This is a genomic window from Veillonella rodentium, from assembly GCF_900187285.1.
GTDB lineage: Bacteria > Bacillota > Negativicutes > Veillonellales > Veillonellaceae > Veillonella > Veillonella rodentium.
The window spans coordinates 615,172-672,842 of sequence record NZ_LT906470.1 but is presented as its reverse complement, the minus strand read 5'-3'; the positions used below and the strand labels follow the sequence as shown (position 1 = coordinate 672,842).

Sequence of the window (57,671 nt, the reverse complement as noted above, 5' to 3'; positions counted from 1 at the left end):
ACTTCTCAAACACCTTATAATATCAAAATCACTATTCAAACATATTTAATTAACTTATCAACAATGAGATAAAACATTAAAGCAAAAATACGATTAATTATATTAAGGCAACATAAAATTATATACAGTCCCAATATAATCATCATGAGACGGTTTTGTTGATTGTATATAATCTATTATCTTCCAGTCTCCATTATCATTTAATACACTAACTCTACATATGCTAACATATTTAACCAACTCATCTTGATCATCATACAAAATAAAATCGACATATATGATTTTGTCATCTATCAAATCCTTCGCTTGATTAATAACATATATTTTTTGATTCCATTTCTGATTAGGTTCGTAAAAAGATTTAGTTTTGATAGACAAATTATTGTAAATCTCCTCACTCATATATTTAGAAACCGATTCATAATTTTCATTTTTAGAAATCGCTTTATTTAAAACATCATCACAATGTACATATTCTACATAAGAGGGATTATGTAATTTCTCATATAATCTTATAGAACCTAAAATATTATTATTTTGATAAACTAACAACAATATCATAAATATACTAATTATCAAAAAAAATTTTTTCACATTTACACCCATTAAATACTTTATAAAAATCTTTCCCTTTATAGTTACAATAATAACACATTAACAATATTAATATATTTATAGAGAATCAAAGTAACAAGTTTAAATCATTCATATGATTAATTTTTCGTAAACAATCTCCGCACTACAGCCTGTAGTTTCGGAGTCAACACAATGGCGACAACAATCCCTGCCGCACTGGTGATCAAGGAGTATTGAATCTTGCTTGCCGCCACAACGGCGCTTTCAAGAACAAACCACCAAGCAAGGAAATAGCCAAATGCAGTCCAAAGAGCACCGATGATAAGTGCCACGAGAATGCGCCCGAAGGACGCCATCGGTTTATTGACAGACGGCGGCAAATAACCGGCTGTCATTCCGCCTACGATAAATCCGGCTATCCCCTTGATAAAAAAGGAAAATACGATGTATTGCGTATGTCCGCCGAATAGATCAAATAAAGCCGACCCGATCGCTGCGCCCAGGCCGCCATACAAACCGCCGAATAAAATAGACGTCGTAAAAAGCGCCGCCGATCCGAGATGCACCATGGCACCGCCGGGAATTTCAACGCGTATCGTCGTAGCTACGGCACATAGAGCTGCGATAAAACCGATATATACAATATCACGGGTATTTAATTTCATATGTAAACGCCTCTCTTTTTATATAATTATCCTATTATTAACTATATTCAGTATACCAAATCATACACGCTCTAAAAATACCGAGTTCATAGGAATTAAAAACACCTATGCGATTGCATTCGATCATTAAGACCGACAGTCGCATAGGTGTTCTTTATTAAAGTAATCTCATCGGCATATGAAGCATATCCTATCCCCACATCGTTCTCCGGCTCATATCTTAGCCCGTTTTAAACGAAGCGAATTACTTACGACCGTTACAGAGCTGAACGCCATCGCCGTACCGGCAATCATAGGATTTAAAGCCCCCACAGCGGCCAACGGAATACCGATACAGTTAAAAATCAACGCCCAGAACAAGTTTTGCTTAATATTCGTCATGGTCTTGCGGCTGAGGCGTACGGCCTGCACCAGTGTATGTAAATCATTTCGTACGAGAACGATATCCGCCGCTTCTACAGCGATATCCGTACCGCTGCCGATGGCAAACCCGATATCCGCCGTCACAAGGGCCGGCGCATCATTGATGCCGTCCCCGACCATACCGACCACGAGGCCTTTATCTTGTAATTCTTTGACCTTGCTTGCCTTGTCCTGTGGTAATACTTCTGCGATGACATGGGAAATCCCCGCCTGTTTCGCAATGTATTCCGCAGTACGTCGATTGTCGCCCGTAAGCATCCATACCTTGATACCTTGAGATTGTAATTCTTTCACTACGGAAACGGTTTCAGGACGCAACTCATCCTCTACGGCCCAAAGTGCGGTAATCACACCGTTTACGGCCAACAACGAAACGGAGGCCCCCTGCGATTCATAAATGAGTATATCCTCTTCAACAGCACTCAAATCATAGCCTAATTCCGTCATCCAGCGACTATGCCCCAGCTGGACGGACACACCTTGATATGAGCCTTGTAAACCTTTTCCCGGCACATCTGCAAAGGATTCCAGTTCTACACCGGACTTATAGCCACGATCCTCACCGTAATACACCATAGCCTTCGCAATCGGATGCGATGTACCTTGTTCAAGGCTCATCATGAGATTCATATTGCGCGCTTCATCGCCGCTATAATTTTTGAAAGCCGTCACATCGAGAACACCTTGTGTGAGTGTGCCGGTCTTATCCATAACGACCGCATTCAGTTTCCCCGCTTTTTCAAGATATTCCGCACTTTTAATGAGAACGCCATACTCCGCCCCAAGTCCGGATCCGACCATGATCGATGTCGGTGTCGCAAGGCCCAAGGCGCATGGGCAGGCGATGACGAGAACAGCCGTCGCATTGATAAGAGCCACATTGAGGCTGTCGCCCATGATAAAATACCATACCAAACCGGTCAATACGGCAAGGCCGATAACGGTCGGTACGAAATATTGTGCCACCACATCGGCAATACGTTGTATCGACGCCTTCGATGTTTGCGCTTCCTCCACGACCTTGATGATTTGAGACAGCATCGTATCGGAACCGATGCGTTTCGCTTCCATTGTAAAAGCACCGCTCAAGTTAATCGTAGCCCCGATGACCTCGGATCCGACCTGTTTTTCTACAGGCAAGCTTTCACCGGTGAGCATCGCCTCATCCACGGTAGAGTAACCGTCCGTCACAATGCCGTCTACAGGAATTTTTTCACCGGCCCGCACCTGAACCACATCTCCGGCCACGACCTTTGATGCGGGGATATCCACGAATTCCCCGTCCCGCAATACGTGAGCCGTCGCCGGTTGCAAGGCGATCAATTTCTGAAGAGCCTCAGATGTACGGCCTTTCGCGATTTCCTCTAACAGTTTACCGAGGAGGATAAATGTGATAAGCCATGCGGAGGTTTCAAAGTAGATGCCGTGAGCCCCCAATTCCGGATGAAATTGCCAGTTATAAATACTGAAAAGATACGCCACCGATGTGCCCATCACCACGAGAACATCCATGGTAAGCGCCCCATTTTTGACAGCGCTCCACGCACTCTTATAGAACATGAGTCCCGGTCCGAACTGAGCAATAGTAGCAAGGACAAACTCCACCCATACCGGTAAAGCCTCAAATCCGAAGCGATGCAATGTCATGTTAATCATCATCGGTATCGCCATACATGCGGCTATGACAAGTCGGATGATATGAGGTTTTAAATTCACCTTTTCAATTTCCTGTTTTGTTTCATCCGCTTCAGTCGCTCCAAATCCGATATTTGTAATGGCATCGATAATCTGTTGCGGTTCTACGTTTGCGCCGTCCGCATATTCCACACTGCCCTTACGCGTCAACAGATTGACTTTCACGGAGGCTACCCCGTCAACCTTGGACACCACATTTTCAACCCGCTTGACGCAGGCCGCACAGTGCATCCCCGTAATATCAAACTCTTGTTTTCTGCCGCTCATATATACACTTCTTTCTTCTATCTATAACGGTATTCACATTAAATGAATATATGCTTACATATAATTAATTGTAATTTTATAATAACACAGATTCTCACTTAGTCAATATCCTACTAAATATACAGGGTTATTCTTTCAGCCTATACATAGTCTTCATAAATAGATTATAATAAAGTGATGATGAATGAATAAATATATAGATTGATTCTTAAGGAGGTGAATATATGTCAGAATCAACGATCCCTACCATGGAGTTTACCTCTGTCGCCAAAGAATTCCGTCACGAGTATATAGTTGAAAAGTCACGTTTTATTACGACCGTCTCTCCTTGTACGACGGAGACCGAAGCACAAAAATTTATCGCCCGCATTAACAAGGAATTCTGGGATGCCCGCCACAACTGCACGGCCTTTGCCATCGGCCCGAAACAGGAACAACAACGTTCCTCCGATAACGGAGAACCGTCCGGCACGGCAGGTAAACCGATGTTGGAAGTACTCAAGAAAACGGGTATTACAAACGTGGCCGTCGTGGTCACACGCTATTTCGGCGGCATAAAATTGGGTGCAGGCGGTTTGATTCGGGCATATTCACACTCCGTTGCGGAAACATTGCGTCTTGCACCGAAAGAACTGCATACGACACGAGCACAACTGCAGGTGACGATTGATTACCCTTTATATGGTGCAATAGAACGATATTTACAGGATCAACAGTTCCATTATGATGCCTTATTCAACGAACAGGTAACATTGACGATTTTAGTGCCCCCTGATGATATGGAGCGGGTACAAAAAGAGCTCCAAGACCTCAGTCATGGAGCTGCAACTTGCGAAATATTAGATTCTATTGAAGTGGTACTGCCGTTAAACTAAACGATTACAGCTGATACAAAATCAAATGTAATGATTAGCCGCTATGGCGACCTAAACTTAAAACACCCTGCCCTAGTTGACGACGTTTTTCGGAAGTCAACGGATGAGGCCATACCCGTTCCAATTGTTTTTTACGATTAACGGAATTGTGTGCAGTCATTAACTTACGTGCTTCCCAATTACGCATTGCCTGTTTTAAAGTTCTTTTTACTACGCCCATAATAGTACCCACTTTCTTGCTCACAGAAACGCATTAAAAATTTTGATGAGATAAACAAAACTTTTTATATTGATTTTGTTTTGTATCTCGTTTCTGCTGTATAGTATATATAGCTTTCTGTAAAATGTGAAATAACGATTGTTTTGTCAGTTATAAATTTTTATTATCTGTTTTATGTATAATAGGGAGATTACATGGATACATCTTATTACCACAACTTTATTACCCTCGTTCAAACTGGCAATATGACACAGGCTGCAGAAATTCTGCATATTACACAGCCCGCTTTAAGTAAACAGTTAAAGTATTTAGAGGCTGAGTTCGGAGCGCAGCTCATCAATATCAAACGGGGACAACGAGGAACTAATTTACAGCTCACCGATGCAGGCAAGATTTTCTATGAAAAAGCGCAGCAACTATGCTCGATTGAAGAATCCACGTACAATGCGGTTCAGCAGTTAAATTCACGCATTGAGGGCACATTGCGTATCGCAACGTCCGCCTCCCGATCTACGCCGATTGTACAACAGTACTTGCCGGCTTTTTCCATAAAATATCCATCGGTACACTTTGAAATCTACGAAGGACTCATGACAAATGTTGTGAGCCAACTCATCAACGGCAGTGCCGAGCTGGGCATAGCCAATATTCAAATGGTCGATACTGACAAATTTGACATTCTCCTCACGCAGGAGGAACATTTATATGCTATATTCCGACGCGATGTATTCTGGACCGATCGAGAACACGATACAATCACATGGGATGACATCAAAAAATGTCCTCTCTCGCTCTCAGGCGGCTCGGTACGTATGATTATACAATCAAGCCTGACAGACATGACGCAACTGAACGCTATCGCTATTACGACCACCAAAAGTTCCGCCATCGAATGGGCATCTTCTGGACGTACCGTATCACTCGTTCCGATGGATGCGAAGGAAATGATCAACCACCGCAAAATGGCTCGTATTAAATTACCTGAATTCTCAGGGGACTTTAAAAAGGCATTCATTACTCTTAAAGGACACTCGCTTTCCCCTGTGGCGCAACAATTTATCGACTTCTATAAAGCCTATGTATAACAGCATTCGCCGATTAATTAATCCTAAGCCAGACGATATGAGGATAATAAAAGACCTAGTACATTATATACTAGGTCTTTTGTTATGCCCAAAATTTCCGGTTTAAGCATCATGAACAGCCCCGACGATATCGCTGATGCTGTTCAGGTTATATCGTTCTACATAATCGCCCATTTCTCGTGCAATCCGTCCGATTGCCGTCGGATCCACCATGGTGGCGGTTCCCACCTGAACGGCACAGGCACCGGCCATCATGAACTCGACGGCATCCGTTCCCGTCATGATGCCGCCCAAACCGATAATCGGAATGTTCACGGATTTATAGACCTGATGCACCATGCGAAGTGCCACAGGTTTTACGGCAGGCCCCGAGAGTCCTCCATAGATATTCCCCAGCACCGGTTTACGACGATGAATATCGATAGCCATACCCAAGAGTGTATTGATGAGGCTCACCCCGTCGCCGCCGCCTGCTTCGACGGCCTTTGCGATTTCCACGATATCCGTAACATTAGGTGAAAGTTTTACAATAACCGGCTTGTTCGTCACCTTACGAACCGCCTTCGTCACCTGCTCCACCACCTTCGGATCGACACCGAAAGCCATGCCTTCACAAGCGACATTCGGACAGGATACATTGACTTCAAGACCGGCAATACCGTCTACGGAAAGGGTCTCCGCCATCCAGGCGAATTCCTCGATGGTTCCGGCGGACATATTCGCCAATAACGGCACATCGTATTGCTTCAAGGTAGGCAGAACATCCGATACAAAATGCTCCGCACCTGGATTTTCAAGTCCGATACAGTTCAACACGCCGGACGGCGTTTCCGAAATGCGGGTCCCCGGATTACCGTGGCGTCCCTTCGGGGTCAATCCTTTAACGGAAATGGCCCCTACCTCATTACTGAGATCCAGATAGCCTGCATATTCCGGTCCGTTCCCGAATGTACCGGATGCGGCGATAACAGGATTCTTCATCTTAATTCCGCAATAGTCCACGGCAAGCTTCGGATTTGGTCTAACAGTGTTATTTAAATCGCGTTCACTCATTAAAAGAACACCTCCTCAGCGGGGAATACGGGACCGTCTTTACATACTTTGTAGCGTTTACCTCCTGCCCCGTCACAAGCACAACCGAGACAACCGCCGGTACCGCAACCCATGCGCTCTTCCAATGAAACCTGGCATGGCACGGAAAGATCGCGCGCCACCTGGGCAACACCTTTCATCATCGGCGTAGGACCGCAGGTCATGACGGATGTAAAGGTATTCGCACGGATCAGTTCAGGCATGACAGCCGTCGGAAAGCCCTTCGTACCGACACTGCCGTCATCAGTTGTGATATGTACTTTCACGGGCGTATCGGCAAACAGATCCGCCCAAAATGTTTCCGATTCATTTCTGAAGCCTAAAATCACCTGCGCCTCTTCATCCGCGTTCAGATGAGAAGCGATGCACAGCATCGGTGCAATACCGACACCACCGCCTACGAGAAGCATATTCTCGGACGTTATAAAGGGTTCACCCAAAGGCCCCAGACAGTCCAGAATATCCCCGGGCACGAGACGAGTCATAATATCCGTTCCCGCACCTACGACGCGGTACAAAAGGGTAATTATTCCTTTTTCCGCATCAAATCCGGCATAGCTGATAGGACGACGCAACAACGGTGCCGTAGAATCTGTAACACGCACATTACAGAACTGCCCCACCTTGGCCTCCGCCGCCTGTTTCGGTGCATGGACATTCATAATCCATACATCGGAACCTATCTGCTCATTGCGAACGACTTCGCCCTTTTCCACATAACCGCTCATGTTTTACTCCAATTCAAAATCCTGTAATGCCTCTACATTATAATTTGCATTATTCTTACGATTTGCCACAACACGCAATACTTCACGAGCCGTATCGAGACTTGTTAAGCAAGGTGTCCCCATTTCTACGGCGAGACGACGCAACTGAAAGCCTTCCCGTTCAGGACGTTTACCTGCCGTCAATGTGTTGAGCACAAGGTCAACCTTGTCCTGACGGATGTGATCCGCACAGTTATCACTGCCTTCGGAGATTTTATTAACCACCTTGCAGTCAACGCCATGGTCTTTAAAGTATTTACCCGTACCGCCCGTCGCTTCGATATGATAACCCAATTCGATAAAGCCTTTTGCCAACTGACTGGCTTCCTCTTTATCGCGATCCGCAACGGTCATAAGAATCGTACCGTCCTCAGGAATACGCATATTAGCGCCGTTGATAGCCTTAAACAATGCCTCCGAGTACGTACGACCGATACCCATAACTTCACCGGTGGACTTCATTTCAGGACCGAGAGCGATTTCTACGAGCCCCATTTTGGAGAACGAGAAGACCGGCACTTTTACGGCCACATATGGTTTATTCGGAACGAGACCTAGCGGCAAGCCTAAATCCTTTAAGCTTTCACCGAGGGCGATACGCGTCGCGCATTCCACCATATTGATGCCTGTAACCTTGGAAATGAACGGCACCGTACGACTGGAACGAGGATTCACCTCGATAACATGCAATGTGCCGTCAGCCACGATATATTGAATATTAAGGACACCCTTAACATTGAGGCCGATTGCGATACGACGTGTATAATCAACAATTTGATCGATGATATCCTGACTCAGATGTTGTGTCGGATATACGGCCATGGAGTCACCGGAGTGAACACCGGCGCGTTCGATCTGCTCCATAATCCCCGGAATACATACATCGGTACCGTCGGAAATAGCGTCAACCTCTACCTCCATACCGACCATGTAACGGTCGATGAGAACCGGATGTTCCTTCGAAGCGACTACGGCTTCTTTCATATATACGTCGAGTTCTTTATCGTTATATACGATTTCCATCGCACGACCGCCCAACACATAGGAAGGACGGACAATCAACGGATATTGCAATTTCTTAGCCGCCGCTTGCGCCTCTTCATCGGACGTCACAAGAGCCCCTACAGGACGGGAGATGCCAAGTTTCGCCAACAATTCATCAAAGCGTTCACGGTCTTCCGCCATGTCGATACTGTCCACGGAGGAGCCGAGGATTTTTACACCCCGTTCAGCCAACGGTCCCGCCAAGTTAATCGCCGTTTGACCGCCGAATTGAGCGATTACGCCGATAGGATTTTCCTTTTTGATGATTTCCATTACATCGTCCACGGTTAACGGCTCGAAGTATAGAGAATCGGATGTATCAAAGTCGGTTGAAACGGTTTCCGGATTGTTGTTGATGATAATCGATTTATAGCCCGCCTTGCGAAGCGCCCAGGAGGAATGCACGGAGCAGTAATCAAATTCCACGCCCTGACCGATGCGGATCGGACCGGAACCGAGAACCACAACGGATTTATCCCCTAGAGGCCGCACCTCATCCTCTGTTGCATATGCAGAGTAGTAGTATGGCGTGTGCGCTTCAAATTCGGCTGCACATGTATCTACATATTTGTAAGTAGGAACGATATTCCATTCCTTGCGTTTCGCTTGTACTTCGTCCGCTGTCGTATGTGCATAACGGGCGATGACGGAGTCGGTCATGGAGTAGCGTTTTGCCTTACGCAACACGTCCTCGGTCAAACCGTTTTCAGCTAACGCTTTTTCTACAGTTATGATATTCTTGATTTTTTCAATGAAGAATTTATCAATTTTTGTAATATAGTGAATTTTTTCTACGCTGATGCCCTTGCGGAGTGCTTCGGCTACAACGTAGATGCGTTCATCATCTACAAGATGCAAACGTTCAATCAATTGCTCCATAGATTCGTGGGCGATCTTTTTAAGTTCGATATGGTCTAATCCGATTTCCAGAGAACGGATCGCCTTCAGCAGAGAACCTTCCAAAGAACGGTCAATGGCCATAACCTCGCCGGTCGCCTTCATTTGAGTCCCCAATGTTCGGTCAGCCAAATTGAATTTTTCAAAAGGCCAACGCGGGAATTTGGTTACCACGTAGTCAAGCGTCGGTTCAAAGCACGCCTTGGTTTCACCTGTTACAGCATTCGTAATCTGATCAAGTGTCATACCGACCGCGATCTTTGCAGCCACCTTTGCAATGGGGTAGCCCGTCGCCTTGGATGCCAACGCGGAGGAGCGGGATACACGAGGATTTACCTCGATAACGATGTACTCGTTGCTGTTCGGATTCAACGCATACTGTACATTACAACCGCCTTCGATTTTCAGATAACGGATGATATCTACAGATGCGGTACGAAGCATCTGGTATTGAATATCGTTCAAAGTCTGACTTGGCGCCACGACGATGGAATCGCCCGTGTGCACGCCTACAGGGTCGATGTTTTCCATGTTACATACGATGATACAGTTATCCGCACTGTCGCGCATCACTTCGTACTCGATTTCCTTCCAGCCCGCAACGGAACGTTCCGCCAGGATCTGATGGATTGGTGAAAGTTTCAAACCGCGACGTGTAATTTCATACATTTCATCTTCATTGTGTGCAATACCGCCGCCGGTACCGCCCAATGTATAAGCCGGCCGAATGATGATCGGATAACCGATACGGTTCGCAAAAGCTACGGCCTCCTCAAGGTCGTTAAAAATGTCCGATTCAGGAACCGGTTGATTGATTTCCTTCATCGCTTCCTTGAAGAGCTCACGGTCTTCCGCCTGTTTAATGGCCTCTAATGTGGTACCGAGCAACTGCACGCCGTATTCTTTTAAAACACCCGCTTCGGACAGTTGTACGGCCATATTAAGTCCCACCTGACCGCCTAATGTCGCCAAGAGCCCCCAAGGACGCTCCTTTTTAATGACCTCTGTAACAAATTCAAGACTGATAGGCTCCACGTATACGCGGTCCGCAATATCCGTATCCGTCATAATCGTAGCCGGATTGGAGTTAACCAAGACTACTTTGTAGCCCTCTTCACGAAGGGAACGACAGGCCTGTGTACCGGCGTAATCAAACTCCGCCGCCTGGCCGATGATAATTGGCCCAGAACCAATTACGAGTACCTTTTTTGCTTCTGTGGTCATATTATCGTCCCTTTCTCATCATATCTTCAAATTCATCAAACAAATATAAATTATCTGTCGGTCCCGGAGAGGCTTCCGGATGGTATTGAACAGAAAAAATCGGCAAGGTCTTGTGACGCATACCTTCTACGGTCCCGTCATTTACGCTGCGATGCGTCACCTCCACATCATCAGGCAATGTCGTATCATCTACGGCAAAGCCATGATTTTGAGATGTAATATATACGCGTCCGGTCCGAAGGTCCTGTACAGGATGGTTCGACCCGCGATGTCCGAATTTTAATTTGAACGTAGAACCGCCATAGGCCTGCGCCAATACCTGATGCCCCATGCAGATACCGAAAATCGGCTTCTTACCGAACATTTTTTTGACTTCTTCCACCGCATAGCCGAGATCCTTAGGATCTCCGGGTCCATTTGACAGGAAGATACCGTCCGGATTCACGGCCAGTACTTCCTCCGCCTTGGAATCAGCCGGGAATACGGTGAGACGACATCCCGCCGCCTCCAGAGAACGAAGGATATTCTCTTTCACACCGTAATCCATAACGGCAACGTGGAACTCGGCATTTTTATCGCCGCGCATACCCTGCCACTTCGTAGTAACTCGCATGACCTGATCGGTGGGCAATTCCTGTTTAAAGAATTTTTCAATATCCTCCATCGGATAATCGGCGCGTACCAGAATGCCCTTCATTACACCATGATTACGGATAGTACGAGTAATCGCACGCGTATCCACATCATAAAGGCAGGGAATGCCATGTAGACGAAGATATTCGCTAAACAGGCCTTCATTTTGCCAGTTGGACGGAAAATCGCACAGTTCACCGACAATAAAGCCTTTACAATACGGTTTAGGCCCCTGCGTAATAGCATTTAATGTGCCGTAATTACCTATCAAGGGATAGGTCAATGTAATAATTTGATCCGCATAGGACGGGTCTGTCAGAATTTCCTGATATCCGGTCATACCTGTGTTGAACACGACCTCACCTACCGTAGGAGCGCCACCTAACAAGGACCCTTCAAATACGGATCCGTCTTCGAGTACTAACTTGCCTTTCATCTTAGGACTACGCCCTCCTTCATAACAATCTCACCATCCACTACGGTGAGTTTAGCCTTGCCCGTAACGGTCATACCGTCAAATGGGCTGACCTTACCTTTTGTATAGAATTGATTGCGATCTACCGTCCAGGTTTCTGTATCACTGAACACGGTAATATCTGCCGGTTTACCGACTTCAAGAACACCCGCATCAAGACGCATCAATTCCGCCGGGCGCGTACTCATGTGGTACACGACCTGATCGATGCTGAGTTTATCAGAACCGTATGCATTCGTAATAACGCCGGCCAACGATGTTTCAAGGCCGCTGAAACCATTCGGCGCACAGCAGAACTCGTGGTCTTTTTCTTCAAACGCATGCGGTGCATGGTCTGTAATAATCGCATCGATGGTGCCGTCTTTTAAGCCTTCCAAGAGGGCCTGACGATGATCTTCCGATCGGATTGGCGGCGCCATTTTGAAAGCGGGATTATAATCCCGTAAATATTCATCCGTAAAGGACAAGTGTTGGCTCGTCACTTCACAGGTTACATTGAGGCCTTTAGCCTTTGCACGGCGCACCATGTCCACGGTGTTCTTACTGCTTACATGAGCGATGTGAATATGACCGCCCGTCATTTCAGACAATAAGATATCGCGGGCTACGGCCAAATCCTCCGCTACCGCAGGTCGACCGATAACACCCAGTTCATAGGATACAAAACCTTCATGCATATGACCGTTTTTCGTCAACGTAATATCCTCCGCATGATCGATAACAATCTTGTCGAACATGGACGAGTACTCCAAAGCGCGGCGCATAAATGCCGCATTTTCTACGTAGTGACCGTCATCGGAGAACGCAACGACGCCCGCTTCCGCCATATCACCGAGTTCCGCCAATTCCTTACCTTCAAGATTTTTGGAAACGGCGCCGATAAATTCAACCTTCACGACACCGGTCAGTTCCGCCTGTTTTTTCAAACCTCTCACGAGGGCCGCATTATCTACAACAGGCGTTGTATTCGCCATCGTTACGACCCGGGTAAAGCCGCCGGCTGCCGCCGCCTGCGTACCGGAATGAAAATCTTCCTTCGCTTCCTGACCGGGTTCGCGTAAATGTGTGTGAATATCGATAAGACCGGGTGCTACAATGAGACCTGTCGCATCATATACTTCGGCACCGTCTGCACTTAAATTTTGACCGATGGCCGCAATTTTACCATCTTTCACGAGAACATCCGCTACTTCATGTTGTTGTTTTGCCGGATTAACTACCGTACCATTCTTAATAAGCAAGCTCACTACCGTCACCTCCATGAATTGTTAAGTACAATACCGCCATACGAATCGCTACGCCGTTGCGTACCTGTTCCTGAATTACCGATTGATCCGAATAAGCTACATCAGGAGCAATTTCAAGACCTCGATTCATCGGCCCCGGATGCATAACCATGACATCATCCTTTGCCAATTTTAATACATCCTGGTTGATACCGAAAATACGCGCATATTCACGGTTAGTCGGATATAAAGCGGAGTGAATACGTTCCAGCTGAATGCGAAGTACATTGACTACATCCGCATCGGCAACGGCCTCACGCACATCGTGATGAACGGTGACCCCCATTTTCGCAAATTCCGGATATACCATGGTGCGAGGACCGGCCAGATGCACATCCGCCCCCATTTTTGTGAGGCCGTAAATGCTGGATCTTGCAACGCGGCTATGCATGATGTCCCCGAGGATAACGATCTTCAGACCCTCGATGGACTCTTTTTTCTCCAATATGGAATACATATCGAGTAGAGCCTGCGTAGGATGTTCATGCGCCCCGTCACCTGCATTGATGATGATAGGATCTACCGCCTTTGTGGCATACAAAGGCGCCCCTTCTGCGCTATGACGCATTACGATAGCATCCGTTCCCATGTAGGCCAATGTGAGCAATGTATCGCGGAAACTTTCACCCTTGCCCATGGACGAGCCGCTCGGCGTAATGTTGATGACATCAGCACCCAGATATTTACCGGCTAATTCAAAAGAACTGCGGGTCCGTGTACTGGGTTCCATAAAGAGATTAACGATAGATTTCCCTTTCAAAAACGGCATCTTCTTATCATCAGACAGGACGACCTTCTTCATCTTCTTCGCCACATCCAAAATCAATCTGATTTCTTCCGCGGACACATTCTGCAAACCCAATAGATGTTTGCCATGCAAGCTAACTTGTCCCATGATTGCCTCCTAACTCACCATATCAAAAAAGACCTTTTGCCCAGAGCAAAAGGTCTAATAGTTTACACAAAGGAGCCCTTGAGGGCACTTTAACTATATTCCTTTTTCAGCCTCTCTGGACCAATTTAAAAGGTATTGTGTAATGCAGCGGTCTCTCGTACCGCCTTCAGCATTATATCTCCATTAATTGTACTGAATCCTCCTGTGAAAGTCAATGTAAAAACGAAAAAATCATCAGCCGTTTTGAGCTCCGTTTTGTTGGTTCTGTTGTTCATTATTTTGTTCCTGGTTCTGCTGCTCCTGCTGTTGATTTTGCGGTTCCTGTTGCTGCGTTTGTTGTTCCTGCTGCTCCTGTTCACGCTGTTCACGAGGGCGCGTATTCTGAGAAGCTGTCGGTCTCGGTTTCGTCAACTCTTCAATGGATATAGCATCCGGAATATATACTTTTGGTGCGCTGTTAGAGGTATCATCCAACTCTTCGAAGGATCGGCCTCTGCGGGCGCGTTCCGCCGCTTGTCGTTCCGCTTCCAACTGTTGACGTGCCATTTCCGCTTTACGACGCTCGTAAGCTTGCCGTTCCTGAAGACGTTGAATCGCCTCGGCGCGCTCCTTCGCTTTCCGTTCGCTTTCCGCTTGAGCCAACGCCTGCTGACGAGCCTCTTCCGCTTTGCGTTCCGCCATGAGGTGTTCCTGGTATCGTTCTTCCGCAATACGTTTCGCCTCCGCCGCTTGTCGTTCCGCCTCGGCACGTTCCGCAGCCAATCGTTCCTGTTCCACCTGACGAGCTGCCTCAGCTTGACGTGCCAATTCCGCCTGTCGTTCGGATTCAATACGGGCGGCCTCTGCCCGACGTTGATCTTCAGCGCGTTTCGCTTCTGCCGCCTTTCGATCTTCCTCGGCTTTACGCGCTTCTTCGGCGCGCTTAGCTTCTGCTACAATGCGAGCTTCCTCGGCCTTACGTTCTTCTTCAATCCGTTTAACCTCTGCCGCTTTACGTATTTCTTCCGCCTTACGGGCCGCCTCAACCCTCGCAGCTTCAGCCTTACGGGCCTCTTCCGCTTGTTTTGCCTCCTTAATTCGACGTGCTTCCTCTGCTTTACGAGCCGCTTCAATACGTGCTACGGCTTCCTTATGAGCGGCCGCAATGCGTTTAGCCTCAGCAGCTTGCCGTGCCTGTTCAGCTTTACGTTCATTCTCAGCACGTTTTCGCTCTGCCGCCTGGCGATCCGCTTCCGCTTTACGGGCCGCTTCGATTCGAGCTACAGCTTCTTTATTAGCATTCTCAGCACTCTTTGCCTCTTCCTCGATTCGCGCCGCTTCCGCTTTACGCGCTTCTTCGGCCTGTTTCGCCTCTTCTGCCTGACGTGCTGCCTCCGCTTTACGCGCCTCTTCGGCACGTTTCGCTTCCTCAGCCTGCTTAAGGGCCTCAAGTCTTGCAATTTCAGCCTTGCGCTCCGCTTCAATGCGTTCCGCTTCTGCCGCTTGTCGAGCTTCTTCCTCCTTACGTGCTTCCTCGGCGCGTTTTTCTTCTGCCGCTATGCGTGCTTCTTTCGCTTTACGTAATTCCTCTGCACGTTTCGCCTCGGCTGCCTGTCGAGCCTCATCAGCCTTACGGGCCGCTTCAATTCTTACAGCTTCCGCCTTACGCGCATCCTCGATCCGTTTTGCTTCCGCCGCTTGTCGAGCCGCTTCCGCTTCACGCGCCTTGAGAGCTTCCCTTTCAGCTGCCAACTGCGCCTCTTTAGCGGCCTTTTCCTCGACCGCCTTACGATCCTCCTCGGCTTTTTCCGCCATCTTGCGCTCTATTTCAGCCTGTTTCGCTTCGGCAGCCTTGCGTTCTTCTGCCGCTTTATCCGCAGCAACACGCGCTTCCTCTGCCTTCTTGCGGGCAAACACTTCTTCCAGTTTTTTCGCCTGCTTCAACTTTTCTTCGCGCTTAGCCTCAGCTGTCGCCTTATCGCTTAACTTCTTAGTCTCTTCATGAGCAATTGACTCTGCGGATTTCACCTTATCAGCAACACCCGGCTTCGTTGTATCGATGCGACCTTTTTCGGCGCCTTTTGAGGTCCCTACCGGAATGTTCTTGAGCCCTTCCGTAGGATGTCCCAAGCTGTCTTTAGCCTCTTTAGATACTTCCACGGCGATCGTCTGCTGTTGCCGGGGATTCGCCAATGATTCAGGAATGAATAGGAATCGGATTGGTAAATTTGATGCACCGGCAGGCATAAAGGATAACGTCAATTCATCCCCCCCATTATAGTTGCCCATCAATCGGCTATCCAGAATCGTTCCGTCACCTAAAGCCGAAACGCCATCCGCACCGCCGATATGATATGTACGGGTATCCGTTTCACCTCGACGAGCCCCCTGCTGATGCAAGGCTTTCACCGTAAAAGAACCGGAATAAGGCCCCCCCAGAGGATTAAAATACAGCCGGAACGGTTCCTCGCCCTTCGTAGGAATTTTTAAGGTATACGATACACCATAGTTACCGCGATCCCGAACGAATGCCTTATTCTGCATTTCATCGACACCGTTGATGAAAACATCCTCTCGATCATTACCGATTTCCACATAAGCACCGCCAAGAGCTGTATCGTACGGTGTCGTTATCTCCATATTACGCTTGGCCCCTGTATAGGTACCGCGCAATTGGATTTCATCGATCGGTAAGTTATTAACCCAGTGAGACGCCTCTACCGAGTTAAGATCCATAGGGAGCATCATAACACGTGCATAGACTGATGCATCTGTTTTAATATCTACAAGGCCCGTAAATAATGCATCCTGAGGAACAGGTGTGTTTTCCAGATCCGAGAATATGAGCTGCCGACCTTTCGGAGGGATACTCAAAGAATATAGAGGCTTTGCCGTCGGGCTTTCATCAAGAGGATGTTCTAAATCCTGACGTGATAAATCGCGACCGGCCGCAAAATAATCCTTTGATGCTACGGACTTAAGCTGTCTCATAACATGAACAGTGCTCGCATATGGCGTCTGATTTTCCAGGACGATGGCCATCTTATGAGGCTGTGACATTTCATTTACATGATAGAAATAGATACGCCCGTTTCCGTTAATCGTACCCGCACTTAGCGTGCCACCTACAGGCCCTACGTATTCGGGACTGTCGGATAGCAACAATGTATCCGTTTGAGACACCAGGGATGGCGGCAACGGTGAAAATTGAAAATATCCTATGGATTTTAAGTCAATATCGCGTGCCTCCACATGGCCCGTAAGCGCAGCCATCGCGGCCATCGCCGCAGCCAAGCAATATTTTGATTGATATGAAAACATACTCTCTCACCTCTATAATTCTTCCAGACCGTTCGGGTCATAAGTTAGCGCTAACGCCTCAATTTTTTTTAAACGATGACCAATACCGGATTTAGACAATTTGCCGTTCATCATCTCTTCAAGCTCTTTTAAACTGGCCTCCGGATTTTCCAGTCGCAATCCGGCCACAACACGCAATTTTTCCGGTAATTTGTCGATACCTAAATATTCATCAACAATACGGATAGCTTTGACCTGACGAACCGCGGCATCTACAGTTTTTTGCAGATTCGCCGTCTCGCAATTCACCTGACGATTTATCTGATTACGCACGGTTTTCATGATCCGCACATTCTCAAAGTCCATCAATGCCGACTGAGCCCCCATGATTTGAAGGCAGTTCGTCACGGCGTCCCCTTCCTTGAGATACACCACATACTCATCCTTACGCTCCGTCAGACCGCCATGAAGATGAAATAATTTCAATACATAAATAATCTCCCTCGCAAAATCTTCATTGCCGGTCATGAATTCCAGGTGATAGTCACTTTGAGGCTTATTAACGGATCCGCCCCCTAAAAATGCCCCTCTCAAAAAGGCACGACGGGATTCCATCGATTTGAGCCAGCTTCTGGGAATCTGTGCGGTCATGGGCCAAAGAGCTAAGTCTTCCAATGCCTGACGTCCTTCCGCAGAGGGCTCCACGGACAATGTATACATATTCTTTTTTCTTAAATTCAATCCCTGCCGCACCAGTACATTTGTGGGCAGTTCATATTGCTTTTTTAAAATGCCTAACAGGCGACGGGCAACCGCATTATTGGCGGTTGCCAGCCGAATGCCTACGGCCCCGTTAGCGCCCAGAATAATGGATCCGCTCATACGCAACAAGCAGGACGCCTCAATTTTCATGGCCATATCCACATCACCGGATGATTCATATTGGCATAATTCATTTTTTACATCTTCTGCAAATGACATATGGATTTCCTCTGATTAATGATCATCCCGCTGCAAATAATATTCCAGAATATGAGGCTCCGTATTGGACTGCATAGCATGGACGATATCCATGATGACCTTGCCCAATCGCTCCGGATCGTGAACAGCCGGTTTCTGAGAACTGATCAACGTTGCGCGAATCGTACGAATGCCTTTAGCCTGCAATTTCTTTGAATCGATCGCCACCGGCTCTGAACCGACGGCGCTATATTGTTCGACCATCTGAATCGGCAACGGCCCGTCATTAGCGAGAACCGTATCAATGATTCCCTCTCCGCCGTGCGCGATGAGCGCCTCCACATGGTCATTTAACGTATAGCCTGATGTTTCCCCCGGTTGGGTCATAACATTGGCGATATAAATCTTATTCGCTTTGCTCGCTCTAATATGAGATGCAATTTTATCGGTGAGCAGGTTGGGAATAATGCTCGTATACAGACTGCCCGGCCCGATGATGATAAAATCAGCCTCATCTATGGCTCGCAATGCGGCCCCTTCCGGCTTAGGCAGTGCCGGATCGCTGTACATATGGCGAATGCATTTACCCGAGTTAGGAATATTACTTTCACCTTCAACTATAGTACCATCTGTCATTTCCGCGCGCAATTTAATAAACTCCGTAGATGACGGAATAACGCGCCCGCGTACACGCAACAGCTTGCTGGCCGCCTCTAAGGCTTCCTCTATGTCACCGTCATACACCTGCGCAAGAGCCGTAATAAACAGATTACCGAAACTGTGTCCCGATAATTCATTATCCCCTTCAAATCGATATCGGAACAGATTTTCCATAACCCCTTCTTGTTCCGCCAACGCCACCAGGCAGTTTCGTAAATCACCGGGTGCAATCATTTGAAAGTCTTCACGCAAGCGTCCCGATGAACCGCCGTCATCAGCTACAGTAACGATAGCCGATAAATTCGACGTATGGGTCTTCAAGCCGCGCAATAAATTGGACAGACCCGTACCGCCGCCGATAACAACGATTTTGGGACCTTTATCAAGGCGAATATTCTGAAAGATAATATCCGACACCTTGCTGTCCGGATTCGGTAAAACGGCGCGAATAATGGTCTTAACAACCTTACTCGTACCGATCAGCATCAGTACACCCCCGACGGAGATGAGCACAACACCGACGGCGACGAGTATATTATAATTGTAAAAGCCCGTCATTTCATAAGAAAAAGCGAGCACGATATCTTCAAGAACGGCTAACCATTGATAGTTAAACATCAAGGAAATGCCAATGATCAATAGACCTACACCGAGACTGAACAGGGTAAGCCAACGTTTGATATTTAGACCCGGAATCAGCCACCGGAACCATCCTTTTCGTAACATAATAACCCCTATCTAGTCGCACAGTGTATTAATTTCATGAGGATTAAAATCCTCTTCCACATTATTTTTCATCATATCCCGATGTTCAACGGATACATGATATCCCTTCTGCAACAAATGGGCATAAAGAGTCTCCGCCATCGCCACGGAGCGATGCATACCGCCCGTGCAGCCGACGGCTATGATAAATTGAGATTTTCCTTCCTGCTCATAATTCGGTACGAGAAAATCCATGGTATCAAAATATCTCCGTTTGAACTCTTCCGTCACCTCAAAGGAATGAATATAATCGTTGACGACCTTTACACGGCCGGTCTTATGACGATACTCGGGAATATAGAAAGGATTCGGCAGAAATCGTACATCCCATACCATATCCGCATCGAGAGGAATACCGTATTTAAAGCCGAAGCTCACCACGGTGATAGACATACCGTGACCGTCATCGACTTGAGTGAAACGAGTCTTCAGGTACTCTTTCAGGCTGGCCGTCTTCATGTTCGTCGTATCGATGATAAAATCCGCCTTATGACGTACGGAATTTAAGATCTGACGTTCCTTTTTAAGACCTGTCGTGATAAGTCCGTCCGGAGCCAACGGATGACTGCGACGACTCTCTTTATAGCGCCGTATCAATGTTTCATCGGTAGCATCCATGAATACAATTTCATAATCCACCTTCATCTCTTTCAAGCTGTCAAGAGATGCGGACAGGGCTTCAAAAAATTCGCCGCCCCGAATATCCACGACAAGGGCCACGCGATTCGTTTTTTCCCCGCCTTGACGACAGATTTCACTCAATTTGGGAATCAATATAGGCGGGATATTATCGACGCATAAATATCCCATATCTTCAAGAGCTTGTAATACCTGTGTCTTACCGGCACCGGACATGCCCGTTACAATTAATAAACGAAATGCTTCCATATCCTGTCTCCATTATAAAAGATTCTCTTCAATCCAATGTGCCACACCATCCTCATTATGATGCCCACAAACGCCCTTTGCCATAGCTTTCACAGCAGGTGTCGCATTCTTAACGGCCACGGAAAATCCCGTTCTGGTCAGCATGGAAATGTCATTCTCCGCATTGCCGAACGATACGATATGTTCTAAAGGAATAACATTAGAATCGGCCAACCGTTGCAACGCATGCCCCTTTGATACATGAGGCGCGATGATTTCCAGAAAATCCGCCTGACTTCTCACCATCGTAACCATATCGCCCACCGATGGTCGTAAGGTGTCGATAATGCCGTCAATATGCTCCTCTTTATCGATAGCAATCAACTTATTCGGTTCTCTGTTCAAACCGTACAGATCATTGCCTAGGAACTCGGGCTTCGCCCCCGTCTGACGTTCGTACAGCTCGGATTGCCACGTCGGATGATGACATAACAATCGGTCATCTACATAGGACTGTATATGCCAATGATGTTTTTCCGCCATCTGAAAGATTCGCTGTACCGCTGTAAGAGGCACGGTCTGTTCAAACAGCTTTTGACCGGTGGTTAATTCCTGAATCAACCCGCCGGAGAATAGAATCATCGGTACATTGCCAAGCCGTAATGCCTCCCCGACAGGACGAGCCGTCTGATACATACGCCCCGTTGCAATCGTAACGGCAACGCCCTTTTCCTGTAAGCGTTGCAGCACATCAACGGTATAATCCGATACGGTATTATCACTGCGTACCAAGGTCTCATCACAATCGATAGCCACCATCTGTATATGAGAAAAAGAAGGATCCATGCCCGCCTCCTTTATATAACAAATAATATACTCTTTATTATACCATTTTATAGAGGAATAAAAATAGGACCAGACAGAATTGTCCGGTCCTATCGGGCCTCCTCTCCAAGGTCCTCATACAAGGTTGAATGTGTGTAGTGCAAGAAAAATAGCCATTCCCCCTTGGTCTTACCATTTATATTCTCATCTTACGACCATACAGAGAGAATGTAAATACCCGAGTATATACGAATAATGCATAATAAACCGAAATATACAGAGTATTCATTCATAATAACCATAAGATAAAGGTTCATCACCATACCGAAAAGGAATAACAGCAGTCCAATTCACTGAGAATTCATTAAAATTATTAATAGCTTGAATAATGCACATATAAATTATATACAAAAAAGAGACCCCCGAAGGAGTCCCTTTTATATGATTAACTGTCAAATTAGAATTTATAGTTAAGGTCTGCACGGTAGAAGTCACCAAGATCAGCACCGCTTTGAGTTTTCCAGTCGAAACCGTAGTTAGCGGACAAACCAACGTTGTTCTGCAATGCATAGTCAACAGTTGCCATCCAACCTTTAGCATCTGTAGTGTAGAATTGGTTATAAGTAGTATCTACGATAGGTGCATTTTCTTTTTGGTTGAAGTATTGACCTTTCACATCCCAAGTACCTGCTTTTTTGATGTCGTAGTTACCATAACCAAGACCTGCAGTCCAAGCTTGAGAACGATTTACTTTAGAATCTTTCAACCATTCACCGCCAACCCAAACTTTGTTGAAGTTAGCATCAGCATTGAAGCCGTATACATTTTTGTAACCAGTATCAGTATCTTGGTTTACACGGTTGTAGAAACCACCAATTGTTGTGTTTTTGCCTACTTTACCGTTCAAGCCGATGTATGTGTTAGTTACGTTTTCATCTTTAGTCAAGCCTTCTGCTTCACCGGATACCATGTAACCATATGCAGCTTGAGCTTTAATTTTGTCGTTGCCAACGTTCAATTGAGCACCGTCGAAAGTACCGTCAAATGCTAGACCGCCACCAATAACTTGGTTGAAACGACCAGCTTTCAAGGATACGCGTTCGCCGAATTTATGGTTTACATAAGCGCGGTCGATTTTAGCATCTGCACTGTCGCCTTCACGGGAGTCACCAAATTCGAAGTTACCGGAAGTTACACGAACAACTGCTTCAGTTCTGTCGTTTACATTTGCATTGAATTGTACACGAGCACGGCCGTCGAATTTGGATTTAGCGTCTTCAGCATCACGGTAACGTAAACGCATATCGCCTGTTACCTTAACATTACCAACGCGGTCTTCCAAACGAGCTACACGAACACCCAAGTTATTCAATTCGTTGGAGAATTCATCAGCCAAACGGTTGATCATAGCTTGTTGTTCAGCGTTAGCGCGGTCTTGGTTAGCCATAGCTTTAGCTACCATTTGAGCCATTTCGTAACGAGTGATGTTGTTTTGGCCTTTGAAAGTGCCATCTGGGTAACCGTTAACGATACCAGCGTTAGCCAATTGGGAAACTGCTTGGTATGCCCAGGAATCTGGAGTTACGTCAGAGAATGGGTTAGCTGCGAATGCAGTAGTTACACCCAAAACTGCTGTTGCTGCAAAAAGAGCTGCGAATTGTTTTTTCATAGTTGAAGTCCTTCTTTCTGAAAAACTAAAAAAAATAAAAATGTTACAAGTCATAACATTCACATTTTACTCAGTCCTTCAGATTAAGAATTCTTGGGAGTGTCCATGTTTCCTCACCACATTCTATATCGAAGTTCCTCGTTTCATGTGTTTGTCACTTCTTGTACGGTGATATTAGCACAACCTATTTTTAGTGTAAACCCCTTTTTCTCATTTTTGTTCTCAACAGACGAATTTTCTTTTTTGAAAATTCGATGAAGCCAGTTATATTCTATCTTCATGAAGCTTTAATAAATTTTGAAAAAAATTCAATCTTTGTATTTCATCTTCTTTTTCAATATTAATTCTCATAAATATTATTAAGTATTACTAATTAATAATATATTCATTAATTAAGTGTATCCCATTTTATACAATATACTTCATAAAGATTTCATACAATATATAGTGCCTTGTTTACAGTTAAATACTAGACAATACTTACTCACAACGCCAATAAATACAAAAAATTTCTCCTTTATATATACTATTATATACAAAAGATTTCATACAAAAAAAGACTTCCGAAGAAGTCTTTTTTATGATTCTAACTAAATTAGAATTTGTAATTCAATTCTGCACGGTAGAAGTCGGATAAGTCGTTACCGTCTTGGTCTTTAGAGTTGAAACCGTAGCCGGCGCTCAAACCTACATTATCTTGTACCGCATAATCTACGGAAGCCATGTAGCCTTTGTAACCGTTAGATGTATTAGTCAAGTCATATGCTTGATCCCATGTGGAGCTTACGATAGGTGCATTAGCTTTTTGGTTGAAGTATTGACCTTTCACATCCCATGTACCTTTCTTAGCGATGTCGTAGTTACCGTAGCCAAGACCTGCTGTCCAAGCTTGAGAGTTATCTACGTTGGAAGCTTTCAACCATTCGCCGCCGGCCCATAATTTATTCTTACGGAAGTCAGCATTGAAACCGTAAACATTTTGTTTATCGGAGTTAACTGTTACACCGTTGTGGTTCAAGTTGCCGCTGGATAATCTGGAGTAGAAACCGCCGAGGGAGGATTCCTGTCCGACTTTACCTTTTAAGCCCACATAAGATACGGAAGGATTATCGGATTGCGAGTTATTGTCGGCAGCACCGTCAATCATATAACCGTAGGCACCCTGCAATTGAAGTTTATCATTACCGATATTCAATTGAGCACCGTCGAATGTATCATCGTACATCAAACCGCCACCGATAACTTGGTTAAAACGACCGGCCTTTGCGGATACGTTGCTGCCGAATTTGTGATCTACATAAGCGCGGTCGATTTTAGCGTTGGAGCCGTTAGATCCGTCAGTGGAGTCCCCGAATTCGTAATTACCTTTCACACGAACTACCGCTTCCGTCTTATCATTTACATTGGCGTTGAACTGCACACGTGCACGGCCGTCAGTTAAGGACTTGCTGTCAGCTTTGTAAACGCCCTTGTCTTCCGAACCTTGATAACGAAGACGCATATCGCCTGTTACTTTTACATTACCTACGCGGTCCTCCAAACGGGATACGCGAACGCCCAAGTTGTTCAATTCGTTGGAGAACTCATCAGCCAAGCGGTTAATCATAGCTTGTTGCTCCGCATTTGCACGATCCTGGTTAGCCATTGCTTTAGCTACCATTTGTGCCATTTCGTAACGTGTAATATTGTTTTGGCCTTTGAAAGTGCCGTCCGGATAACCGTTAACGATACCGGATTGTGCTAATTGAGATACTGCCTGGTATGCCCAACTATCAGGAGTTACATCGGAGAATGGGTTAGCTGCGAAAGCTGTTGTTACACCCAATACTGCTGTTGCTGCAAATACTGCTGCGAATTGTTTTTTCATAATGAAAACCTTCCTTCTTATATAAAGAAATATATAATCAGAAGACAGTCATCACATGTCCGCTTAACTCTGAAAGAATTCTTTAGGAGTGTCCACGTTTCCTCATCTAAATAGGTCTTTCTTTGTTCTACTTCTATGTGGTTATGTCTTTCTGTACTGTGACTATAGCACCAGTCATTTTTCTTGTAAAGTATTTCATGCAATTAAATTTGATGAATTTTTCTTCATGAATAATTTTCAATGTACAAACCCTTATTTTTACTGTATTTTTAAAATTAAATTTCATACAATTTCATTTTATTTTCGTAAAAATAGCACCAAAATTTATCCCTTTTAATCTAATTTTTAGTAAATCTGCCTAATCTTACTATACGTCATAGATTAATTATCTTTATATATCGATTAATTACGAGCACTTTTATAGACGATTTAAACATAATTCAATCATTTTCAGAAAATAAAAAGCCTATTTATACGCGCTTTTATTAGTAAATTTTCCATATTCCCAACAACGGAATCTGTTATGCTCAACAATGGAAATTTTTACTATTATGCGCCATAAATAGGCTTTCACTATTATATTATATTGTTATATTATTTAAATTGCATAGGATACGAATCCTAACACATGATCTATCGGTACAGGACCAATAAAGCGGCTGTCGCTGGAATGATTACGATTATCCCCCATAACAAATACATGACCTTCCGGTACAGTCACCGGGGTGGAACGCGTATAGTTTATATTATGTTCCTTAATATAAGGCTCCTGCAATTCCTGTCCATTACGCCACACATGACCGTCCTTAAATTCCAACACATCGCCGGGGCGGCCGATAACACGCTTTACCCATACATCATTAGTCTGTGCAGACTTGCTGAACACGGATGCGTAGTTCATCAACGGTTCTTTCACATCATCCACCCATGTGCGCTCCCGATTGACACGACTGTCGATAATAACGATCTGACCGTAATCCGGCATCTCATTCATAATATGATGCCATTTTGTAACGATCAGATATTGTCCATTATGTAATGTATCCTCCATCGATTCGCCGGATACGCGAGTGGGCTGAATCAAAAAGATATGAATGACCATGGCAATAACAAGTGCCAGCGCGATAGCGTATATCCAGTCCAAGATTTCTTTTACAATTGTTGTTCCTACTTTATTACTCATAAGGGCCCCCTTTAATGACCACCTGTGTTAAATCGTCCGCCAAATACATCGTGCACATCCTGAATTGTAATGAATGCGGTTGGATCCACCTCATATACGGTATCCTTAAGGCGCGTAATCTCGAGTCTTGTCACTACAGAATATAATACATGTTTAGGCTGCTTTAAGTAGCCGCCTTCACCATACATAATTGTAACACCTCTATTGAGGTTCTCATTCAACGCATCCGCAATATTTTCAGAATTTGCCGCATCCGTAATAATCATAACGCCTTTGGACTCTTCAAGGCCCGTAATCGTTATATCAATCATCTTATAGGCGATAAAATAAGCTATAAGAGAGTACATCGCACTGTTCCAGCTATATACAAAGCCTGCAGCCCCCAGAATGATAAGGTTCATAGCCATGACGATTTCCCCGACGGAGAATGTGGACCGCTTATCAAAGATAATCGCCACGATTTCTGAACCGTCCAAAGAGCCGCCATTTCGAATAATGAGCCCTACCCCGATACCGAGGATAATCCCCCCGAATATGGCCCCCAAGAAGGGATCCGTCGTAACAGGCTCAAAATCATGGGCAAAATTCGAAAATATAGCCATCCACACAATGGAAAACAATGTGGAAAACGTAAAGGTTTTACCGATAACTCGATACCCTATATACAAAAACGGCAAGTTGATGAGGACTACGAAAATACTGAATGAGATCCCCGACAACTCGGATGCCATCAACGAAATACCGACTACGCCACCGTCGATGATATTATTCGGCACTAAAAATAAATCAAGACCTACCGTATAGATAAGAGCCCCCAATATCATCATCAGGCAACGCATAATCAAATGTGTCCAGCTGCGCGCTGTCATATCATTACTCATGCCTATCTCCTTTTCCGTATAACTGCTCCATCGCATGCAAGCGTTTTTCTTGCAGCTCGCCGGAATCAATATCATCCTCTTTTGCGGCCAGAGCACTTTGAATTAATTGCTTCGTATAGCGCAATGCGATTACATAAGCCGTTAAATCATCCACCGGTTCCGGAGGAAATTGCATCGATGTAGGTAAAATCTTTCTCCATCCCTTCGGCGGATTGTATTGCCAATATAATTTACGGGCCTCCTCCGTACTGCGGGACTCGTCAATGAGACTCGTCGTAATCTTGTGATTACGTCCAATCTGCTGTAATGACGGATATAAATATTTATGATTGGTTCCGTTACCGCATACAATATGATTGACACCGTAATAGGTTGTCAAAATTCGTTCTATGTCATTATTGAAAGTTTTACTGGCAATGATATCGCGATATACCAAGGCCCCCGTCGGCGTTACAATAGCGACACCGGTCTTTTCATTGCCCGGATCCACCGCCAAAATATAAGTACTATCAGTCATGTTAATGTCCTCACTAACGAATACAATAGTTATATTTTAACATAAAAAGAAGGCCTTATGTGAAAAAATCATATAAGGCCTTCCCGATTTTATTCTATGAAGCACGGTACGCTTCCCATGAATTATGATGTCGACATAACTCTGATATTTATCACTTATTGCATTCTGGATTTTCTATCGATATCCGGCATTTGTGTTATACGTAATTTAATATGTACCGGACCGGAGGAATACGTGTCCCCATCGACATAAGCCTCTACGTGAACTTTGCCATGCATCATACCGATACGACGTATAGCGGCAAATAAATCATCTCCCGGTATCGTACCGATATCACCGGTCAATGAATCCGGAATAACGCCCTTTGCTTTCGCATTTTCGTTGACCTGTTTCAAGAATTGCAACATAGCCGACTGAGCATTACTACCGCCGTCCATCACGGTGGAATGAATAACTTCACCATTTTTAAAGATAAATTGTTGAGGATATACCTGGATGGTAGCCACCGCAGGTTCACCGGCGATAATATTTCCCGCCGCCACAACTTGTACCACCATCGGCGTCTTGGCACCGATTAATTTCTGTGTAGCGATTTCCACATTTTGACGGTCCACATATACTACGTATTGACCAGTATCGGTTATACCCAGACGGCGCATAACCAGTTGATTGGTATCGTCAATGATGTTTTTGATAGCATTATGACTATCTTCTTCACTTAGTCCCGGACGAACCACGGCTTGTGCCAACAGCTGATCCACTTGGAATAAAATCGTCCCTTCACGGAGATGAATGATGCCATTTTGCAATTGTTCCTGCGTATTCTGCAGTTCTGCAATATGGGCTTCCATCTTGGCACGCGTCGCTTCCAAATCGGTCAGCTTCTGAGAAACCTGTGCATAGGAAGACTGTAACGTAGCCAATTCAGCCTCTGTAGCATCCTTTGCGGCCTGAGCACTTTCCAGTTCGGCCCGAGTCGTCTCTACTTCGCGTCGAATCTGTTCTATTTCATTCATGCGCTCCTGCAGTTCCTGCTTATTCTGCTCCAATAAAGCCTTTCCTCGAATGAGCTCCTGCGTCTTAGCCGCCACCTCTTCATTGAGCTGCTTCATATCCGAGCGCAATTTATCCATCCCGAAAAGAGCGGTTCGTACACTTTGAGATGTAAATGTCAGAACCCCTACGGTTGCAGCTGCGACGAGCAGACCGGTCACAATCGTAACGATAATAGATGTATGCTTAGGTCGTAAACCAAAGAGGGACATACGACGTTTACCTATTTTCGTGCCTAATTTATCACCCATATAGGCGATAATCCCGCCCATCAAGGCGATAATGATCAAAATTTTAAGCCCTACCAGCACATCGCAGCCCTCCTTTCATCCTATTACCATACATTATATCAATCTATTTATAACTTATATTTATATTCATAGTATACCGTCACTAGGTAATACCTGTAAATATCTCTTTAAGTCATTACCTAGATGACATCGTCACTTAGATACGCGCCAATTCAAATACAATCCCGCAATAATCCCCAATGTATCCGGAATTAATGCAGCGAGCACTGTCGGCAACGCACCGCCTTTTCCCAGCGCACCGGCGAACGTCATGACACCATAGTAGATGAAAATAATCAAGATACTGATACCGAAGCCGATCGATGAGCTGGATCTCTGTTTCTGTAATCCCAACGGAGCCCCTACCAAGGCAAATACGAAACTTGCCAACGGAATGGTAAAGCGTTGATACATTTCCATTTCTAATTTATTGGCGTTTGTATAAGCCGCCTTATAAGCACTGATTTGATGACGTAGTTCCTTGATCGTCAACTCCTCAGGTTTACGTTGATCCTGTTGGATATCCTTCGGTGCAGACTTAATCGGTAACGATTGCTCCTTAAAGCGCATAGTGCGCTCTACACCGTTACCGGCGGAAATATCATAAATAATCCCGTTATGCATTACCCAGTACTGTCCATTCCAAACAGCGGAATCCGCATTTTCCACCTGCTGCAATTTACCGCCTTCGCCGAATTGCTGCACCGTAATCATGCTCAACTCTTTCGTCTCACTATTGTAATGCTTTGCATACATCAACGTACCCAAGTCATCACCATTCATCGTTTTCAATACAATATGGTCCTGCGTCTGAGGCGATGCATTTTTCATAATTTCTTCGCGCACAATACTCTGATACATATGATTTGTACGAGGGACAACGAATTCGTTAAACGCTACGGCCCCGATGGATATGATGAGTGCGATGATATACACGGGCATGGCCAGCCGTAAAAAGCTAAGACCACCGGCCCGCATCACGACTATTTCACTGGTACTGCTCAAACGACTGAACGTCATGAGCGATGCCAACAGTACAGACATGGGGAATGTTAAGATGACAATACTCGGCAATGCCAGTACGAAGGCTTTCATAACCAGCAATAAAGGCGCCCCGTATTCGGTAATGTATTGAGCAATCCTAAATAATGTGCCCGTACCTATAAATATACTGGTAAAGGCGAAAACGCCAAATAGAAAAGGACCTACAAAGGCTTTCAAAATATATTTGTCTAATAATCGCATGGTCCCCTCCTATAATTTAAAGTTATCCCCCAAATAATGTTCTCGCGCAATCGGATTATTCGCAATCTCATCAGGGGTTCCTTCCAAGAGGATTTTACCACTACTCAAGATATACGCCTTATCAACGATCCCCAATGTTTCCCGCACATTATGGTCCGTAATCAAAATACCGATACCTCGATTTTTAACATGTAATATGATTTGCTGTATGTCCGCCACCGCAATCGGGTCAACCCCGGCAAATGGTTCATCAAGCAAAATGAAGTTCGGTTCCAAGGCTAAACAGCGTGCGATTTCAACACGACGTCGCTCACCGCCGGACAACTGCATCCCCATGCGGTCGCGCACATGCTCGATATGAAATTCCTCAATAAGGGATTCCACGATGGATTCAATTTCATCAGCGGATTTTGATGTAGTCTGCAGCATGGCACGAATATTGTCCTCAACGGACATGGAACGGAATATGGAAGCCTCCTGCGGCAGATATCCGATACCCTCAGCGGCCCGCTTATACATGGGAATATTCGTAATGTCTTTTCCATCTACGGTAATGACACCAGAACTAGGTCGTTCTATCCCCACAATCATGTAGAATGATGTGGTTTTCCCTGCCCCGTTAGGACCTAAGAGGCCTACAACCTGCCCCTTATCAACGCGCAGACTCACCCCATCCACGACATTGCGACCGCTAAAGGTTTTGACTAAGTTTTTGGTTTCTATATACATATACGATCCTTACTGATTTGGAACAATGACTAATGTGCTACGGCCCCCTAATGTTTCTGCGGAATCATCAGCAAGGCGAATCTTAAGCTCCGGTGCATTCAGCACATTACCGTTTTGTACGGCATGCGCAGAGCCGGATAACAACACAACCCCGTCATTTTGATTTGGCGTTTGTGTATACGTAGCGCGGTCAGCCGAACCGGATACATTACGTTCCGGATTAGCAAAGGTTACATTACCCTTAGCAACGGCTCTGATCTCCTTCAACCAGCCTTCAACCTGATCGCCGGTCAAGGTCGTCCCTTCCGCAATCAATCGTGCATTTCCGGATACTAAACCATATTCCGTATCTGTATTATATTCAACGGAATTACCAAAGATTTGGCGATCCGCTCGTTGTAAATGCACATCACCCATGGCGGTGAATTTATTATTGTTAAAGCTATGAACGGATTGAGCCGACATAGACATATCGGTACCAATCATGGATACGCCGCCGTCAAGATTAGCCTCTTGTGTCTTCGTATTATACCAGCCGTTTGCACCGGTCATGGTTTTATCAAGTTGGGTAATCACGACATTTCCCTTCGCATCCGCACGACCTGTAGTACCATCATATGATAATGTATCCGCACTGATGGTCAACGGATCATTGGCCGCCCATGCCGTAATGGATGCGGTCATGAGTGCAGCCAATACGGCCATACCGATCTGTTTCTTCTTATTCATCATATTTCCTCACTATTACTTCTTTGTTAATTTCGCATTACCTATGGCTTTAATCTGTTGTAACGACATATTGCCTTCCAGTTTATCGCCCACTAATGTCACGTCATTACTGGTATAGGTGAAAGCCGACTGAGATGTAAGCTGTTTTGTTTTATTATCAAAATGTAAAGCCTCTGTTTTAAAGGTTGCCCCTTCCGTGTTTGTTGCAGTTACCCCCTGATCGATATCAAGAGAATTTCTGTCTCCTGTCAGGACCGCATGAGGAGCCGTAATTGTTGTGGTCACATTATTCTGATAGAATTGACCCTTTAAATTTGTCAAAACGATAGCTTTCGTTCGCGGGTCATATTCAATTTTTTCTGCCGATAAGGCCCACACCAATTTACCGTCCTTTTCCTCCTGCAAATCTGCACCTTGGAAATTAACTAGTTGCCCGGCACCTGTCTGAGTCGTTGTGGATTCGCCAGAATCTTTCATGATATATACGATAAGCCCTACCAGGACAAATACTACAGCGACCACAATAGCAATTAACTTTTTATTATTTTTCATGTGCCCTCTCCCGAATAGCCATTTTCTTATCGTAATCAACAATTTCGTTCATCTTGGTCATCCAACGATGTTGGAACCAAAGCCACTCATCCGGATGTTGACGAATAAAGTCCTCGGTTACACGAACACATTCCTCTGTCAGGCGATACATATCCACTTCTTCATCACCGGTATCCACATAGTGCAATGCAGGTAAAATATGAACGATATGCCCGCCTTCAGGTTTACGAGAAGTAAAAATCGGCACCACCGGGGACCCGAATTTTTTTGCAAATGTAGTCGGCCCCATCACGGCCGAAGATTCCTGCCCTAAAAACGGAACAGGTAAACCATGTATATATCCATCTTGGTCAGCAAGGAAACCAAGCAGTTTTTTCTTCTTTAAAGCCTTTGCAGCCAATACGATTTCGTTACCGCCGCTGGCAAACACATCAAGTCCCACCATCTCGCGATATTCATTCATCAGACGTGTGAATTGAGCATTCGGCTGTTTTTTTACAATAGTCGTAGATGGGTATCCGTGTGCCGCCATAGCAGCCCCCATCCATTCCCAATTGCCTACATGACCGGTGAGAACGATGACACCTTTATCCTCCGCAATGGCTGACTCCAAATGTTCGATACCGCGCAGTTCAATGTGTTTATTAATAAAAGATTTTGTTAAATTCGGCATATATAGGACTTCCATGACGCTGCGGCCCAGATTCTTAAATAAACGATTAATGAGCTCTTCAGCCTGCTGGTCATTCATATTCATGCCTATCTTTATATTTTTAATGCCTCTAAGCTTTTGCTTCTTCGCTATAAGGCCATATATAGGGCCTAAACTAGCACCTATGAGCAAAATGAGTTTATATGGCAGTCGACATACAAGCCAACTAATAGCTTTAACTAAATGGTATTGCCATTCATTGTTCATTCTGCTCACCTCCTTTATTGTCCATAAGCATGTGCCTCCCGAGCATAGTCTGCTATGACAGAGTCCCATAAGCCTTGATTCTTCAAAATATATTCCACGGCTTCCCGCACGGCACCATGACCGCCCGCAGCGTGAGAAATAAATTTAGCTATATTCTTTACCTCGGGTACCGCATTTTGAGGTGCCATCGGTAAACCTACGATCTGTAGTGCCCCTAAATCATTAAGGTCATCACCCATGTAAGCGATATTTTCCGCATCGATACCATGTTCCATACAAAGAGTACACAATGCCTCTGTTTTATTTGCATGGCCCATGATTAATGCGTCAAAATGAAGCTCTTTGGCACGACGTTCAACCATCGGCGATCTACGAGCCGTAATGATGGCCAGTTTAATACCGACCTTACGGGCAGCCGTGAGACCTAAGCCATCCTTTACGGAAAAAGCCTTCATTTCTTCACCGCCGGATGTATAGATCAGCGAGCCGTCGGATAAAACACCGTCTACATCAAGTACAATCCATCGAATATCCATTATTATACAATGCCTCTGCGCAACAAATCCGTAATATGAACAATGCCGAGACATTTATTATCCGCATCTACTACCGGTAACACCGTAATAGGTCGAGGTTGATTCTTTTCCATTAAATGGAGCGCCTCGGCGGCTAATTTATCCTTTGTAATCGTGCGAGGCATCGTCGTCATCATATCTTCCACCGGCCACTCGAGGAAATTACTGCCCGAGTCAAGGCCACGACGTACATCGCCATCTGTAACGAGACCGATGAGATAGCCTTCTTCATCCACGATATTTGTAGCGCCTAATCCCTTTTCAGTCATTACAAACAATGCATCTCGAACAGAAGCGCCTTTGTGAACAATCGGATTGTCCGCGCCGCCATGCATAATATTCTCCACGGTCAACAATAATTTACGACCTAAAGAACCGCCCGGATGGAATATGGCGAAGTTTTCCGGTGTAAAATGATGGCGTTCCAACAGGCACACAGCCAGTGCATCACCTAAAGCAAGCGCCACCGTTGTACTCGTGGTAGGTGCCAACCCTAACGGACAGGCTTCACGTTCCACTTCAGCCAATAAAACGATATCGGAATTCTTAGCTAATGTGGAGTTCGGATTGCCTACTACACAGATCAACTTGGCACCGATGCGACGTAAGGACGGCAAAATACTGATAATTTCACCTGTTTCCCCGCTATTGGAAAAAGCCAATACTACGTCATCCTCAGTAATCATGCCGAGGTCTCCATGTACACCTTCGCCGGGATGCATAAAGAGCGCCGGAGTCCCTGTACTCGCCAATGTGGCCGCTATTTTACGTCCTATATGACCGGATTTACCCATCCCGGTGCACACAACACGCCCCTTACAAGCCAAAATCATATTTACAGCATTAACAAAATTATGATCCAAACGAGAACTCAGTTGTTCAATAGCACGAGCCTCTTCGTGAAGTACCTGTGCCGCTTGTTCTAAAATAGTCACCAATACCGCCCCTAACCTTTAACGATTTTATCAATAGCTACTAAATCGCGAAGCAATGCTTCAAATTGGTCTAAATACAACATATTAGGTCCATCGGACAATGCTTCTTCAGGATTATCATGTACCTCAAAGAAAAGCCCGTCCACACCGCTAGCTACGGCAGCACGTGCCAAGTTAGGCACAAACTCACGATTCCCGCTGGATTTCGTACCCGCACCTCCCGGCAACTGCACACTATGTGTTGCATCAAAGATTACAGGATAGCCAAACGAACGCATGATTGGAAACGAACGCATATCTACAACGAGATTATTATACCCAAAGCTGAATCCCCGTTCCGTCAGCATTAGATTTTCGTTTCCTGTTTCTTTCATCTTATTAAGGACATTCTCCATATCCTTAGGAGCCATAAACTGCCCTTTTTTTACATTCACGCATTTACCCGTTTTTGCCGCACCATATACGAGATCCGTCTGGCGGCACAGGAATGCAGGAATTTGCAAAATATCCAATACCTCAGCAGCCGGTTCGATTTGCTCAATAGAGTGAATATCACTGACTACAGGCACGTTGAGTTCTTTTTTTATAGAAGCCAATATCTTGAGGCCTTCCTCCAAGCCGGGCCCGCGGAAGGAGTTAAAGCTGGAGCGGTTAGCCTTATCAAAGGAGGCCTTAAATATGTAAGGAACACCTACGCGTTCACAAATTTCTTTAGCCCGTTTGCCGATAGCCAATGTGCGATCATAATCCTCAATCACACAAGGTCCGGCAAGGACAAATAGCCCCTTGCCTCCCCCTACGGTAATATTATTAATTTGAACTGTTTTCATTTATCTCTCCTCTTGTGCGTAAATGGCATTTACGCGAGCCAAGTCTTCCGGTGTATCTACACCGATAAATCGCTTATCCGTAAGAATAACGCGAATAGTATATCCATTTTCAAGAGCCCGTAATTGCTCCAGCGACTCGGTCTGTTCCGCCGCTGTCGGCTCCATATTAGCGTAATTTAACAGAAAATCCCTGCGATATGCATAAATGCCGATATGTTTAAGCGGTGCTTTCACAAAATCCTGTCGAGGATATGGAATCAGGGATCTGGAAAAGTACATCGCATCATTTCGGTTATTAAGGACAACCTTTACCGCGGACGGCTCATCATATTCCTCCTTTAAAAGAGGCGTTGCAACGGTGGCCATCTGCAAATTTGGATCATCCTCAAAAAGTCGCGCCAAATCATCGATCAGCGTGAAATCAATCATCGGCTCATCACCCTGTACATTGATTATCACATCTAAATCAGCATATTGAGCCGCTACCTCCGCAAGACGGTCAGTCCCCGTCGGATGATTCGGATTTGTCATCATCACGGTACCGCCAAAACCTTGGACGGTCTTGAATACCCGTTCATCATCGGTAGCCACAATAGTATACATTGTTTTTTTCGCTTGTGACACGCGTTCATAAACCCTTTGAATCATCGGTTTACCGGCAATATCGGCCAAAGGTTTACCAGGCAATCGTGTAGACCCGTAACGGGCCGGAATTATACATCCAAATTGCACAATAAGCCCCCCTTTTTGTCATTTATACATCTTATTATTATACACTAAATCTCTAAATTTTCTATGAATTCCTGTTTTCCGGCTACAAATTCAATGCCGATAGATAGCACCAGAATCGGTGTTTTCAAGTCTTCAATTGCATGCAACTGACTTAACTTCACAGCATCCTTTTCCGTAATACAGATCATGTCCGCCTGATGTGCAAATGCCTGTTTCCAAATCTCCACGACATCGTCATTGGTAAACTCATGATGATCCCCAAACGCCAACGTATGAACCACATTATAGCCCACATCAACTAAGGTTCTGGTAAAAGACTGCGGATTTCCGATGCCGCTGACAGCCATAATCCTCTTTTCTTTATGAGTTCCCACGGGAGACCCCTTTGCACCGGCTGCCCATTCATCTAAAGTATATAAGGCCTGCGGTTTATGGATCGTTTCATAAATCGGTGTCTGTGGTAGCATTTGAGCCAATCGTTTCCGTATGCTCGATACGATTCCCGGTGCCACCTGATCAACCTTCGTGAGGACAATGATATCGGCCCGCTGTAACCCGCTTAGCGGTTCACGTAATAAACCTCGCGGCAGTACATGCTCATAACCGAACGGATTGGATGCATCGACAAGGACAATATCGATGTCTCGAGCCAGCCCCCTATGCTGAAAGCCGTCGTCCATAACCAGACAATCCGCACCAAGCTTATCAATGGCAATAATCGCCGATTGAGTACGATCCCGACCGATAATAACGTTAGATTTCGACAACACCTTTGCCAACAACCAGGCTTCATCACCACTTATGGTCGGCTCCACCAGCATGGTACCGTCTCGGGAAATAATAATATTCTTTTTATTATCCTCCGCCCGATAGCCTCGGCTCAACACAGTAGGATGAAATCCTTTCTGAGCGAGCACATCACAAATAAATCGCACCATCGGCGTCTTACCGGTACCTCCGGCCGTGATATTACCGACGCTGATGACAGGCACAGTCACCTTATTAACGCCCTTTCCTTCATCGAAACGGGCATTGCGGATTGATACGGCCTTTTCATAGCCTTTACTGAGAAATGCAAGTCCGGATCGAGCCATATCGCCCAATATGGACTTATTTTCACCACTGACAATGGATTTGAATAATTCTTCCCCACTCATAAGAGTCTCTCCTTCCTATTATGGAATGATATGATGTGCTTCAAATAACTGGCGCAACTCTTGAGTATTACGTCGTGTAGCTCCGCGATTTTCTCTAATAATTTCCAGACAATGTTCGCCCATCTCTTCAGCCAAGGCTTTGTCGTTGCAAAGGCGCAAGACCATCTCGGTCAATTCTTTACCGTTTTTTACCTGTTCACAAGCCCCTCGCGAATTAAGGAGCGAAAAGATTTCTTTAAAGTTGAACATATGAGGGCCTACCAGAATAGGCTTACCGTGAGCAGCCGGTTCCAATATATTATGTCCGCCGGTTCGCACCAGCGAACCACCCACAAATATAATATCCCCTAAACTGTAAAGACGCCCGAGTTCACCGATCGTGTCGAGAACAACCACGGGAATACCTTCATGTACGGGCTCAGTCATATCACTGCGACAAATGGCATTCAGTTTATAGCGTTTCGCAAGGCTTTGTACATCATGGCCACGATAAATTTCACGCGGCGCAATCAATAAACGTGCTTGAGGGTACTCCTGCAAGACCTGTGTAAAGGTTTCAAAAATAGCCTCCTCTTCGCCCTTATGGGTACTGCCCGCGACAATAATCGGGTGATTATTTCCAAATCCGAATTCATCAAGCAGTTGCTGCTTCTCTTCACTGGACACGGTGGCATATGTCTGATCATACTTCATATTGCCCGTCACGGTAATATCCGCTTTATTAGCGCCAAGTCGTGCGATATACGCTGCATCAAATTTAGATTGCATGCAGAATCGTTCGATAGACCGCAGCATTTCCCGTGTGAAAGCACTGATATAGCGATATCGCTTCATACTGCGATCCGAAATACGACCATTTACCATCATAACAGGTATATTTTCAGATTGAGCGATTCGTAAAAAGTTCGGCCAAATTTCGGTTTCCACCAATAAAATCGTAATAGGTTTGATAATATGTAAAATCTTACGGGTCAAATATGGCAGATCAAGAGGGAAAAAGATAATTCCTTCCGCTTCCGGAATAATGCGGTGTGCCATTGCATGGCCTGTAGCCGTAACTACGGATACAACAACGACGGCCTCAGGGAACTCTTTTTTCACTTCTTTTACCAGCGGACTGGTAGCCACGATTTCACCGACAGATGCGGCGTGAATCCAAATCGCACGGCGTCCTTCTATTTTTTTTAATAATGATGCAGGCATATAGCCCGCACTCTGTTTAATGCGCTCATAAAATCCGTCTTCAAAAGCGAGCCGGTACAAAATGACCGGTATCAGGCCTATCCAATAGAATATGAGCAATACGTTGTATATCCAGTACATGGTTATCCTTTATTGGAGAATTGAACAGAGTAAAGATGATTGTACAACCCGTCTTCAATAGCTAGCAGCTCCTGGTGAGTCCCCTGCTCTACCAGGCGACCATGGTTAAGTACAACAATTTGATTCGCATTCTGAACGGTGCTCAATCGATGAGCGATGACAAATGCGGTACGCCCCTTCATGAGACGATCGAGCGCCTCCTGAACGAGTTTTTCACTTTCCGTATCCAAAGCAGACGTAGCTTCATCGAGAATCAAAATGCGTGGATCCTTTAAAATCGCACGAGCAATAGCCACCCGTTGACGTTGACCGCCTGATAGGGAACTGCCGCGCTCACCTACGATCGTATCGAGTCCGTCCGGCAATTTATCGACAAACTCCAATACATTAGCGGCCTTTGCCGCTTCGTATATTTCTTCATCCGTCGCATCAAGGCGACCGTAGAGAATATTTTCACGAATCGTGGCATTGAATAATACGGTTTCCTGCGGAACTAAACCGATTTGTTCGCGCAAAGACTTAAACGTTACATCCTTTACATTATATCCGTCGATAGTGATGGAACCGTCAGTGACATCATAAAAACGAGGCAGTAAATTTGCCAATGTCGTCTTCCCCGCACCGGATGGACCAACGAGCGCCACACTTTCACCGGCCTTAACAGATAGAGTAAAATGTTCCAATGCCGGTTTTTCACCATCATAGGAAAAGGATACATCATTAAATTCCACATCGCCCGTAATAGCCGGTAATACAACTGCATCGGGTTTCTCGATAACATCAGTTTTAGTATCCAAAATTTCAAAAACGCGATCCGCTGCAGCCAAAGCTTTTTGAATATTACCGTAAACTTGACTCAAACGCTTTACCGGATTCGACAGATTGATAGCATAAATCAAAAATGCGATAAGAGACCCTGCCGTAATCGTACCGGTTACAACGGAATAACCGCCATACCAGAGGATAACCGCCACGGCAACGGCAGCGGAAAACTCGACCATAGGGCTCAATAAGCTGGTTAGTTTTGTGGCCTTAATAACAGCCTTGAAGTTACGGGCATTTTCCGTTTCAAAACGGTTACGCTCAAAATCTTCGCGCGCAAAGGATTTAACGACCCGCACCGCGCTGATAACCTCTTGTAAAAGCGCCGTAATATCAGCGATACGCCCCTGTACATCGTGACCGGCAAGGCGTAATTTCTTACCGAATACGTTGATAATCAATAATACAACAGGCACAGTGATAAAGGTAACCAACGTCAACTTCCAGTCAATAAGCAGCATCGATACGAGAGAACCGATAAGCGTTACGGACTCGGTTATGAAGGATATGAGATTATCCACCACCGCCGTTTGTAAGGCTGCCACGTCGTTGGTGAGATTACTCATGATAACGCCCGTCTTACGGCGATCAAAATAAGATAAACTCAAGCGTTGAAGATGATTAAAAATCGCTTCACGCACATCGATGATAACGCGTTGACCGATATAGGACATATTATAAGTCTGACCATACGTAGCAAAACCTCGAATTAAGAAGATAAGAATAATCGCCCCTACAATCAGGTTCAGCATAAACATATTTTTATCTTGTAAAACCTGATCCACCACATTCTTGATGAGCCATGGCACGACCAGATACGCGGCTGCCGCTACAATCATACAGAATACGGCAAATATCATGCGCTTATAATAAGGCTTTACAAAATATAAAAGCCTGGAATAACTATTCATTACACTTCTCCTTAGCTAGGTCATATACGAGGTGCGCTACGCGTTTTACCGCCCCCGGTTCACCTAATGCATGTCGTACTTCGCGCAACTCCGTGCGCATGGCCGCATTTGCCGACTCATCATCGATTAACGGCGCTACGGCCGCTACAATGCGTTTCGGATTTACCTCATCTTGTAAAAGTTCCGGTATCACTTCTTTACCGGCGATAATATTCGGTAAGCCCACGTGAGATACGTTAACCACCATTTTACCGATACCATACGTAATCGGTGATACGCGATACAGTAAGACGGTAGGCAATTCCATCATAGCCGTTTCAAGTGTCGCGGTCCCTGAAGCGGCAAGACAGGCATCACAGATTTGCATTAAGTCGTATGTATGGTCCTCCGTGATCGTTACCGGCACATTATGAGACTCAATAACCGATTCCAGTTCACTGCGGTCAATAGTGTGCGCACGGGGCAAAAAGAACTGCATATCATCATGGGTTTCCATTAATATCTCGGCGCTCTTCAGCATTGTATCAAGTAGTGACATGACTTCCTGTTTACGGCTGCCGGGCATAAGTAATATTTTTTTAGCCTCTTTTCGGACATCAAAATATACTAAAGCTTCACCTCTGTTCATCGTCGGATGAACGATATCCAACAATGGATGCCCTACAAATTCAACATCACATTTATATTTTCGATATGCCTCCGCCTCAAACGGAAAAATCGAAGCTACCTTCGTCACATATTTTCGAATGGTATCGCCACGACTACTATGCCATGCCCATATGGTCGGTGCAATATAATATACCACCGGAATACCGAGTTCATGCGCTACTGCGGCAAGTTTCATATTAAAACCCGGATAATCTACACAGACAAGAATATCCGGTTTTTCTTTCATCATGACCCGTTTTAAATACGTGCGTAGTTTAAAGAATTTCGGCAACGATTTAATAATCTCTACAATGCCTATGACACCAAGATTTTTGATGTCATATACAATGCGAACACCGGCCCGTTCCATCAAGGTGCCGCCCATTCCGAACAATTCTACCGTAGGATCCAGTTCGCGCAATGCCGCAGCAACACTGGCAGCATGAGTATCACCGGATGCTTCTCCGGCAGAAAACATGATTTTCATCGTGCATCCTTTCTGGCATTCACAAAATCCTCGTTTACGGCGCATATGACAATATTATGACGATTTGCCATATCAAGCACTTCCTGCTGCTGTACGAAAATAGTTTTTTCCGCTTCTACAGCCAATACCTTGCATCCGCTATCTATCATGGACATCAACGTTTTAATGCCTACCGCAGGTACGTCAAAACGCACATCCTGATTCGGCTTCTCCGTCTTCACGACAACAGCATCGCCTCTGCCTAATTCACCGCCGCGTAAAATGCACTTATCTGTGCCTTCAATGGCTTCAATAGCCATGGCCGCCTTATGTTTTACGACAACAGTCTGTCCAATATCAAGAGCACCCATTTGTTTCGCCAATTCAAATCCGAAACAGATATCTTCCCATTGTTCATCGGTGGGTGATGTTTGTGAAAGCACCCCTACTTTAGGCATAAAAGGCTTTAAATATACGGTCTGATCCAGAACTTTAAATCCTTCCCGCTCAATTTCATCGACAATGGCAAGCATAATCGTATCGTCTTTGCGATTTTTAAGACGGCGTAAGACCCCCAGTGTCTTTAGATCGGGGAACGATAAACCGTTAAAGAGGATTTCCTTAGTCACTTTTCCCAGCATGGTCAGTTCAACGACGCCTTCCTTCTTTAAGGTCTTGAAAATTTTTCCCAATTTTGCGACACCTATGCTGTAAAAAGCATCGGCTTCACGTTCAAGGGCCGGGTCTATATCAGGTACCACACCTATAACAACCACTTCGTGCCCTAATAGGTGTGCGGCACGCATGAATTCTACAGGCAATATACCGATGCCCGCAATCAATCCTACCTTTGCCAAAACTATACCTCCTATATGACCTGTCGGTCCAAGCTTATATTTACATACTGGTTGTATACAATTTAACAATACGAGAATTACCGTCCGATGACGTACTCATATACAGTATATTGTACTATAAATGACCATTTTTTACCATTAAAACACAGCTTTTACCACAATAGAAAGGGACCCCGTAATACTACGAGATCCCTTATTATTAATCGCGACGAGTACGCATAATACCACGATCGGCATTGCGCAAAAATCGTAATAAATTTTCTATTTCTACAGAAGAATCAAGCTGCATTTCCATTTCTTCAATCGCCTTGGATAAACTGAATCCGGAACGATAAATAATGCGAAATGCCTGTTTCAAATCACGTCGTACATCTTCGGAAATACCTGCACGAGATAAGCCTACCGAATTAAGTCCGATAACGCGTGCCGGTTGACCATCTGCGATAACATACGGAGGAATATCCTGTACCACTTTAGCCATACCGCCGACCATGGCATTACGACCGATTTTCACAAATTGGTGAATACCGGCAAGTCCACCGATTACTACGCGGTCCTCAACAATAGCGTGACCTGCAAGACCGGCACAGTTACTCATGATCACATTATTACCTACAATACAATTATGAGCTACATGAGTACAAGCTTGAAGCAAACAGTTATTTCCGACGCGAGTCTCTTCACCTTCGCCGGTAGCCCGACTGATGGTGACAAACTCGCGAATAACCGTCTCATCGCCGATATTACAAAAGCTTTTTTCACCTTTAAATTTTAAATCTTGCGGTTCCAACCCAATAGATGCGTTCGGATAAATTTCACAACGCTTACCAATGGTTGTCCAACCACCAATCACAACATGTGCACCAATTTTGGTTCCATCGCCGATCACGACATGTTCCCCAATGATTGCACCAGGACCTACGATTACATCTTTGCCCAATTTAGCATTTGGATGGACTATGGCTGTACTATGGATGTTGGATTCTGCATTTTCCATGCCTACAACTATCACTATAATCACTCCTCAGTTTATTATACAAGGGCAAACATGTATTCACCGCTAGCGCACAGTTTATCCCCCACATAGGCACGGCCTTCCACCTTACCCATACGGCCTTTTATCTTAACGATATCAACTTCCATGCGCACTTGATCACCGGGTTTTACAGGATGACGGAAACGAACCTTATCAATGCCTGTAAACATCGGTGTCAAACCACGGTTTTCTTCAGGGTATAAAAGAGCAATACCCCCTACTTGAGCAATTGCTTCTGTAATCAGAACGCCAGGCATCACAGGATTTCCCGGGAAATGCCCCTGGAAGAAAAGTTCATTAAAGGTGGCATTTTTAATGCCCACAGCACGCTTCATAGGTTCCAACTCAGTAATTCGATCTACTAAGAGCATTGGATAACGATGAGGTAAAATTTCTAAAATATCTTCGTGATTAAGAATCATGGCTATGTCTCCCTTATTTCTTCCATTATACTGTGAGCCAAACGCGAATTAAGTTCATGACTCGATTTTAAAGCGATTACATGGCCTTCAATAGGTCCTAATAAAAACAAATCCCCAATAACATCAAGCGCCTTATGGCGGACAAGTTCATCATCAAAGCGAGGGACAGATAAGCATTTCTCATCATCATAAACCAATGCATTATCCAAATTGCCGCCCTTAGCAAGACCCATAGCCTGTAATTGTTCCAATTCCTTCATAAATCCAATAGTTCGAGCCGAGCCTATGTGCTCCTTGAAGTACGCTGGAGTGACTTCAAAATCACATTGCTGGGTTCCAAGTAATGGATGACTGTTGATAGAAGTAAATGTCATGCGATATCCATCATACGGAAGGATGACGATAAATCGATCTTCATCATATACGGCATGAGATTGCTTGATTTTATATACCCGGCGTTCTGCCGTCTGTATATCAAAGCCCGCCTTCTCTATCAAATCGACAAAGACCGCACTGCTACCGTCACCTACTGGAGGTTCCGGAGAATCCATTTCTATATAACAATTATCGATATTCATAGCACTGAACGCTGCTAATATATGCTCAACGGTAAATACCTTAGCTTCACCATTTTCTAACGTAGTAGCGCGCATAGTGTTCGTCACATTATCAATGTGTGCTCGCACAGAAGGCTTCCCTTCAATGTCCGTACGTACAAACACAATTCCTGTATCTTCAGGTGCAGGTTTAAAAACCATAGTTACCGGTTCACCGCTATGAAGGCCAATCCCTTGATATGAAACAGCCTGTTTAATCGTCTGTTGTGGCTTACTCATAAGAATGTCCTTTCATACTCTGATTTATATTTACTATACACCAATTTGTATTATACCCTATTTGCATAGGCGATACAAGAAATTGACTATTTATCGAAAGACATCCGGTGGCGTTTCAATCTGCTCACCATAATAACGACGAGTCCATTTCCAGCGATTATGCAACCAGAACCAATCCTCCGGATACCGGCGAATATAATCTTCAATAAACTCATTTAAACGCGTTGTCGTAACAGAAATATCACGTTTTTTGTCATCCGTACGCTCTACATACATCGGCGGATGTACTTCAATTTCATGTTTTCTAGAATATGGATTGTAATGAATGGTAACAAAAATGATAGGAACATCCTGCATGCGAGCTAATACGGCAGGGCCAGCGGCGGTTAAGGTTTCGTATCCGAAAAACGGTACCAATACACCATCATCACCGGGATCCTGATCCATAATCAACCCTAGGAAAGCACCCTTTTTCAGTTCTGTTATCATTTCGCGCACACCGGTTTTATACGTAACATGCTGATGCATAATACGTCGATATTCATTAATAAACCGATCGGAATCACCATTCTGTTTCATAGCTACGGAAATCAGGGGATAGCCTTCAGATGCGAGCACACCACCTAATAATTCCCAGTTACCGCTATGAACAGCAGCCAAAATTGCACCGCGACCATTTTCAAGAGCATCATCCAAGTATTCACGATTGATAAACTCGACCATATCTTTATAAGCACCATCCTTGATTTCAGGATAACGCAATACATCGATAATCATACGTCCGAATCGAGTTGTACTCGCCTTTGCAATACGACGTGCTTCCTTCGGATCATCTGTAATATGACAGAACATAATCTGACCGATAGCTAATCGCTTACGTTTAGGCGGCACAACCAGCCACGCAATTTCACCAAGCAACGCGCCAATCGCATATTGTAAACCTTTCGGCAACATACAAATAAAGGCACTAAAGATTTTCATAAACCTATACATGGATTATTAGCTCTCCTTAAGCTGCGCTTTCAAAGCTTCAATTTCCTTTTGTAATTGTTTTACCGTTTTTACCATATCCGGTAAGCGATTTTCATAAGCCGCTAATTTCAACCATTCTTTGTGCGGCCTCATAGGATACCCTGCCATAACGCAATCGGACGGTACATTACCGGTAATACCTGTTTTTCCTGCAAATTGTACATTGTCACCAATGGTAATATGTCCCGTACAACCTGTCTGTCCGGCAAAGATGACATGGTTACCGCATTTGGTACTGCCTGCGATTCCGACCTGAGCAATAAGAAAACAGTCCTCACCGATTTCAACATTATGTCCCAAGTGTACTAAATTATCAATTTTAGTACCACGTCGTACAAGAGTAGACCCCATTGTCGCATTATCGATTGTCGAACAGGACCCGACTTCCACATCATCCTCTAAAATGACATTTCCCACTTGAGGAATGTGAGTATGTACGCCATTTTCAGTAGCAAAGCCGAAACCTTCACCACCGATTACAGCCTTCGCACGCAATACAACTCGCTGACCGAGGATACAATTTTCATGTACGATAGCACCCGCATAAATGTCGGAGTCCGCACCGATTCGTACATTATGACCGATATACACATATGGTCGAATCGTTACATTATCACCGATCACGGCATTATCATTGATTACACAGTACGCTCCAATAGCGACATTTTTACCTATGGATACATTCTTACCTATAATCGCCGTGCTATGCACCTCACGAGGTACCACTACAGGCGGATGAAACAATTCCAGAATCTGTGCAAAGGCAGACTTCGCATTATCGACTACAATCTGTGACATTGGCGCATCAGGTATCTCAGACTCTACGATAACCGCACCGGCTTGACAGAGTCCGATATGTTCCACATAATCTCCGACAGCAAAGGTAATAGATTGTTTTGCAGCTTGCTCAAAACTACGTGTTTCCGTGATGCGTACCGTATCATCACCTACAACGCGACCTTGTACTAATTTCGCAAGTTCCTGTAAGTTTTTTTCCAAGGTAATCTCCCCCTATTTTTAAAATAGATTATTCTGAAGCTTCTGCACTACCTTCGGCAGGTTGCGCCGCTCCTTGTTGATTATCTTGCTGATTATCTTGTTGGTTGGACTGTTGTTCATCGGCTTGCGCTGCAGCTTCAGCCTCTTTGATTTGATCATCTGTAGCCTTACCCATTTTATTGATCAAATCATCGGTTACATCCGTACCGCCACCAATAACAGCACCCTTCTCAATGATTACGTCAAGCTTTTTATCTTTTACGAGTTCACTGATTTGTTGATCCTGATATTGACGGAATTCTTGGGCTTTTGCAGTACTGAAAGTAGCCAATTCCTGTTCCGCTTGTTTATATACTTGAGGTTTAGATGCTTCATCAGCAGCTGCAATTTTTGCATTCAATTCTGCTTTTTTAGCATTAATTTCTTTAGTAATAGTGATACCTTTTTCAGTGCTGTTCGCAACTTTCACACTATCCACGTAACCGATATTATTAGATCCGCATCCGCCGATAACGGCCATAGACACCACTAAAGATACACCTAATACCAAAGATTTCATACGTTTATTCATAATATACTCCTTATTGAACCCGATAAGATGCTTTTACCGCATCCGTAATATCCAGGCCTTTAATATTGCCACCATCATCAATAATAACTAAATCTAAATGCTGTTCCTCCGCAATAATGCCGACACGCATACGCACATCTTCCAATATCGCTTCATGAAGAGCACTCACTTCCGCTTCCTTATCAGACAGCTTTTTAGCCCAAGTATCATTCCAATCCTGTGCAACAGGTAAATTATTATTGGAAATAATCGCTTGTGCCTGTCGTTGCATCATGTCATCCCGCTTAGCAGCCAATTCTTGTTGTAACGATGCCGCATATTGATTGAGCTCTTCCTGCCCTTTCTTTTGTAATGGTGCAAGTTCCGCCTCAACCTTATTTTTAATAGCATCCACATCTGAACTGGATGGTTGGCGTTTTGCCAGTAACTCTTTCAGGCGCTCCTCTTTTTTAGCCTTTTCAGCCATCGCCTGTTGTCGTTGTGCATCATCTATATATACGCGATCATCATAAACATACAAATCCAGCTGAAGATTAACGATTTCAAGGTCATATGCATTGGCACTCACCTTTAACTCCGATAAGTACTTCTGCGTCAATTCATTGCGTTTCGCATTCAGTTGCTGATTAAGTTCATTTTCTTTCGTTGCAATACGAGTCTGCAGTTCTACCGTAAGAGCATCAGACAAAGTTGAATCTAAGGCTAACGATTTCAATTGTTCCTCTTGAGCGTCCGACTTGGCATTTAAAGCAGTCTGCTCCAATTGATATTGTCGATTAAGCAAATCCAATTCTTGCTTGGCTTGCTTGTAATCTTCATAAGACGGATTGAATTCCAGCACATCATCCATGCGTACGACACCGATGGATATTCCATCGGAATTATGTTGCCGATTCGTCACAAAACCGTAAAACCAAACCATAGCCCCCAGTGCAGCAACGAGAAATATGATTAACCCGATATATCGTTTATTCCCGTTCATTGTCGTTTCCCCTACATAGAACTACCGCTTATTTTTTTGCTTCTGAAGATAATTTTTTTAATACCTGGTCGGTAATATCTACACCGCCATATAATACACTGTCTTTAGTCATAACAACGCTCAAGCCTTTAGCATCCCCTACAGCTTTTGCAGCCTCCATTGCTTTATCTTGGACGGACTTCGCAATTTCCTGGTCTTTCTTTGCTAAATTTTCACGCATTTCTTCTGCAATTTTTTGTTTTGACGCATCATCCGGAGCTGCATCAATTTTAGCTTGTGCGTCTTTTTGTAATTGACTTTGATAGCTCATAAACTCCTGAGCTGCATTGACATAAATCGGATTATCCTGAGACATCATGCGAGACGTATCGATAACCCCTACCGTACTGGAACCGCCGTTACTTGTCGGCGACGCCATTTGCGTATATGCCAACGCACCGATACCTATAATAAAAATAGCAGCAATGACGATAGAAAATATTTTTACATTCGTCTTGTTGTTCATCATTCGCATCATAATGAAATGCCCTCATTTCTGTTAATTACCGCATCAAAGGATGCCATATAGAGATATTGGTGAAAGCCTCTTATAAAGAGACTTTCACCATATACATTTTCAATATTAGAATTGTGTACCGAAGCTGAAATGGAATTTATTTTTATGCTTACCAACACCGTAGTCAAGTTTAACAGGACCGATAGGAGTTGTAATGCGAACACCGGCACCAACGCCATAGTTAAAGTTCTTCTTACTGTTATACCAAGTAACATTCGGTGCATCCCATGCATCACCGATATCGGCGAACAATACACCGCTAACCTTTTTAACTATAGGGAATCGGAATTCCAATGTAGCATTGTACATTTTCTTACCGCGGAATTGATCATCTTCATAACCGCGCAAGGAATCAGCACCGCCCAAAGTAAACAATTGGCTATATGGTGCATCACCTTGAATAAATCCGGCACGGGCACGGAATGCCAATACATTCTTAGCGCCTAACTTTTTGTACATACGAGTTTCAGCCGTAAATTTATAGAAATCAAAGTCACCGCCTAAACCATGACCTGCCCATTGTGCAGTATAGGAAATACGACGACCGCGAGTCGGTTCATAAATATTATCACGGGAGTCATATACCTTTTGCCATGTAGCAGAGTTAATACGACCGAAGTTATTAGCCACATAGTTATCGGATGCAAAGTTGTAATTACCGTTATTCCAAGCCCCGTTAGGACCTGCACCGGCATCACGGTCATAACGATAACCGGAACTTTCATCGCTATCCCATTTGTAAGTATCCTTACGAGATTCTAATGTCAAGTAATCACGTGTATATTCGCCGGTCTGACGGCCGAAAGAAATATTGAAACCACGAGATTTCTTGTTGTATTCCGCTACTTCGTTACCATCTTCATTGTAGTCAGTGTACTCATCTTCACGGTTGAAGAAGGAGAAGCCAAGGGATGTACCCTTGCTGTCAATCCAAGGTTTCAAGTAGGAAATCTGGTAGTTTTTATATTTCTTCTTACCGCCGATTTCCCAGTGTACCTTGAACTTATCACCGGTACCACGGAAGTTATCTTCACCGAACTCAACGATACCTACAAGACCGTCGGATTTGGAATAGCCGGCCCCTAGCGTAACCGTACCTGTTTTATGTTCCAGTACATCGATTTCGATGATAACATTATTAGGATCTTGTTCACCAGGCAACATGCGAACGTTTACATCATCGAAGAAACCCAAATTATATACGCGTTCTACGGAACGACGTACAAGGAATTTATTGAACGGTTTACCTGTTTTTTGAATGAATTCACGAGTAATAACCTTATTACGGGTCTTCTTATTACCCGCAGGAATGATGTCTTCAACCATGCCTTCCACGATATGAATGTGCAATATGCCCTGATCATCCACACGGATGCCGTCAACGTGAGCCAACATATAACCGTCACGAGCATAAGCGGCATTGATGCCTTGTACCTTCTGACCTACGTAGACGGAGTTGAGTACCTGGCCCGGTTGAATATCCATAAACTTCGTCAACACTTCAGACGAATAAACGGTATTACCTTCAAATACAACACCATTTGTAATAGGATTTACCGTTACGGCGTAATCAACTTTAACGCCTTCCGGAACGGAAGTGAATATAGGATTTACTTCAGAAAAATAGCCTGTATTACCAAGATTTTGAACGTCCTTAAAAACGCCGTCAACAGATACAGCATCGCCCACTTTCTGACTTAGAATAGGCAATAATTGTGTCTGCTGTTCTGCTGTAACACCGGAAATAGATAAGCCCGTAATGGTTTTACCTACATAAGGATTCACAATTTCAGCATTAGCGGATGTTACATATTGAGCCTCTACAGTTGTAACAGCCTGAGTTTGACCGTTTTCAGCGGCTTTATCAAGGTCAGTACCACCTGTAGTTTTCGATACCATTTTTACTTGTTTGTCATCTGTTTTCAAAACGGCATTATTAACAGTCACGGTTCCGTCAGAGCCTTGTACTACGGTTCCGTCACTGGATACGGTAGTATCCCCACGAGCTGCTAAAATAGCCGCATCAGTTTCATCTTGAGTCGTTCCAGTCGCTGCTTCACCTGAATTAAATACAGCCTGTGTAATTCTTGCATCAGCTCTCGTAGCCGCACCGGTCGTGGTAGTGCTGTTCAGATCAGGAACATAGCCTGCCTGTACCTCTGCAGCAAAAACACTGCCAGTCCCCACGACAGCAGTCAACACGGATGCTGCAAGCATACTTTTGTAGGCTTTTGGTTTTAACATAAATTCCTCCTAGAATTCATCCCTTATAAAGAAAATTAAATCTTTATTTAAAAGAGTATTAAATCTTTATTATTATAGCATATAATGCCAGGAATGAGTACTACTATAAACATATTTTATGAAATTAATATGACTACAATATGCATATCTATAGGGTTTGCACATTGTAGTCATACCTGGTTAGAAGCTTCTCGTCCAGCGTCCACCTATATAATTATTACCTTGTGATGTACGCCATCCAGTAAATTTGATATTCCGACGAACGGAATACTCTATACCATATTTATTTTGTTTATTATTGATGCCCTGTGAGTAGGTCAACATAACCTTCGGCAATACATACTTACCGATTTCAATATTATAATTACCCGCAGTCTCCTTATTCGTCGGTTCATCAGGATCAATGGAACCCGTCGTAATATTAATCCGGTCTAGTCCAAATGTATTCTGCAATGCATCCTGTACATAACCGAACGCAAACATCTGTAATCCTGCTGTAGCAACCGCATTTACATCATCATTCGTAAGCGTACTGCTATTACTGTCCGCACCACGACCAAATGTAAGCATCGAAATAATTTGTTTTTGTGATAAGCCAGGGTTAGATGTTAAGGAAAGATCCATATGATCCACAGTCCCTTTCACCCCGAGCATAATATTATAATTGCTTACATTGGTTTCAGCTTCCAATTGAAGCATCGGTAAATAAGAGCCGCCAACGAAATGTGCATTACCTTTTGTAATATTAAAGGTATGACTTAGATATTTAAACGTTCCCGACTTCACATCGAATTGACCGCTCGCCATCGGATTCAATAAAGAACCTCCGAAGTGAACATCGCCGGTTATAAACATATCATACAGAGTCCGGTCATAAAGCCGTACACCCTTACCGGCATGAACAGTAACATCGACGCCCAAATCATCAGTACTGCTGCTGGACTCAAAGGAGAGAGGAATTTTAAATTGAACCTTTTCCAAATCCAGATGTCCCATCAAGGTAGGTAAACCGTCGTTATCGGCAATATATAATTCCCCGTTCAAAGGTCCTTTTACATATTCACTGCGCACATCGAGACCGTCCAATTGAACCGCCGCCCGATAGTTTGTAAGGCTATGACCGTTCCAGTTCACCTTGGCCGCCAAACCGGCAGAACCCTTCCCCATGGTGATTCGAGCTTGCAAATCGCCCTGTTGTCCGGAGAAAATTAAATCGCCATTGATATCTGTAATCTCATTGTTGACTGCGGCTAACTTCATCGAACCATTACGTACAGATACGGCGCCATATGCTTCCGGCTGATCTGCGGTACCCGTAATATGTACAGTTCCCTTCAAGGCACCGGTAGCCTCTTTCACACTCTTTGTAACGAGAGGAATAACCGCCATATCGGCTTCATTAAAATCAATCGTCACATCCATGGCCTTTTTATCATCCGCCGCTAGATGACCGGATGTATAAAGGGCAGCCAACGGAATTTTCCCGTAAGCCGCAAGCTTATAGCCGCCTTTAGTCCCCTGGATACGCTGAATCTGAATAACGCCATCCTGCATGGTGGCAAGAGCAAACCCCTGATCAATCGCTATACCGTTGTACGAACCGTCTTCAATAGCAGCCGACAATTCCACCTTCGGATTTTTTGTTTCCCCTGTCATATTTAATACACCCGTTACATTACCGGTAGCATTGATGTCCTTACCGCTCAACGGTAAAAATGGTTTGATATCGACATTTTTTAAGGCAACCTGCATATTAGCGGTTCCATCCAAATCCATAGTGCCGCCCATCGCAATCAGTCCATCATTAACAGGCAATTTAAGAGTTTTAACATCAAACTTCCGGTTTGCCAGACTCGCATCAATTGACGCATCACCTACGACGGTTTTATCAATACTTACATCGTCAATCGTACCTTGTACATGAACGCTCGGATTATCATAAGTCCCACCCAGTTCAACGGAGCCATTAAGTTTTCCGTCAAGATGTTCATTTTTCTTATCTAACAATGTCAATAAATTATTAACACCGCCATTTTCTACATTCAATGCTCCGAATAAGGACTTAGTACCGTCAAGGCGCATACCTCCGCTCGCCACATAACGACCGCCGGTAGTCTCCGCAAAAGTAAAGTTTTGCAAATTCACAACCGATTTGTCCGCATAAAGTTGACCGTGAATATCCGATAACGCCTCCCCATTAAGAGCCAACGCATTCGACTCCACATAGGCATTAAGTTGAGGATTATCCATTGATCCACGAACAGTTCCGCGTCCTGATACGAGCCCTTGTACATCTATATCACTATTGATGAGCAATCGCCCCATATCAATATTGTTGCCTTCAAAGCTTATATCAATAGCATCCTTCGCTACAGTACCGCCACCGGTAATTGTTGCACCATATCCTTCCACATCGAATCGATATAATCGCAAACTATCGTTCGCATAGCTATACTTAACAAAGGCATTTGTCACGAGCTTACCATAAGCCGAACCGTCCCATAAATGTGCACGACCTTCAACAATAGGGTTCGCCATAGTGCCGGTAATATGATTATCAGACTCAAACCAGCCGGTTATCGGTAAATCCGTAAATGGACGAATTGCATTTTCAATGCGTACCGCCCTTGCAACGGCCGTGATATCAACGGCATCCGTATCGAGATGATATTGACCGGATACATCATAACCTCCGTTTCCATCACCGATATGACCATTTTTTAGAGTTAACACATGATTATTCAACTCCAAATCACTATGAATATCATTATATCGCGAACCTTTGTAATGAACTTCCTGTCCCCATACATTACCTGTTACATGCGGATTATTCAAATCGCCCTGCACATTAATCGACGTTGACAATGTACCGTCCACATCCGCTCCGATTATCGAGCTCAAAGACGTCAACGGCAGAGCATTACCGGAAACAGTCGCCTGAACCTGACCGTTTTCTATATATCCGTAACCGCTCAGCGTACCGTCGCCCATCTTACCTACGGCGACAACATTAGTTTTATCACCCGTTTGAGACAAGTCCGCTTTCACAGAATCCAGTACAATACCGCGCATCGAAATCTGTTGGCCTTCCACATGCCCCGCAAGATCCGTTAACGCATTATTTTTACCAACTAGACGTATGTCCCCGTCAACATATCCCCCTATCGGATAATTCATATTTTTGGTAAAAGCATCTAGCGGTAATGCATGAGCCTTTATATCGGCGGTGAAGGAACCGTCATCAATCATATACTGACCGGTAACCTTCGCACTGCCTGTACCGGCAAACAAAGTCATATCGGATACTTTAACACGGCCATTATCATATACGATATCACCTTGAGCACGATCCGCATGATATTCGCCATACGATAAACCGCTGCTTGCCACCGTTGCGGATACATAAGGAGACACCGTCGTACCGCCGATATGGGCACGTCCGCCTATCGTTCCCGTAATACCGGAATCTGTAAGGGTTGCTATATCAACCTTATCAGCAACGACATTAAGATTTAAATATTCCTCATTATCCCCCAATGTAATAAGTCCGTTCACCTTGGCAACCTGATCATTAACCCGCCAGGAGCTTTGAGCAATGACAATCTGATTATGGTTCAGCATAATACGACCATTACCATCGGTAATGGTGTATATCGTATTTCCTCGTTTATAAGTCCCTTCCAGCCCCTTGAATTTCACATTGCCGGACATAATATATTTGCCGTCTTCACATTTCACATTTACATGTAAATCCTGTAATGTACCTTTTTTAACGGATATATCATTTCCTAAAGGAACAAAATTCATGATTCCCGACACATCAACGGAATCCGATTGTGCATAAAGCTCAAAATTGGTGAAATCATTCATATTGACAGATCCGTTAATCTGAACGGACGATCCGTCAAGACTACCCGTGAAAGCACCCTTAGATAGTGAATTTGTATCGAGTGCTACAGATCCGTTCAAGTTATTTACAACATGCTTGGTACCATCTTGCATACGCAAATCAACTGTACCATCATCTACATTGATATTCCCTTCAAACGATTTTGGCTCATTAGGATCTGAAGGTTTAATAAGTTTCGTTACACTCCAGGCCCCGTCGGCCAATTGCCAAATGTGTAAATCAGGTCGTTCAACAGAGACCGATGAAATGGCATCTGCCCCTGATTTATTTCCACCGATAAGCCCCGGTAGAGACGATAGCTTTACACCTACCGCTATTTCGGGTGCAGTTCCTACGAGATGTCCCTCTATATCACGAATCACCACATCTGTAAGAATTATATCGCCATTCCAATTAATACGGAGAGAATCATAATCGACAGATCCATTGATGGCTGTATTCACTTGTTCCTTAACCATCGGCGCCACATAGGTTTGAGCGATAGGATTAATGCCGGCCCCTATACCACATGATAATCCGAGAATAGCCGCCCCTATGAGGCAACATTTTTTACGCGTCATGATGCTGCTCCCACATCGGTTATGAATAAACTGTAAATATATACTAATCTTACCATAATCACAGCAATAACTACAGATTTTTAAAATAAATTTTATAAAACTAATGAACTTTTTTCTGCCTGCTCAAAATGCGTATCTGAAAATATTAAAAATATGTTTCAACAATTAATACGTATCAAAAAAGGCGACGTCAGTCGCCTTTTTGATTAAGATCATATTCTGTGATTATTGATTACCGCTTAATTGCACCAATTGTTCAACGGCACCGCTACCGGCAATAACATCCGCACCTTGACCGACAGGCGTATCCAAAGGAACCCCTGTAAGATGTTCTAATGCAGCAATACTTACATTGTAGTTATACAATGCTTGTACATAGTTATTACGAGCCTCAGTCAATTTAGTTTCCGCATCCAATACATCAAGGTTTGTACCGACCCCTGCACTGTAACGCAATCTAGCGATACGGAAGTTTTCTGTTCCCTGTGTCACCGCAGTTTGCGTACTTTGAATTGTTTGCTCTGCGGAGCGTAAATTCAAGTATGCCTCTTGTACTGCTAGAAGAACCGAGTCTACTGCGGCCAAATTAGCCTCTTTAGCTTGTTCTAACTGAGATTTGGCTTTATTTATGCTGTTCTGCGTAACACCGCCATCCCAGATATTCCAGGATGCCTTAGCACCAACAGTCCAGGATTTATTGCTCGTACCGAAATAACCGTCCGGATCACTATATCCACGGCCTGCGCTCACAGAAACGGTAGGCATATAACCGGCCTTCGCCGCTTTAACGGTTTCTTCTGCAGATTTAACGTCCAATGCGGATTTAACAAGTGAAGAACGATGTAGCATAGCATATGCTTTTGCCTGCTCTAATGTAACATTGTACGGTTTATATTGTAAATTGTGCTCTGCCGTATCAATATGTGTCTGTACCGGATATCCGATGACATTGTTAAGTTGTGCTTCGGACAAATTGGCTTTGTTCTCTGCTTTCACAAGACTGGTTTGAGAATCAGCCAAATTTGTATTGGCAGCCAACACATCGGAACTTGCTACTATGCCTACTTTATATTGTGCCTGTACATTATCAACATGACCTTGATAGTCCTTTACGGATTGTTGAGCTACATCTACCAAATTACGATTCATAATCAATGTATAATATCCACTGATAGCATCGTATTTTGCCTGTTGCAATGCTTCTTCGTAGCTTGCGCCGGATCCTTCGCGGGCGTAACGGGCGGAGTCAATGTTCGCATCAAGTTCCGGGCTGAATACAGGTGCAGAAATGGAGAAGTTATGATTGCCGGTCTTACTGCTACCTGCATCACCACCGGCCTTCTGTGCGCTCCAGCCATAAGCAACTGTAGGATTTTTACCTGCCGCTACCTGACTGACATTGGATTTAGCCGCCTTATAACCCCACATGGACTGTTTCGCCGTACGGTTATTAGCCAGTGCTAAATCAACAGTGCGCGCTTCATTTAGAGCCAATGAATTTTCAAAGGTCTTACTGTCTTGAGCCGACTTCTGAGCCAATTGCTGTTGTGTCAATTGGATTGCTTCTTTTTGATATTTACTCAATTGGTCGCCGTTATTTACAGATGTTGTAACCACATCAGCAGCAAATGCTCCTGTTGTAACAAAAGAAAGTAATACGGCTAAGGAAAGAGCCTTATTATTCATGATATGTACCTCCAATGTATTAGCTAGAATACTTGTTTAATACCGAAATAGGTACCCCCGTTCGTAGAGCCGAACGGTCGGGTCATTTGAATGACACCGTATGTATCTTTATGTAAACGTATATCACTACGAATACGGTATTTTCGATGATTTAAATCATACATGGCTGCGGACAAGGATACCGGGCCACGCAAATTATAATCTACACCGAGCCCGAGTTCACTTTCAAAAATACCACCTCGTACCAACCATTTAGAATTAATGAATTTACCTGCATTCAGATCGAATTTCGTGCCGTCTCCGATATTGGATAATCCAAACTCGGCCATGCCTTTATCATTAAAAGCACGAATTCGACCATTGATGCGGAATTCATTGTCATTTGTATTATATAACGCATCTATGGAAGGCTCAATCTTGGTGGAATGCTTTTTTTCAACTGCAACACTCTCCATGTCATTAGCGGACGTTT

At 44.5% G+C, this 57,671-nt stretch carries 49 protein-coding genes (1 of these 49 running past the window's edge); 2 read left to right on the top strand and 47 right to left on the bottom strand.

The window, feature by feature from the left end; genetic code table 11:
• Positions 1–102 precede the first annotated feature (102 nt).
• The 3 genes from CKV62_RS02925 to CKV62_RS02915 all read right to left on the bottom strand — a co-directional run bounded on the left by CKV62_RS02925 (position 103) and on the right by CKV62_RS02915 (position 3,626).
• Positions 103–594, bottom strand: a complete 492-nt coding sequence (locus CKV62_RS02925; protein ID WP_157728912.1) for a hypothetical protein — start codon at positions 592–594, stop codon at positions 103–105.
• Positions 595–713: 119 nt separating this feature from the next.
• On the bottom strand, positions 714–1,241 hold the full coding sequence (locus CKV62_RS02920; protein ID WP_095065590.1) for an ECF transporter S component: 528 nt from the start codon (positions 1,239–1,241) through the stop codon (positions 714–716).
• 213 nt (positions 1,242–1,454) lie between these two features.
• On the bottom strand, positions 1,455–3,626 hold the full coding sequence (locus CKV62_RS02915) for a heavy metal translocating P-type ATPase (protein ID WP_095065588.1): 2,172 nt from the start codon (positions 3,624–3,626) through the stop codon (positions 1,455–1,457).
• Positions 3,627–3,850: 224 nt separating this feature from the next.
• Between CKV62_RS02915 and CKV62_RS02910 the strand changes: the two genes are divergently transcribed.
• A complete protein-coding gene (locus CKV62_RS02910; protein WP_095065586.1) occupies positions 3,851–4,501 on the top strand; it encodes a YigZ family protein in 651 nt (216 codons plus the stop codon).
• A gap of 34 nt (positions 4,502–4,535) precedes the next feature.
• On the opposite strand, the gene CKV62_RS02905 is transcribed toward CKV62_RS02910, so the two are convergent.
• On the bottom strand, positions 4,536–4,721 hold the full coding sequence (locus CKV62_RS02905; protein ID WP_038116948.1) for a hypothetical protein: 186 nt from the start codon (positions 4,719–4,721) through the stop codon (positions 4,536–4,538).
• A gap of 194 nt (positions 4,722–4,915) precedes the next feature.
• Here CKV62_RS02905 and CKV62_RS02900 point away from each other — a divergent pair, with 194 nt between their 5' ends.
• Entirely contained in the window at positions 4,916–5,806 is an 891-nt protein-coding gene (locus CKV62_RS02900; RefSeq protein ID WP_095065584.1) for a LysR family transcriptional regulator, read from the top strand.
• A gap of 102 nt (positions 5,807–5,908) precedes the next feature.
• Here the strand turns inward: CKV62_RS02900 and CKV62_RS02895 are convergent, their stop codons facing one another.
• The 43 genes from CKV62_RS02895 to CKV62_RS02685 form a co-directional block, all read right to left on the bottom strand.
• Positions 5,909–6,859 (bottom strand): dihydroorotate dehydrogenase, encoded by a 951-nt coding sequence (locus CKV62_RS02895; protein ID WP_095065582.1) that lies wholly within the window; start codon positions 6,857–6,859, stop codon positions 5,909–5,911.
• Complete coding sequence (locus CKV62_RS02890) at positions 6,859–7,626, bottom strand: dihydroorotate dehydrogenase electron transfer subunit (RefSeq protein ID WP_095065580.1); 768 nt, start codon at positions 7,624–7,626, stop codon at positions 6,859–6,861. Before CKV62_RS02890 ends, CKV62_RS02895 begins: the two co-directional genes overlap by 1 nt.
• 3 nt (positions 7,627–7,629) lie before the next feature.
• Complete coding sequence (carB, locus tag CKV62_RS02885) at positions 7,630–10,830, bottom strand: carbamoyl-phosphate synthase large subunit (protein ID WP_095065578.1); 3,201 nt, start codon at positions 10,828–10,830, stop codon at positions 7,630–7,632.
• A gap of 1 nt (position 10,831) precedes the next feature.
• Positions 10,832–11,899, bottom strand: a complete 1,068-nt coding sequence (carA, locus tag CKV62_RS02880) for a glutamine-hydrolyzing carbamoyl-phosphate synthase small subunit (protein ID WP_095065576.1) — start codon at positions 11,897–11,899, stop codon at positions 10,832–10,834.
• Entirely contained in the window at positions 11,896–13,185 is a 1,290-nt protein-coding gene (locus tag CKV62_RS02875) for a dihydroorotase (RefSeq protein ID WP_095065574.1), read from the bottom strand. Before CKV62_RS02875 ends, carA begins: the two co-directional genes overlap by 4 nt.
• Entirely contained in the window at positions 13,169–14,119 is a 951-nt protein-coding gene (locus CKV62_RS02870) for an aspartate carbamoyltransferase catalytic subunit (protein ID WP_095065572.1), read from the bottom strand. The genes CKV62_RS02875 and CKV62_RS02870 overlap by 17 nt, the downstream gene beginning before the upstream one ends.
• Positions 14,120–14,353: 234 nt before the next feature.
• Positions 14,354–17,419 carry an ATPase gene (locus CKV62_RS02865; protein ID WP_231968361.1) on the bottom strand — a complete coding sequence of 1,022 codons (3,066 nt, stop codon included), beginning with the start codon at positions 17,417–17,419 and terminating at the stop codon, positions 14,354–14,356.
• Between the two features lie 12 nt (positions 17,420–17,431).
• The gene (gene whiA, locus CKV62_RS02860) at positions 17,432–18,379 is read right to left on the bottom strand and encodes a DNA-binding protein WhiA (RefSeq protein WP_095065570.1); all 948 of its coding nucleotides are present in this window, start codon (positions 18,377–18,379) and stop codon (positions 17,432–17,434) included.
• Between the two features lie 15 nt (positions 18,380–18,394).
• Positions 18,395–19,744 carry a gluconeogenesis factor YvcK family protein gene (locus CKV62_RS02855; RefSeq protein ID WP_095065568.1) on the bottom strand — a complete coding sequence of 450 codons (1,350 nt, stop codon included), beginning with the start codon at positions 19,742–19,744 and terminating at the stop codon, positions 18,395–18,397.
• Between the two features lie 12 nt (positions 19,745–19,756).
• A complete protein-coding gene (rapZ, locus tag CKV62_RS02850; protein ID WP_095065566.1) occupies positions 19,757–20,671 on the bottom strand; it encodes an RNase adapter RapZ in 915 nt (304 codons plus the stop codon).
• Between the two features lie 12 nt (positions 20,672–20,683).
• Positions 20,684–21,496 (bottom strand): HAD family hydrolase, encoded by an 813-nt coding sequence (locus CKV62_RS02845; RefSeq protein WP_095065565.1) that lies wholly within the window; start codon positions 21,494–21,496, stop codon positions 20,684–20,686.
• A gap of 436 nt (positions 21,497–21,932) precedes the next feature.
• Positions 21,933–23,144, bottom strand: a complete 1,212-nt coding sequence (locus CKV62_RS02840) for an S-layer homology domain-containing protein (protein ID WP_095065563.1) — start codon at positions 23,142–23,144, stop codon at positions 21,933–21,935.
• Positions 23,145–23,739: 595 nt separating this feature from the next.
• Positions 23,740–25,011: an S-layer homology domain-containing protein gene (locus CKV62_RS02835; protein WP_095065561.1), complete on the bottom strand. Its 1,272-nt coding sequence runs from the start codon at positions 25,009–25,011 to the stop codon at positions 23,740–23,742.
• A 598-nt stretch (positions 25,012–25,609) separates the two neighbouring features.
• A complete protein-coding gene (gene lepB, locus CKV62_RS02830) occupies positions 25,610–26,194 on the bottom strand; it encodes a signal peptidase I (RefSeq protein WP_038116981.1) in 585 nt (194 codons plus the stop codon).
• Between the two features lie 11 nt (positions 26,195–26,205).
• Positions 26,206–27,075, bottom strand: coding sequence for a YitT family protein (locus CKV62_RS02825; RefSeq protein WP_038116983.1), 870 nt, complete (start codon positions 27,073–27,075; stop codon positions 26,206–26,208).
• The gene (locus tag CKV62_RS02820; RefSeq protein WP_095065559.1) at positions 27,068–27,592 is read right to left on the bottom strand and encodes a RuvC family protein; all 525 of its coding nucleotides are present in this window, start codon (positions 27,590–27,592) and stop codon (positions 27,068–27,070) included. The genes CKV62_RS02825 and CKV62_RS02820 overlap by 8 nt, the downstream gene beginning before the upstream one ends.
• A 155-nt stretch (positions 27,593–27,747) precedes the next feature.
• On the bottom strand, positions 27,748–28,956 hold the full coding sequence (locus CKV62_RS02815) for a DUF3084 domain-containing protein (RefSeq protein WP_095065557.1): 1,209 nt from the start codon (positions 28,954–28,956) through the stop codon (positions 27,748–27,750).
• Positions 28,957–29,088: 132 nt separating this feature from the next.
• Positions 29,089–30,180, bottom strand: coding sequence for an LptF/LptG family permease (locus CKV62_RS02810; RefSeq protein ID WP_095065556.1), 1,092 nt, complete (start codon positions 30,178–30,180; stop codon positions 29,089–29,091).
• Between the two features lie 9 nt (positions 30,181–30,189).
• Positions 30,190–30,909 carry an LPS export ABC transporter ATP-binding protein gene (gene lptB, locus CKV62_RS02805; protein WP_095065554.1) on the bottom strand — a complete coding sequence of 240 codons (720 nt, stop codon included), beginning with the start codon at positions 30,907–30,909 and terminating at the stop codon, positions 30,190–30,192.
• 9 nt (positions 30,910–30,918) lie between these two features.
• Positions 30,919–31,638: an LptA/OstA family protein gene (locus tag CKV62_RS02800; RefSeq protein WP_038117142.1), complete on the bottom strand. Its 720-nt coding sequence runs from the start codon at positions 31,636–31,638 to the stop codon at positions 30,919–30,921.
• Between the two features lie 15 nt (positions 31,639–31,653).
• A complete protein-coding gene (lptC, locus tag CKV62_RS02795; protein ID WP_038116997.1) occupies positions 31,654–32,190 on the bottom strand; it encodes an LPS export ABC transporter periplasmic protein LptC in 537 nt (178 codons plus the stop codon).
• Positions 32,180–33,109 (bottom strand): lysophospholipid acyltransferase family protein, encoded by a 930-nt coding sequence (locus tag CKV62_RS02790; protein WP_038116999.1) that lies wholly within the window; start codon positions 33,107–33,109, stop codon positions 32,180–32,182. Before CKV62_RS02790 ends, lptC begins: the two co-directional genes overlap by 11 nt.
• Before the next feature lie 14 nt (positions 33,110–33,123).
• Complete coding sequence (locus tag CKV62_RS02785) at positions 33,124–33,645, bottom strand: KdsC family phosphatase (protein ID WP_095065552.1); 522 nt, start codon at positions 33,643–33,645, stop codon at positions 33,124–33,126.
• Positions 33,646–33,647: 2 nt separating this feature from the next.
• Entirely contained in the window at positions 33,648–34,619 is a 972-nt protein-coding gene (locus tag CKV62_RS02780) for a KpsF/GutQ family sugar-phosphate isomerase (RefSeq protein ID WP_038117003.1), read from the bottom strand.
• Between the two features lie 11 nt (positions 34,620–34,630).
• The gene (kdsA, locus tag CKV62_RS02775) at positions 34,631–35,449 is read right to left on the bottom strand and encodes a 3-deoxy-8-phosphooctulonate synthase (protein ID WP_095065550.1); all 819 of its coding nucleotides are present in this window, start codon (positions 35,447–35,449) and stop codon (positions 34,631–34,633) included.
• On the bottom strand, positions 35,450–36,181 hold the full coding sequence (gene kdsB, locus CKV62_RS02770) for a 3-deoxy-manno-octulosonate cytidylyltransferase (protein WP_095065548.1): 732 nt from the start codon (positions 36,179–36,181) through the stop codon (positions 35,450–35,452).
• 44 nt (positions 36,182–36,225) lie between these two features.
• On the bottom strand, positions 36,226–37,338 hold the full coding sequence (gene lpxK, locus CKV62_RS02765; RefSeq protein WP_095065546.1) for a tetraacyldisaccharide 4'-kinase: 1,113 nt from the start codon (positions 37,336–37,338) through the stop codon (positions 36,226–36,228).
• Positions 37,339–37,356: 18 nt separating this feature from the next.
• Positions 37,357–38,661 (bottom strand): 3-deoxy-D-manno-octulosonic acid transferase, encoded by a 1,305-nt coding sequence (locus CKV62_RS02760; protein WP_095065544.1) that lies wholly within the window; start codon positions 38,659–38,661, stop codon positions 37,357–37,359.
• A gap of 2 nt (positions 38,662–38,663) precedes the next feature.
• Complete coding sequence (locus tag CKV62_RS02755) at positions 38,664–40,394, bottom strand: ABC transporter ATP-binding protein (RefSeq protein WP_095065542.1); 1,731 nt, start codon at positions 40,392–40,394, stop codon at positions 38,664–38,666.
• Complete coding sequence (gene lpxB / locus CKV62_RS02750; protein WP_095065540.1) at positions 40,387–41,529, bottom strand: lipid-A-disaccharide synthase; 1,143 nt, start codon at positions 41,527–41,529, stop codon at positions 40,387–40,389. The genes CKV62_RS02755 and lpxB overlap by 8 nt, the downstream gene beginning before the upstream one ends.
• The gene (locus CKV62_RS02745; RefSeq protein ID WP_095065538.1) at positions 41,526–42,365 is read right to left on the bottom strand and encodes an LpxI family protein; all 840 of its coding nucleotides are present in this window, start codon (positions 42,363–42,365) and stop codon (positions 41,526–41,528) included. The genes lpxB and CKV62_RS02745 overlap by 4 nt, the downstream gene beginning before the upstream one ends.
• Positions 42,366–42,564: 199 nt before the next feature.
• Positions 42,565–43,377: an acyl-ACP--UDP-N-acetylglucosamine O-acyltransferase gene (gene lpxA, locus CKV62_RS02740; protein WP_084214635.1), complete on the bottom strand. Its 813-nt coding sequence runs from the start codon at positions 43,375–43,377 to the stop codon at positions 42,565–42,567.
• 20 nt (positions 43,378–43,397) lie between these two features.
• Positions 43,398–43,823 carry a 3-hydroxyacyl-ACP dehydratase FabZ gene (gene fabZ / locus CKV62_RS02735; RefSeq protein ID WP_038117023.1) on the bottom strand — a complete coding sequence of 142 codons (426 nt, stop codon included), beginning with the start codon at positions 43,821–43,823 and terminating at the stop codon, positions 43,398–43,400.
• A 2-nt stretch (positions 43,824–43,825) separates the two neighbouring features.
• The gene (gene lpxC, locus CKV62_RS02730; protein ID WP_095065536.1) at positions 43,826–44,659 is read right to left on the bottom strand and encodes a UDP-3-O-acyl-N-acetylglucosamine deacetylase; all 834 of its coding nucleotides are present in this window, start codon (positions 44,657–44,659) and stop codon (positions 43,826–43,828) included.
• 90 nt (positions 44,660–44,749) lie between these two features.
• Entirely contained in the window at positions 44,750–45,652 is a 903-nt protein-coding gene (locus tag CKV62_RS02725) for a lysophospholipid acyltransferase family protein (RefSeq protein ID WP_095065534.1), read from the bottom strand.
• A 6-nt stretch (positions 45,653–45,658) separates the two neighbouring features.
• The gene (lpxD, locus tag CKV62_RS02720) at positions 45,659–46,690 is read right to left on the bottom strand and encodes a UDP-3-O-(3-hydroxymyristoyl)glucosamine N-acyltransferase (RefSeq protein WP_095065532.1); all 1,032 of its coding nucleotides are present in this window, start codon (positions 46,688–46,690) and stop codon (positions 45,659–45,661) included.
• Between the two features lie 28 nt (positions 46,691–46,718).
• Positions 46,719–47,261, bottom strand: coding sequence for an OmpH/Skp family outer membrane protein (locus tag CKV62_RS02715; RefSeq protein WP_095065530.1), 543 nt, complete (start codon positions 47,259–47,261; stop codon positions 46,719–46,721).
• A 10-nt stretch (positions 47,262–47,271) separates the two neighbouring features.
• Complete coding sequence (locus CKV62_RS02710; RefSeq protein ID WP_095065528.1) at positions 47,272–48,243, bottom strand: coiled-coil domain-containing protein; 972 nt, start codon at positions 48,241–48,243, stop codon at positions 47,272–47,274.
• Positions 48,244–48,271: 28 nt separating this feature from the next.
• Positions 48,272–48,760, bottom strand: coding sequence for an OmpH/Skp family outer membrane protein (locus CKV62_RS02705; RefSeq protein ID WP_038117036.1), 489 nt, complete (start codon positions 48,758–48,760; stop codon positions 48,272–48,274).
• 105 nt (positions 48,761–48,865) lie between these two features.
• Positions 48,866–51,043, bottom strand: a complete 2,178-nt coding sequence (locus CKV62_RS02700) for a BamA/OMP85 family outer membrane protein (protein ID WP_095065526.1) — start codon at positions 51,041–51,043, stop codon at positions 48,866–48,868.
• A gap of 180 nt (positions 51,044–51,223) precedes the next feature.
• The gene (locus CKV62_RS02695; RefSeq protein WP_095065523.1) at positions 51,224–55,513 is read right to left on the bottom strand and encodes a translocation/assembly module TamB domain-containing protein; all 4,290 of its coding nucleotides are present in this window, start codon (positions 55,511–55,513) and stop codon (positions 51,224–51,226) included.
• Between the two features lie 225 nt (positions 55,514–55,738).
• Complete coding sequence (locus CKV62_RS02690) at positions 55,739–57,199, bottom strand: TolC family protein (RefSeq protein WP_095065521.1); 1,461 nt, start codon at positions 57,197–57,199, stop codon at positions 55,739–55,741.
• 23 nt (positions 57,200–57,222) lie between these two features.
• On the bottom strand, positions 57,223–57,671 hold the end of the coding sequence (locus CKV62_RS02685; protein WP_095065519.1) for an MlaD family protein. It continues 811 nt past the right edge of the window; only the last 449 of its 1,260 coding nucleotides appear in the window; the start codon falls outside the window, past its right edge; the stop codon is at positions 57,223–57,225.

Excerpts from the sequence above, each read along its gene's own strand:
- CKV62_RS02920 (WP_095065590.1), bottom strand. The coding sequence starts at position 1,241 with ATGAAATTAAATACCCGTGATATTGTATATATCGGTTTTATCGCAGCT.
- CKV62_RS02915 (WP_095065588.1), bottom strand. The coding sequence starts at position 3,626 with ATGAGCGGCAGAAAACAAGAGTTTGATATTACGGGGATGCACTGTGCG.
- CKV62_RS02910 (WP_095065586.1), top strand. The coding sequence starts at position 3,851 with ATGTCAGAATCAACGATCCCTACCATGGAGTTTACCTCTGTCGCCAAA.
- CKV62_RS02905 (WP_038116948.1), bottom strand. The coding sequence starts at position 4,721 with ATGGGCGTAGTAAAAAGAACTTTAAAACAGGCAATGCGTAATTGGGAA.
- CKV62_RS02900 (WP_095065584.1), top strand. The coding sequence starts at position 4,916 with ATGGATACATCTTATTACCACAACTTTATTACCCTCGTTCAAACTGGC.
- CKV62_RS02895 (WP_095065582.1), bottom strand. The coding sequence starts at position 6,859 with ATGAGTGAACGCGATTTAAATAACACTGTTAGACCAAATCCGAAGCTT.
- CKV62_RS02890 (WP_095065580.1), bottom strand. The coding sequence starts at position 7,626 with ATGAGCGGTTATGTGGAAAAGGGCGAAGTCGTTCGCAATGAGCAGATA.
- carB (WP_095065578.1), bottom strand. The coding sequence starts at position 10,830 with ATGACCACAGAAGCAAAAAAGGTACTCGTAATTGGTTCTGGGCCAATT.
- carA (WP_095065576.1), bottom strand. The coding sequence starts at position 11,899 with ATGAAAGGCAAGTTAGTACTCGAAGACGGATCCGTATTTGAAGGGTCC.
- CKV62_RS02870 (WP_095065572.1), bottom strand. The coding sequence starts at position 14,119 with ATGGGACAAGTTAGCTTGCATGGCAAACATCTATTGGGTTTGCAGAAT.
- CKV62_RS02865 (WP_231968361.1), bottom strand. The coding sequence starts at position 17,419 with ATGTTTTCATATCAATCAAAATATTGCTTGGCTGCGGCGATGGCCGCG.
- whiA (WP_095065570.1), bottom strand. The coding sequence starts at position 18,379 with ATGTCATTTGCAGAAGATGTAAAAAATGAATTATGCCAATATGAATCA.
- CKV62_RS02855 (WP_095065568.1), bottom strand. The coding sequence starts at position 19,744 with ATGTTACGAAAAGGATGGTTCCGGTGGCTGATTCCGGGTCTAAATATC.
- rapZ (WP_095065566.1), bottom strand. The coding sequence starts at position 20,671 with ATGGAAGCATTTCGTTTATTAATTGTAACGGGCATGTCCGGTGCCGGT.
- CKV62_RS02845 (WP_095065565.1), bottom strand. The coding sequence starts at position 21,496 with ATGGATCCTTCTTTTTCTCATATACAGATGGTGGCTATCGATTGTGAT.
- CKV62_RS02840 (WP_095065563.1), bottom strand. The coding sequence starts at position 23,144 with ATGAAAAAACAATTCGCAGCTCTTTTTGCAGCAACAGCAGTTTTGGGT.
- CKV62_RS02835 (WP_095065561.1), bottom strand. The coding sequence starts at position 25,011 with ATGAAAAAACAATTCGCAGCAGTATTTGCAGCAACAGCAGTATTGGGT.
- lepB (WP_038116981.1), bottom strand. The coding sequence starts at position 26,194 with ATGAGTAATAAAGTAGGAACAACAATTGTAAAAGAAATCTTGGACTGG.
- CKV62_RS02825 (WP_038116983.1), bottom strand. The coding sequence starts at position 27,075 with ATGAGTAATGATATGACAGCGCGCAGCTGGACACATTTGATTATGCGT.
- CKV62_RS02820 (WP_095065559.1), bottom strand. The coding sequence starts at position 27,592 with ATGACTGATAGTACTTATATTTTGGCGGTGGATCCGGGCAATGAAAAG.
- CKV62_RS02810 (WP_095065556.1), bottom strand. The coding sequence starts at position 30,180 with ATGCGATTATTAGACAAATATATTTTGAAAGCCTTTGTAGGTCCTTTT.
- lptB (WP_095065554.1), bottom strand. The coding sequence starts at position 30,909 with ATGTATATAGAAACCAAAAACTTAGTCAAAACCTTTAGCGGTCGCAAT.
- CKV62_RS02800 (WP_038117142.1), bottom strand. The coding sequence starts at position 31,638 with ATGAATAAGAAGAAACAGATCGGTATGGCCGTATTGGCTGCACTCATG.
- lptC (WP_038116997.1), bottom strand. The coding sequence starts at position 32,190 with ATGAAAAATAATAAAAAGTTAATTGCTATTGTGGTCGCTGTAGTATTT.
- CKV62_RS02790 (WP_038116999.1), bottom strand. The coding sequence starts at position 33,109 with ATGAACAATGAATGGCAATACCATTTAGTTAAAGCTATTAGTTGGCTT.
- CKV62_RS02785 (WP_095065552.1), bottom strand. The coding sequence starts at position 33,645 with ATGGATATTCGATGGATTGTACTTGATGTAGACGGTGTTTTATCCGAC.
- kdsA (WP_095065550.1), bottom strand. The coding sequence starts at position 35,449 with ATGAAAACAGTTCAAATTAATAATATTACCGTAGGGGGAGGCAAGGGG.
- lpxK (WP_095065546.1), bottom strand. The coding sequence starts at position 37,338 with ATGAGTGGGGAAGAATTATTCAAATCCATTGTCAGTGGTGAAAATAAG.
- CKV62_RS02760 (WP_095065544.1), bottom strand. The coding sequence starts at position 38,661 with ATGTACTGGATATACAACGTATTGCTCATATTCTATTGGATAGGCCTG.
- CKV62_RS02755 (WP_095065542.1), bottom strand. The coding sequence starts at position 40,394 with ATGAATAGTTATTCCAGGCTTTTATATTTTGTAAAGCCTTATTATAAG.
- lpxB (WP_095065540.1), bottom strand. The coding sequence starts at position 41,529 with ATGAAAATCATGTTTTCTGCCGGAGAAGCATCCGGTGATACTCATGCT.
- fabZ (WP_038117023.1), bottom strand. The coding sequence starts at position 43,823 with ATGATTCTTAATCACGAAGATATTTTAGAAATTTTACCTCATCGTTAT.
- lpxC (WP_095065536.1), bottom strand. The coding sequence starts at position 44,659 with ATGAGTAAGCCACAACAGACGATTAAACAGGCTGTTTCATATCAAGGG.
- CKV62_RS02725 (WP_095065534.1), bottom strand. The coding sequence starts at position 45,652 with ATGTATAGGTTTATGAAAATCTTTAGTGCCTTTATTTGTATGTTGCCG.
- CKV62_RS02715 (WP_095065530.1), bottom strand. The coding sequence starts at position 47,261 with ATGAATAAACGTATGAAATCTTTGGTATTAGGTGTATCTTTAGTGGTG.
- CKV62_RS02710 (WP_095065528.1), bottom strand. The coding sequence starts at position 48,243 with ATGAACGGGAATAAACGATATATCGGGTTAATCATATTTCTCGTTGCT.
- CKV62_RS02705 (WP_038117036.1), bottom strand. The coding sequence starts at position 48,760 with ATGATGCGAATGATGAACAACAAGACGAATGTAAAAATATTTTCTATC.
- CKV62_RS02700 (WP_095065526.1), bottom strand. The coding sequence starts at position 51,043 with ATGTTAAAACCAAAAGCCTACAAAAGTATGCTTGCAGCATCCGTGTTG.
- CKV62_RS02695 (WP_095065523.1), bottom strand. The coding sequence starts at position 55,513 with ATGACGCGTAAAAAATGTTGCCTCATAGGGGCGGCTATTCTCGGATTA.
- CKV62_RS02690 (WP_095065521.1), bottom strand. The coding sequence starts at position 57,199 with ATGAATAATAAGGCTCTTTCCTTAGCCGTATTACTTTCTTTTGTTACA.